The organism is Streptomyces sp. NBC_01296 (assembly GCF_035984415.1).
In the GTDB taxonomy this organism is placed as follows: domain Bacteria; phylum Actinomycetota; class Actinomycetes; order Streptomycetales; family Streptomycetaceae; genus Streptomyces.
This window is the reverse complement of sequence record NZ_CP130720.1, coordinates 6,935,569-6,991,067: the sequence shown is the minus strand read 5'-3', so window position 1 is coordinate 6,991,067 and position 55,499 is coordinate 6,935,569. Positions and strand designations below refer to the sequence as shown.

52 protein-coding genes, 1 pseudogene and 1 riboswitch (2 of these 54 only partly in view) are annotated in these 55,499 nt (G+C 72.7%); of the genes and pseudogenes, 24 read left to right on the top strand and 29 right to left on the bottom strand.

Annotation, left to right across the window (positions count from 1 at the left end; all coding sequences use genetic code 11):
- Nucleotides 1–325, bottom strand: partial view of a hypothetical protein gene (locus OG299_RS31935; protein WP_266631277.1) — the beginning only. The gene continues 1,181 nt to the left of window position 1, outside the view; only the first 325 of its 1,506 coding nucleotides appear in the window; its start codon is at nucleotides 323–325; the stop codon falls past the left edge of the window.
- A 173-nt stretch (nucleotides 326–498) separates the two neighbouring features.
- Between OG299_RS31935 and OG299_RS31930 the strand changes: the two genes are divergently transcribed.
- Genes OG299_RS31930 through OG299_RS31920 form a run of 3 tightly spaced genes read left to right on the top strand, consistent with a single transcriptional unit; the run spans nucleotide 499 to nucleotide 2,737 of the window.
- Nucleotides 499–1,257, top strand: coding sequence for a LamB/YcsF family protein (locus OG299_RS31930; RefSeq protein ID WP_327364633.1), 759 nt, complete (start codon nucleotides 499–501; stop codon nucleotides 1,255–1,257).
- Complete coding sequence (locus OG299_RS31925; protein ID WP_266631275.1) at nucleotides 1,254–1,871, top strand: 5-oxoprolinase subunit B family protein; 618 nt, start codon at nucleotides 1,254–1,256, stop codon at nucleotides 1,869–1,871. Before OG299_RS31930 ends, OG299_RS31925 begins: the two co-directional genes overlap by 4 nt.
- On the top strand, nucleotides 1,868–2,737 hold the full coding sequence (locus OG299_RS31920) for a 5-oxoprolinase subunit C family protein (RefSeq protein WP_266631273.1): 870 nt from the start codon (nucleotides 1,868–1,870) through the stop codon (nucleotides 2,735–2,737). The genes OG299_RS31925 and OG299_RS31920 overlap by 4 nt, the downstream gene beginning before the upstream one ends.
- 295 nt (nucleotides 2,738–3,032) lie before the next feature.
- Here the strand turns inward: OG299_RS31920 and OG299_RS31915 are convergent, their stop codons facing one another.
- Together OG299_RS31915 and OG299_RS31910 are read right to left on the bottom strand one after the other, a co-directional pair.
- On the bottom strand, nucleotides 3,033–4,430 hold the full coding sequence (locus OG299_RS31915) for a HEAT repeat domain-containing protein (RefSeq protein ID WP_327363322.1): 1,398 nt from the start codon (nucleotides 4,428–4,430) through the stop codon (nucleotides 3,033–3,035).
- A 343-nt stretch (nucleotides 4,431–4,773) separates the two neighbouring features.
- Entirely contained in the window at nucleotides 4,774–5,196 is a 423-nt protein-coding gene (locus tag OG299_RS31910; RefSeq protein WP_266631269.1) for an ankyrin repeat domain-containing protein, read from the bottom strand.
- Nucleotides 5,197–5,528: 332 nt separating this feature from the next.
- Here OG299_RS31910 and OG299_RS31905 point away from each other — a divergent pair, with 332 nt between their 5' ends.
- Entirely contained in the window at nucleotides 5,529–5,723 is a 195-nt protein-coding gene (locus OG299_RS31905) for a hypothetical protein (protein WP_030162614.1), read from the top strand.
- A 49-nt stretch (nucleotides 5,724–5,772) separates the two neighbouring features.
- A complete protein-coding gene (locus OG299_RS31900) occupies nucleotides 5,773–7,437 on the top strand; it encodes a putative type IV secretion/conjugal transfer ATPase (protein ID WP_327363321.1) in 1,665 nt (554 codons plus the stop codon).
- A gap of 180 nt (nucleotides 7,438–7,617) precedes the next feature.
- Here OG299_RS31900 and OG299_RS31895 read toward each other — a convergent pair whose 3' ends face one another.
- Nucleotides 7,618–9,120, bottom strand: coding sequence for an SCO1417 family PLP biosynthesis transcription factor (locus OG299_RS31895; protein WP_266631265.1), 1,503 nt, complete (start codon nucleotides 9,118–9,120; stop codon nucleotides 7,618–7,620).
- 183 nt (nucleotides 9,121–9,303) lie between these two features.
- Between OG299_RS31895 and OG299_RS31890 the strand changes: the two genes are divergently transcribed.
- The 3 genes from OG299_RS31890 (at nucleotide 9,304) to OG299_RS31880 (ending at nucleotide 12,214) form a co-directional block, all read left to right on the top strand.
- Entirely contained in the window at nucleotides 9,304–10,074 is a 771-nt protein-coding gene (locus OG299_RS31890) for a glycerophosphodiester phosphodiesterase family protein (RefSeq protein ID WP_266631263.1), read from the top strand.
- Between the two features lie 68 nt (nucleotides 10,075–10,142).
- Nucleotides 10,143–11,516, top strand: coding sequence for an MFS transporter (locus OG299_RS31885; protein WP_266631261.1), 1,374 nt, complete (start codon nucleotides 10,143–10,145; stop codon nucleotides 11,514–11,516).
- A gap of 323 nt (nucleotides 11,517–11,839) precedes the next feature.
- Nucleotides 11,840–12,214 (top strand): RNA polymerase-binding protein RbpA, encoded by a 375-nt coding sequence (locus OG299_RS31880; protein ID WP_007262928.1) that lies wholly within the window; start codon nucleotides 11,840–11,842, stop codon nucleotides 12,212–12,214.
- Nucleotides 12,215–12,303: 89 nt separating this feature from the next.
- On the opposite strand, the gene fxsA is transcribed toward OG299_RS31880, so the two are convergent.
- The 4 genes from fxsA to OG299_RS31860 all read right to left on the bottom strand — a co-directional run bounded on the left by fxsA (nucleotide 12,304) and on the right by OG299_RS31860 (nucleotide 16,339).
- Nucleotides 12,304–12,894 (bottom strand): FxsA family membrane protein, encoded by a 591-nt coding sequence (gene fxsA, locus OG299_RS31875; RefSeq protein ID WP_327363320.1) that lies wholly within the window; start codon nucleotides 12,892–12,894, stop codon nucleotides 12,304–12,306.
- Nucleotides 12,895–12,975: 81 nt separating this feature from the next.
- Nucleotides 12,976–13,797: a polyprenol monophosphomannose synthase gene (locus OG299_RS31870; protein ID WP_266631257.1), complete on the bottom strand. Its 822-nt coding sequence runs from the start codon at nucleotides 13,795–13,797 to the stop codon at nucleotides 12,976–12,978.
- A 328-nt stretch (nucleotides 13,798–14,125) separates the two neighbouring features.
- Complete coding sequence (locus OG299_RS31865) at nucleotides 14,126–15,760, bottom strand: amidohydrolase (RefSeq protein WP_266631255.1); 1,635 nt, start codon at nucleotides 15,758–15,760, stop codon at nucleotides 14,126–14,128.
- A gap of 138 nt (nucleotides 15,761–15,898) precedes the next feature.
- Entirely contained in the window at nucleotides 15,899–16,339 is a 441-nt protein-coding gene (locus tag OG299_RS31860) for an Lrp/AsnC family transcriptional regulator (protein ID WP_030011705.1), read from the bottom strand.
- A 217-nt stretch (nucleotides 16,340–16,556) separates the two neighbouring features.
- On the opposite strand from OG299_RS31860, the gene OG299_RS31855 reads away from it, so the two are divergent.
- The gene (locus tag OG299_RS31855) at nucleotides 16,557–17,000 is read left to right on the top strand and encodes a hypothetical protein (RefSeq protein ID WP_327363318.1); all 444 of its coding nucleotides are present in this window, start codon (nucleotides 16,557–16,559) and stop codon (nucleotides 16,998–17,000) included.
- A 69-nt stretch (nucleotides 17,001–17,069) separates the two neighbouring features.
- Here the strand turns inward: OG299_RS31855 and OG299_RS31850 are convergent, their stop codons facing one another.
- On the bottom strand, nucleotides 17,070–18,170 hold the full coding sequence (locus tag OG299_RS31850) for a phosphotransferase family protein (protein WP_327363317.1): 1,101 nt from the start codon (nucleotides 18,168–18,170) through the stop codon (nucleotides 17,070–17,072).
- Between the two features lie 65 nt (nucleotides 18,171–18,235).
- The gene (locus OG299_RS31845) at nucleotides 18,236–19,369 is read right to left on the bottom strand and encodes an Rv3169 family protein (RefSeq protein ID WP_327363316.1); all 1,134 of its coding nucleotides are present in this window, start codon (nucleotides 19,367–19,369) and stop codon (nucleotides 18,236–18,238) included.
- A gap of 232 nt (nucleotides 19,370–19,601) precedes the next feature.
- Here OG299_RS31845 and OG299_RS31840 point away from each other — a divergent pair, with 232 nt between their 5' ends.
- On the top strand, nucleotides 19,602–19,853 hold the full coding sequence (locus OG299_RS31840; protein WP_266631247.1) for a hypothetical protein: 252 nt from the start codon (nucleotides 19,602–19,604) through the stop codon (nucleotides 19,851–19,853).
- Between the two features lie 55 nt (nucleotides 19,854–19,908).
- Here the strand turns inward: OG299_RS31840 and OG299_RS31835 are convergent, their stop codons facing one another.
- Nucleotides 19,909–21,252, bottom strand: a complete 1,344-nt coding sequence (locus OG299_RS31835; RefSeq protein WP_327363315.1) for a helix-turn-helix transcriptional regulator — start codon at nucleotides 21,250–21,252, stop codon at nucleotides 19,909–19,911.
- A gap of 283 nt (nucleotides 21,253–21,535) precedes the next feature.
- On the opposite strand from OG299_RS31835, the gene OG299_RS31830 reads away from it, so the two are divergent.
- The 4 genes from OG299_RS31830 to OG299_RS31815 all read left to right on the top strand — a co-directional run bounded on the left by OG299_RS31830 (nucleotide 21,536) and on the right by OG299_RS31815 (nucleotide 24,120).
- Nucleotides 21,536–21,814: a hypothetical protein gene (locus OG299_RS31830; RefSeq protein ID WP_327363314.1), complete on the top strand. Its 279-nt coding sequence runs from the start codon at nucleotides 21,536–21,538 to the stop codon at nucleotides 21,812–21,814.
- A gap of 172 nt (nucleotides 21,815–21,986) precedes the next feature.
- The gene (locus OG299_RS31825) at nucleotides 21,987–22,247 is read left to right on the top strand and encodes a hypothetical protein (protein ID WP_266631241.1); all 261 of its coding nucleotides are present in this window, start codon (nucleotides 21,987–21,989) and stop codon (nucleotides 22,245–22,247) included.
- 50 nt (nucleotides 22,248–22,297) lie between these two features.
- Nucleotides 22,298–23,170: a Crystal protein ET79 gene (locus tag OG299_RS31820; protein ID WP_266631239.1), complete on the top strand. Its 873-nt coding sequence runs from the start codon at nucleotides 22,298–22,300 to the stop codon at nucleotides 23,168–23,170.
- 74 nt (nucleotides 23,171–23,244) lie between these two features.
- Nucleotides 23,245–24,120 carry a ribosome-inactivating family protein gene (locus OG299_RS31815; RefSeq protein WP_327363313.1) on the top strand — a complete coding sequence of 292 codons (876 nt, stop codon included), beginning with the start codon at nucleotides 23,245–23,247 and terminating at the stop codon, nucleotides 24,118–24,120.
- A 57-nt stretch (nucleotides 24,121–24,177) separates the two neighbouring features.
- On the opposite strand, the gene OG299_RS31810 is transcribed toward OG299_RS31815, so the two are convergent.
- The 5 genes and pseudogenes from OG299_RS31810 to OG299_RS31790 form a co-directional block, all read right to left on the bottom strand.
- Entirely contained in the window at nucleotides 24,178–25,350 is a 1,173-nt protein-coding gene (locus OG299_RS31810; protein WP_266631236.1) for an acyl-CoA dehydrogenase family protein, read from the bottom strand.
- 444 nt (nucleotides 25,351–25,794) lie between these two features.
- Nucleotides 25,795–26,328: pseudogene (locus OG299_RS31805) on the bottom strand (TetR/AcrR family transcriptional regulator); the annotation flags it as partial.
- A gap of 262 nt (nucleotides 26,329–26,590) precedes the next feature.
- Nucleotides 26,591–26,743 (bottom strand): SCO1431 family membrane protein, encoded by a 153-nt coding sequence (locus tag OG299_RS31800; RefSeq protein WP_266631235.1) that lies wholly within the window; start codon nucleotides 26,741–26,743, stop codon nucleotides 26,591–26,593.
- Between the two features lie 127 nt (nucleotides 26,744–26,870).
- Nucleotides 26,871–27,299, bottom strand: a complete 429-nt coding sequence (locus OG299_RS31795; protein WP_266631234.1) for an SPW repeat protein — start codon at nucleotides 27,297–27,299, stop codon at nucleotides 26,871–26,873.
- A 96-nt stretch (nucleotides 27,300–27,395) separates the two neighbouring features.
- Complete coding sequence (locus OG299_RS31790; RefSeq protein WP_327363312.1) at nucleotides 27,396–28,829, bottom strand: C39 family peptidase; 1,434 nt, start codon at nucleotides 28,827–28,829, stop codon at nucleotides 27,396–27,398.
- Nucleotides 28,830–29,012: 183 nt separating this feature from the next.
- Between OG299_RS31790 and OG299_RS31785 the strand changes: the two genes are divergently transcribed.
- Together OG299_RS31785 and OG299_RS31780 are read left to right on the top strand one after the other, a co-directional pair.
- Complete coding sequence (locus OG299_RS31785; protein WP_327363311.1) at nucleotides 29,013–29,657, top strand: uridine kinase family protein; 645 nt, start codon at nucleotides 29,013–29,015, stop codon at nucleotides 29,655–29,657.
- Between the two features lie 378 nt (nucleotides 29,658–30,035).
- A complete protein-coding gene (locus tag OG299_RS31780; protein ID WP_327363310.1) occupies nucleotides 30,036–31,982 on the top strand; it encodes an AAA family ATPase in 1,947 nt (648 codons plus the stop codon).
- A 39-nt stretch (nucleotides 31,983–32,021) separates the two neighbouring features.
- On the opposite strand, the gene OG299_RS31775 is transcribed toward OG299_RS31780, so the two are convergent.
- The 10 genes from OG299_RS31775 to ribD form a co-directional block, all read right to left on the bottom strand.
- Complete coding sequence (locus OG299_RS31775; RefSeq protein WP_266631228.1) at nucleotides 32,022–33,095, bottom strand: hemolysin family protein; 1,074 nt, start codon at nucleotides 33,093–33,095, stop codon at nucleotides 32,022–32,024.
- On the bottom strand, nucleotides 33,092–34,561 hold the full coding sequence (locus tag OG299_RS31770; protein WP_266631226.1) for a hemolysin family protein: 1,470 nt from the start codon (nucleotides 34,559–34,561) through the stop codon (nucleotides 33,092–33,094). The genes OG299_RS31775 and OG299_RS31770 overlap by 4 nt, the downstream gene beginning before the upstream one ends.
- Before the next feature lie 286 nt (nucleotides 34,562–34,847).
- On the bottom strand, nucleotides 34,848–35,312 hold the full coding sequence (locus tag OG299_RS31765; RefSeq protein WP_327363308.1) for a PH domain-containing protein: 465 nt from the start codon (nucleotides 35,310–35,312) through the stop codon (nucleotides 34,848–34,850).
- 122 nt (nucleotides 35,313–35,434) lie between these two features.
- The gene (gene hisG / locus OG299_RS31760) at nucleotides 35,435–36,283 is read right to left on the bottom strand and encodes an ATP phosphoribosyltransferase (protein WP_266631222.1); all 849 of its coding nucleotides are present in this window, start codon (nucleotides 36,281–36,283) and stop codon (nucleotides 35,435–35,437) included.
- A gap of 75 nt (nucleotides 36,284–36,358) precedes the next feature.
- On the bottom strand, nucleotides 36,359–36,640 hold the full coding sequence (locus OG299_RS31755; protein WP_266631220.1) for a phosphoribosyl-ATP diphosphatase: 282 nt from the start codon (nucleotides 36,638–36,640) through the stop codon (nucleotides 36,359–36,361).
- A 35-nt stretch (nucleotides 36,641–36,675) separates the two neighbouring features.
- Complete coding sequence (gene ribH / locus OG299_RS31750) at nucleotides 36,676–37,161, bottom strand: 6,7-dimethyl-8-ribityllumazine synthase (RefSeq protein ID WP_266631219.1); 486 nt, start codon at nucleotides 37,159–37,161, stop codon at nucleotides 36,676–36,678.
- A 77-nt stretch (nucleotides 37,162–37,238) separates the two neighbouring features.
- A complete protein-coding gene (locus OG299_RS31745; RefSeq protein ID WP_327363307.1) occupies nucleotides 37,239–38,537 on the bottom strand; it encodes a bifunctional 3,4-dihydroxy-2-butanone-4-phosphate synthase/GTP cyclohydrolase II in 1,299 nt (432 codons plus the stop codon).
- Nucleotides 38,534–39,187: a nicotinamide mononucleotide transporter family protein gene (locus OG299_RS31740; RefSeq protein WP_266631215.1), complete on the bottom strand. Its 654-nt coding sequence runs from the start codon at nucleotides 39,185–39,187 to the stop codon at nucleotides 38,534–38,536. The genes OG299_RS31745 and OG299_RS31740 overlap by 4 nt, the downstream gene beginning before the upstream one ends.
- The gene (locus OG299_RS31735; RefSeq protein ID WP_266631213.1) at nucleotides 39,184–39,822 is read right to left on the bottom strand and encodes a riboflavin synthase; all 639 of its coding nucleotides are present in this window, start codon (nucleotides 39,820–39,822) and stop codon (nucleotides 39,184–39,186) included. Before OG299_RS31735 ends, OG299_RS31740 begins: the two co-directional genes overlap by 4 nt.
- Nucleotides 39,823–40,917 carry a bifunctional diaminohydroxyphosphoribosylaminopyrimidine deaminase/5-amino-6-(5-phosphoribosylamino)uracil reductase RibD gene (ribD, locus tag OG299_RS31730; RefSeq protein ID WP_327364632.1) on the bottom strand — a complete coding sequence of 365 codons (1,095 nt, stop codon included), beginning with the start codon at nucleotides 40,915–40,917 and terminating at the stop codon, nucleotides 39,823–39,825.
- Nucleotides 40,918–41,150: 233 nt separating this feature from the next.
- A riboswitch (FMN riboswitch) is annotated at nucleotides 41,151–41,280 on the bottom strand.
- A 279-nt stretch (nucleotides 41,281–41,559) separates the two neighbouring features.
- Here ribD and OG299_RS31725 point away from each other — a divergent pair.
- The 4 genes from OG299_RS31725 (at nucleotide 41,560) to OG299_RS31710 (ending at nucleotide 46,914) form a co-directional block, all read left to right on the top strand.
- Nucleotides 41,560–43,929, top strand: a complete 2,370-nt coding sequence (locus tag OG299_RS31725; RefSeq protein WP_327363306.1) for a chitinase C-terminal domain-containing protein — start codon at nucleotides 41,560–41,562, stop codon at nucleotides 43,927–43,929.
- A gap of 102 nt (nucleotides 43,930–44,031) precedes the next feature.
- Entirely contained in the window at nucleotides 44,032–44,931 is a 900-nt protein-coding gene (locus OG299_RS31720) for an RNA polymerase sigma-70 factor (protein WP_327363305.1), read from the top strand.
- Between the two features lie 55 nt (nucleotides 44,932–44,986).
- On the top strand, nucleotides 44,987–45,754 hold the full coding sequence (locus OG299_RS31715) for an SDR family oxidoreductase (RefSeq protein ID WP_327363303.1): 768 nt from the start codon (nucleotides 44,987–44,989) through the stop codon (nucleotides 45,752–45,754).
- Nucleotides 45,755–45,957: 203 nt separating this feature from the next.
- On the top strand, nucleotides 45,958–46,914 hold the full coding sequence (locus OG299_RS31710; protein ID WP_327363302.1) for a magnesium transporter CorA family protein: 957 nt from the start codon (nucleotides 45,958–45,960) through the stop codon (nucleotides 46,912–46,914).
- A gap of 72 nt (nucleotides 46,915–46,986) precedes the next feature.
- Here OG299_RS31710 and OG299_RS31705 read toward each other — a convergent pair whose 3' ends face one another.
- On the bottom strand, nucleotides 46,987–48,147 hold the full coding sequence (locus tag OG299_RS31705; protein WP_266631203.1) for an ROK family transcriptional regulator: 1,161 nt from the start codon (nucleotides 48,145–48,147) through the stop codon (nucleotides 46,987–46,989).
- Nucleotides 48,148–48,202: 55 nt separating this feature from the next.
- Here OG299_RS31705 and OG299_RS31700 point away from each other — a divergent pair, with 55 nt between their 5' ends.
- From OG299_RS31700 to OG299_RS31690, 3 genes are all read left to right on the top strand, one after another.
- Entirely contained in the window at nucleotides 48,203–49,417 is a 1,215-nt protein-coding gene (locus OG299_RS31700) for an MFS transporter (protein WP_327363300.1), read from the top strand.
- Between the two features lie 70 nt (nucleotides 49,418–49,487).
- On the top strand, nucleotides 49,488–50,915 hold the full coding sequence (locus tag OG299_RS31695) for a uracil-xanthine permease family protein (protein ID WP_327363299.1): 1,428 nt from the start codon (nucleotides 49,488–49,490) through the stop codon (nucleotides 50,913–50,915).
- 76 nt (nucleotides 50,916–50,991) lie between these two features.
- Nucleotides 50,992–51,633 carry a DUF5995 family protein gene (locus OG299_RS31690; RefSeq protein ID WP_266631197.1) on the top strand — a complete coding sequence of 214 codons (642 nt, stop codon included), beginning with the start codon at nucleotides 50,992–50,994 and terminating at the stop codon, nucleotides 51,631–51,633.
- Nucleotides 51,634–52,334: 701 nt separating this feature from the next.
- Here OG299_RS31690 and OG299_RS31685 read toward each other — a convergent pair.
- Complete coding sequence (locus OG299_RS31685) at nucleotides 52,335–54,032, bottom strand: flavin monoamine oxidase family protein (protein ID WP_266631194.1); 1,698 nt, start codon at nucleotides 54,030–54,032, stop codon at nucleotides 52,335–52,337.
- Between the two features lie 51 nt (nucleotides 54,033–54,083).
- Nucleotides 54,084–54,884, bottom strand: a complete 801-nt coding sequence (locus OG299_RS31680; protein ID WP_266631193.1) for a carbon-nitrogen hydrolase family protein — start codon at nucleotides 54,882–54,884, stop codon at nucleotides 54,084–54,086.
- Between the two features lie 385 nt (nucleotides 54,885–55,269).
- Between OG299_RS31680 and OG299_RS31675 the strand changes: the two genes are divergently transcribed.
- On the top strand, nucleotides 55,270–55,499 hold the beginning of the coding sequence (locus OG299_RS31675; protein WP_327363298.1) for a GNAT family N-acetyltransferase. Its footprint extends 487 nt past the window's final position; the window shows 230 of its 717 coding nt (coding positions 1–230); its start codon is at nucleotides 55,270–55,272; its stop codon lies off the right edge, out of view.

Sequence of the window (55,499 nt, the reverse complement as noted above, 5' to 3'; positions counted from 1 at the left end):
GCACCCAGCGGGCCACCCGCTCGTGCTCGGCGGCCGGGCGGTGCGGTGCCTGCGCGGCGATGCGCGGCAGCAGCCGGGCCACTATCTGCTCGTGGTCGGCGCCGGTGTCGAAGTCCATGTTGAGCGTGACCAGGTCGATCGCGGAGAGCGCGACCTCCGCCATCGCGTAGATCCCGTACTCGCCGGCGAGATTGGCCTTGCGTACGTCGAGGTCGTGCAGCGGGGCGGTGCAGGCGAGCGCGCGCAGCCGCCGGGCCAGGCCCTCGTCGGCAGCCGGGCCCGGCGCCGGGGACGGAAGGGTCTTCGCCGGGGCAGGGAGAGTCACGGACAAAGACTAGGCGCTGTTGCTGACAACATCCCAAACGGCATGGTTCGGCCGGATCGGTCCCGGGCGCCCGCGGACATGCCGCCGGACGTACAGCCGAACGCGCGGCCGAACCCGTCACCGCCCTGCGGGCGCTGTTCTACGCTCACCGCATGGCTGCCATGATCACACCTCTGATCGATCTCAACGCCGACCTCGGCGAGGGCTTCGGGCGCTGGACGCTGACCGACGACGAGGCCCTGCTGTCCGTCGTCACCAGCGCCAACGTGGCCTGCGGTTTCCACGCCGGGGACCCGTCCATCATGCGCCGGGTCTGCGAGCTGGCCGCGGAGCGGGGCGTACGGATCGGCGCGCAGGTCGCGTACCGCGATCTGGCGGGCTTCGGGCGGCGCTCCATGGACGTGCCCGCGGGCGAGCTGGCCGACGAGGTGGCGTACCAGATCGGGGCGCTGGAGGTCTTCGCACGGGCGGCCGGCTCCCGGGTGTCGTACGTGAAACCGCACGGTGCGCTGTACAACCGCACGGTCCACGACGCCGACCAGGCGGGCGCCGTCGTCGCCGGGGTGCGGACGGCGGCCGGGACCGACGACCTGCCGGTGCTCGGCCTGCCCGGCTCCCTGCTGCTGACCGCCGCCGAGGCGGCGGGACTCACGGCCGTACCGGAGGCGTTCGCCGACCGGGCGTACACGCCGGCCGGGACCCTGGTGCCGCGCAGCGAGCCGGGGGCGGTGCTGCACGACCCGGACGCCGTGGTCGCCCGCGCGGTCGGGATGGCGACCGAGGGCGCCGTGACGGCCGCCGACGGCTCCTGGGTGGCGCTGGAGGCGCGCTCGCTGTGCCTGCACGGGGACACCCCGGGGGCGGCGCAGCTCGCCCTGCGCGTGCGCGAGGCGCTGGGCGCGGCGGGCGTCCGGGTGGAGGCCTTCGCGTGAGGCCGCTGGTGGTCGGCGGCGAGGCGCTGCTGATCGAGCTGGACTCGGCGGCGGAGGTGGCGGCGCTCCACGCGGAGCTGCTGCGGCGGCGGGACGCGGGGGAGCTGGGCGCCGTACGGGACGTCGTGCCGGCCGCGCGGACGGTGCTGCTGGACGGCGTGCGCGAGCCGCGCGCGCTGGCGGAGCGGATCGCGCGCTGGGAGGTGCCGCCGCTCGCGGAGACCGAGGGGCCGCTGATCACCGTCCCGGTGCGGTACGACGGGCCGGACCTGGCGGAGGCGGCCCGGCTGTGGGGGGTCGCGGAGCGGGAGGTGGCGGGGATCGTCGGGGGGACGGTGTTCCGGGTGGCCTTCTGCGGGTTCGCCCCCGGCTTCGGCTACCTGACGGGGCTGCCGGAGCGCTACCACCTGCCGCGCCGGGCCACGCCCCGTACGGCCGTCCCGGCGGGCTCGCTGGCGCTGGCGGGCGAGTACGCCGGGGTGTACCCGCGCTCCTCCCCCGGCGGCTGGCAGCTGATCGGGTCGACGGACGCGGTGCTGTGGGATCCGGAGCGGGAACCGGCGGCGCTGTTCGCGCCGGGGGTACGGGTGCGGTTCGAGGAGGTGGCGGGGTGAGGGGTGCTGCGCTGGAGGTGCTCCGGGCGGGGGCGCTGACCACGGTCCAGGACCTGGGGCGGCCCGGACACGCGCACCTGGGGGTGCCCAGGTCGGGCGCGCTGGACGCGGGGGCGCACGGCCTGGCCAACCGGCTGCTGGGCAACCCGCCGGAGGCGGCCGCACTGGAGACCACCCTGGACGGGGTCGGCCTGCGGGCGCTGTCTCCCGTGACCGTGGCGGTCACGGGAGCCCCTTGTGCGGTACGGGTGTCCGGCCGGGCGGTGGCCTGGGGAGCCCCGGTACGGCTCCGGGCCGGGGCGGAGCTGGAGGTGGGCCGGGCGGAGTCCGGGGTGCGCAGCTACGTCGCGGTGCGGGGAGGGTTCGCCGTACCGCCGGTCCTGGGCAGTCGCTCGACGGACCTGCTGTCGGGGCTGGGGCCGCCTGTCCTGTCGGCCGGGACGGTGCTGCCGGTGGGCCCGGCCGGGCCGGATCCGGTCTGCGGGGCGGATGCGCTGCGGGTGCCGGGGGCGCCGACCGAGCTGGTGCTGCCGTTGCGGCCGGGGCCGCGGGCGGACTGGTTCGAGCCGGCTTCGATCGCGGCCCTGTGGCGCGCGGAGTTCCGTGTCTCGCCGGCGTCGAACCGCATCGGACTCCGCACCGAGGCCGGGGCCCGGCTGATCCGCAGCCGCGGCGGTGAACTCCCGAGCGAGGGCATGGTGCTTGGTGCCGTCCAGGTCCCCCCGGACGGCCTGCCGGTGGTGTTCCTGGCCGACCATCCGGTGACGGGCGGCTACCCGGTCGTCGGGGTGGTCCCCGCGGGCCCACCCCTGTACGCGGCGGCCCAAGCCAGACCGGGAATCCCGCTGCGCTTCGTACGGGGGTAGGGGGTCGGGCGGCGCGAGCGGCGGCTTCGGGGAGGGGGTCCACGCACGCGGGGACGGGAGGGGTTGGTCGGGGGGTGCGGGGCGGGTCCGCGTGGACGACCTCCCGATCGGCCTTCGTCGCCGTGCCGAGCGCAGGACCCCGCCCCCCGGATCTCCGGTCGGCACCCCCGACCCCGAGCACACGGACCCCGCCCCCGGCGTCCCCGTCCGCTCTCCCGGCGCGGGGTGCGCGTCCCCCGCCCCTCCGGCCCCGACCCGGCCCCGGCCACCGCCCCGGGAGTGCCCGATCGCCGCCCTACACCGCCGACTCCGGCGCGATCCTGCTGCGGACCGCCGACTGGACGTCCTCTTCCTCCGCCGGGTCCGATGCCAGTCTGCGGAGCCTCGGCGCCACGCGGGCGTCCGCCGTTTCCGCGTGGTGGGCCGCCACCTCGCGGGTGGTCTCCTCGCAGTCCCAGAGGCATTCCACGGCGAAGCCGGCCGCGAAGGACGGGTCCGTGCTGGCCAGGGCGCGCGCCGCGCGCCCGCGCAGGTGGGACGAGGCCGTCTCGCGGTAGATGTGGCGCAGCACCGGTGCCGCGCAGCCGATGGAGAGCCGGCCCGCCCCGTCGACCAGGGCGAACAGCCGCTGGGCGTCCGGGCCGGAGCCGCGGACCGTGGAGCGGAGGGCGCCCAGGACGAGTCCGGTGTCCTCGGCTCCGCCCCGGGCGGCCAGGAGGGCGGCTGCGGCCGCGCCCAGGGCGTCGGGGCGGTGGACCCACTGGCGGGCCCGGTCGACGGCCGCGGGGCCGCACATGCGCTCGTAGGCGGCCACGGCGGGCTCGTCCCCGGCGGCTTCGATGAGGTCCAGTACGGCCGGGTTATCCGGTTCGGCGAGGACCAGGTGGTGCAGCGCGGTGGCCCGGGCGGCCTCGCCCGCGGCGCCGGCGGCGGCCGCGAGGATCGCGGAGCGGTCCTCGGGTGCGGCGACGGCGGCGAGACAGCGCGCGGCGGGCACGTGCAGCGGGGTGCCGCGGCGCAAGCCGTCGGCGGCCCAGTCGAAGACGGCCTGGACTCCCCAGCCGGGACGGGGCCCGTTCGGGGTGAGCTGGCGCTGCCAGCGGTCGAAGGAGCCCTGTTGGCGGGCTGCGCGCAGGCGGTCGCCGTACTCGGGTGACTGTTCCCACAGGCACCAGGGCCGGGGCTCGTACGCGTCGCGGACGGCGGCGGCCAGCCGCGCCTCGCCCTCGGCCGTGGCCGGGAATCTGGCGAGGACGGGCGTGGCGAGGCTGCGCAGCCCCTCGTCGTCGTCGCGCAGGGCGAGCTCGTCGAGGGCCCAGGCCCAGTTGGCGCCGGAGGCGGCGTAGCGGCGCAGCAGCATGAGCGCGTCGTCGCGGCCGTACGAGGCCAGGTGGCCCAGGACGGACAGGGCGAGGCCGGTCCGGTGGTCCGTGTCGTCGACGAGGTCGTCGGCGCTGAAGAGGTGGCTCTCGATCTCGCCGAGGGGGCCGTCGAGATCCAGGTACAGGCGGGCGTAGTACAGCGAGCGGTTCTCGACCTGCCAGTCCTGGCGCGGATCGCTGACCACGCACCGGTTGAGGGCCGCGAGGGCCTCCGTGCGGGGCGCCGCGAGGGCGTGCAGCGTGCCGTCGCCGCGGCCCCGCTGGAGGAGCCCGAGCAGGGTGCCGCTTGGCGCTATGACTGGTTCGAACATGGGAATGGCCTCAAATCAAGCTGGGGACGCAACCGGGAATCGGGATTCACAGGGCCGCGTAACAGCATGTGAGGACGTTCGCCGTCATGTTCCGCTCGATGTAGACCATTGCCTTCTCACTCTCGTCGGTGCGTCGCGACCGGGGCGGCCGGTCTGCGCAGGGGGTGGGCCCGGACACCCGTCGTGTCCTGCCCGCTCCTGCCCGTCCGCCGTGTTCGCAAATCGAATCCGACGCCATGATGACCCAGCCGGTTTGTGCGCCGCGACCACATTTACGGCCGCCGTGATCAACCCGTGAGGTGGCGGACCGGTCGGACCGTGCCAGGTCACGGGCAAAAACGGACTACTTGGCTCCGAAGAGTTCCAGCAGGTCCGCCTTCGCGAACATGCGGGCGGTGTCCACGGCGGAGGGGGTTCCGGCCGTCGGGTCGGCGCCTCCGGCGAGCAGGGCGCGGATGACGGCCTCCTCGCCCTTGAAGACGGCGCCGGCGAGCGGGGTCTGGCCGCGGTCGTTGGCGCGGTCGGCCTCGGCGCCGCGGGCCAGCAGGGCCGTGACGGTGGCGGCGTGGCCGTGGTACGCGGCCAGCATCACGAGGGTGTCGCCGCGGTCGTTGGTGAGGTTGGCCGGGACTCCGGCGTCGAGGTACGCGGTGAGCGTCTCGGTCTCGCCCTGGCGGGCGAGGTCGAAGATCTTGGTGGCCAGCTCGATGACGTCCTCGTCGGGAGCGCCCTGGGAGCCGCCCTCGGTGGGCTCGTGCTCGCTCATCTGTCGTACCGCCTTTCACTCGCTGTCGGCATGAGGTTCCCCAGGCCGGCGGGCAGGGGGGCGTACGGCGCTGCGGCCGTACGGGTGAATCGCCAGAGTAGCGCCCGGACCTGCACATACGGGGGCCGGACCGAGGCAAGGATCCCCGTTGGCGCTGGTTGGCGCCGGACTGGTCCGGTTGGGCCCGCTTCACACCGGGTGCACCAGCCGGGCTGCGCCGGTCAAGTGAAAAAAGCCTGGATTCACCCGTATGCACCTTTTATCGCATTGATACTTCCTGTGAGCCTGGAACAACTGATGGTGACTGTCCCCACCCACCAGGAGAACCTCTCATGATCCTGTCCATCTCAGGCGTCGTCCTGCTCGGCATCATCGCCTTCCTCTTCTTCAAGAAGGACGGGATGAAGCTGTCCCACGCGTTCGTCTGTGCCCTGTTCGGCTTCTTCCTCGCCGGCTCCGCCATCGCGCCGAGCATCACGGCGAGCACCGCGAGCCTCGCCAGCCTGCTCGGCGGGATCAAGCTGTAGCGCCGCCCGCACGCACCCTCCCGCACCACGACAACTCCAGGAGACGCCCGTGGCCCGGCGCCCGCTCCCCCGCATCCTCAGCAGCGGCACCATGTCGCCGGCCCGGGGCCGCGACCTTGCTCGCACGGCCGCCGACAGCGCCACGGACGTCCTCCATCCGCTCTTCGTCATCGGGCGCGGCCTGCGCATCCTGGCCGCGGCCGGGCGGCGCAAGTGGACGCAGACCCCCAAGGACAAGCGTGGTCCCGCGCTGTTCCTGGGCGCCGCCTGCGTCCTCGTGGTCGCGCTCGCCCCCTACGGCCCCCTCTGCTCCCTGATCACCCTGATGGCGGCGGCGGCCTGGCAGGGACGCGACCGGACCCCCGTGAAGACCGGGCCCAGCGATGCCGAGACCGAACGGCTCGGATCCCTTTACGAGGCCCTCGTGCCGTACTTCTCCACCCCCGAGGACCCGAGCCCGCTCTTCACCCACGGCGGGGAGTGGGACAAGGCGTTCAGCGACTACGCCTTCGACGACGCCGGCCGCATCACCCGGCTCCGGATCCGCTACCCCGCCTACTTCACCGACGGCGAGGCCGCCTCGCGGGCCCGGATCGAGGCCCTGCTGCACGCGAAGTCCGGGCGCGGCCGGGAGTACCTCTTCGACTGGGACGAGGAGGGCAACCAGCTCGACCTGACGGTGCTCGCGGCGCTGGCGACGGGCATCGCCGCCCAGCCGTTCGTCACCTCGCCCGGCGAGACCGTGCTCGGCTTCACCGACGCCGGCGGTGTGCAGCGCACCCTCCCCGTCGTGGAGGGCGACGAGTCGCGCGACGTGCCGCCGGTGATCTGGCGCACCGGCCCCCGCTCCACCGAGCCGCACCTGCTGGCCGTCGGCCAACCGGGCAGCGGCACCTCGACCCTGCTGCGCTCGATCGCGCTGCAGGCCCTGCAGCACGGGGGCGAGGTACTGATCGTCGAGGGCGGCGGCAGTGGGGAGTACTCCTGCCTGTCGGGGCGTACGGGCGTGCTGGCCGTGGAGTGCGGTCCGGCCGGGGCGCTGGCCATCCTGGAGTGGGCGGCGCGCGAGACCGAGCGGCGGCTGATCGCCACGCACCGGGCCCGGGAGGCCGGCCGGCCCGCGCCCGAGGACACCCGGCGGCCGCTGTGGATCCTGCTGGACCGGCCCAGCGTGCTCGCGCACCTCGCGGCCGCCGACGGGGGCCCCGACCCCCTCGCCCAGCTCCAGGTACCGCTGCGGCACGGGCGCGCCGCGCACATCACGGTCGTGGTGGCGGAGCAGTTCGACCACCTGGAGCTGCTGAACGACGCCGTCTGGCAGCACACCCGGGCCCGGATCGTGCTCGGGCCGGCCGCGATCCAGCAGATCACCGACGTACTGGGGCTGCCGCCGCACACCACCCCGACGGCCCAGGTGCCGCCGGGGCGCGGGTACGCCCGGCTCGGCGCGGGTCCCGTGCACCGGTTGCAGGTGCCCGCCACGCCGGACCCGTACGACGACGCCACGCACCCGGCGCACCGGCAGGCGGTGCAGGAGCTGCTGCCCGGGCGGCAGCTGCCGGCCCCGGGCGGGCCGGGCCGCGTGACGCTGTCGAAGCCGCTGCACATCGTCCAGCCGCCGGCCCGGGCCTCGGCGTCGATCGAAGCCGAGGAGACCGAGGGGGCCCCGGCCGAGACCCCACCGGCCCGCGGCCCGTGGCCGGTCGGCCCCTGAGGCGTCCCCCGCGACCTAGTGCCGCGTCAGGCAACGTTTGCCCGTCAAGGAGCGGCGTCCGGTGCGTGCTCTCGGCGTGCCGGCCGCAAGCGCTCGTACTGGACGTACTTGAGCTTTCGGCCGGTGCGGCGAGAGTGCGTGCCGGGCGTCGCGACGGGGCGAACGTTGCCTGACGCGGCACTAGGCGACGAACGTGCGCGGGGGTTCCGCGCCGCTGCCGCCGGCGCCCGTGCCGACCAGGCGGGCGGCCGCCGCGAGGCGGACCGCGGCCTCCTCGGCGACCGGGCCGCCGACGGTGAACGGCAGCCGGACGTAGCCCTCGAAGGCCCCGTCGACGCCGAACCGCGGACCCGAGGGAACCCGTACGCCGACCCGCTCCCCCACCTCGGCCAGCCGGGAGCCGGACAGCCCGCCCGCGCGGGCCCACAGGGTCAGCCCGCCCCGCGGCACCTCGAACTCCCAGTCGGGCAGCTCCCGGCGTACCGCGGCGACCAGCGCGTCCCGGTTCTCGCGGGCCTGGTCGCGGCGGATCTCCACGGCCTGCGCCCAGCCTCCGGTCCGCATCAGCCAGTTGACCGCGAGCTGCTCGAGCACCGGCGTGCCGAGGTCGGCGTACGCGCGCGCCGCGACCAGGCTCCGGATCACGTCGGGCGCCGCACGGACCCAGCCGATCCGCATGCCGGCCCAGAAGGCCTTGCTGGCGGAGCCGACGGTGATCACGGTGGAGCCGGCCGGGTCGAACGAGCAGACCGGGCGGGGCATCTCCAGCGCCGGGTCCAGCTGGAGCTCGGCCATGGTCTCGTCGACGACGAGCACGGTGCCGGCCGAGCGGGCCGCCTCCACCATGGCGCGGCGCTGCTCGTCCGAGGCCAGGGCGCCGGTCGGGTTGTGGAAGTCGGCGACGACGTAGGCGAGGCGGGGCGCGGCGTCGCGCAGGACCTGGCGCCACACGGTCATGTCCCAGCCGCCCAGGCCGTCGGCCATCGCGACGGGCACGAGCCGGACGCCGGCGGCGCGCATGAGCTGGAGGATGTTGGCGTAGGACGGGGATTCGACGGCGATCCGCTCCCCGCGGCCGGCGAAGAGGCTGCAGATGGCGTCGATGGCGCCCATCGCCCCGGTGGTGACCATGATCTGCTCGGGCATGGTGGGGATGCCGCGCTCGGTGTAGCGGTCGGCGAGCATCCGCCGCAGCGCGGGGAGCCCTGCGGGGTAGTCCCCGTGGGTGTGCGCGTACGGCGGGAGCTCCTCGAGGGCGCCCTGTACGGCCTTGGTGAGCCAGGGCTCGGGGGCCGGGAGCGCGGCGCAGCCGAGGTCGATCATCGAGCCGAGGGATTCGGGCGGCAGCGGTTCCAGACCCCGGGCGGGCAGCGGGTTCCCGGCCGGTACGGAGGTCCAGCTGCCGGCGCCGCGCCGGGACTCCAGGAAGCCCTCCCCGCGCAGGGCCTCGTACGCGGCGGCGACGGTGGTGCGGGAGAGGGAGAGGGAGACGGCGAGCTCCCGTTCGGCGGGCAGCCGGGCGGCGACGGGGACGCGGCCTTCGAGGACGAGCAGCCGGATGCCGTCGGCGAGGGTCCGGTAGGCGGGCAGCTTCCGCGCCCCGGGCACGCCGGGCCGCTCCTGCTGGGAGGTGATGAGACGGGCGAGCTGTGCGGCACCCACCGCCGAGGTCCACTCTGCCATGCTGTCCGGTCCACCTTCATCGAATTGGCCCCGCCCACGCCAGGGCGCGGCCCGTATTGGATTGCTTCCGCCCCCACACCCTGTCATGCCGCGGTCCACCCGGACCAGGGGGCGGTGCGGCGTTCACCACGCAGCCATCCGGCCGCTCCCTCCCCACCGGTCACACCGTGCATACTGCGGCGGGTGACGCACGTACGCCTTCGCCATCCGTATCTGGACCACCCGGCTCCGATCCCCTTCGCGCATCGGGGAGGTGCCGCGGACGGGCTGGAGAACACCGCGGCGGCCTTCCGGCGGGCCGCCGACGCGGGCTACCGGTACTTCGAGACCGATGTGCACGCCACGGCCGACGGGAAGCTCGTCGCCTTCCACGACTCCACGCTGGACCGGGTCACCGACGGGCAGGGCCGGATCGCCGAGCTGACCTGGAGCAAGGTCCGCGAGGCCCGGGTGGCGGGCGCCGAGCCGCTGCCGCTGTTCGAGGAGCTCCTCGAGGAGTTCCCCGACGCACGGTGGAACATCGACATCAAGTCCGAGTCGGCCCTGCACCCGCTGGTCAATCTGATCGCCCGGGCGGGCGTCTGGGACCGGGTGTGCGTGGGTTCGTTCTCGGAGAGCCGGGTGGCCCGCGCCCAGAAGATCGCAGGTCCCCGGTTGGCGACCTCGTACGGGGTCCGCGGCGTGCTCGGGCTGCGGCTGCGCTCGTTCGCGATCCCGGCGGCGCTGCGGGTCGGGGCGGTGGCGGCGCAGGTTCCGGAGACGCAGGCGGGCATCCGCGTGGTCGACCGGCGGTTCGTGCGCACGGCGCACGAGCGGGGACTCCAGGTGCACGTGTGGACCGTGAACGAACCGGAACGCATGGAGGCTCTCCTGGACCTGGGAGTCGATGGCATCATGACCGACCGGATCGACATCTTGCGCACGGTGCTGGACCGGCGCGGGGCCTGGGCCTGACGAGCCCGTATGGCCGCCGTGCCCGGTGGGGCGGCCGCAGCGGTACGGGGACCAGCGAAGGGGCACTCATGAGTGCGCAGACCACAGAGGAAGCGGAACCGGGCGCGGAGGACGGCAGAGCCGCCGCCGCGGCACGCAAGCGCGAACAGCACGGCTGGTACTTCTACGACTTCGCCTGCTCGGTGTATTCGTCCAGCGTGATCACCGTGTTCCTCGGGCCGTACCTGACCGCGGTGGCCAAGGCCGCCGCGGATGCCGAGGGCTACGTGTACCCGCTGGGCATACCGGTCCGGTACGGATCCTTCTTCGCGTACGCCGTCTCGGCGTCCGTGATCCTGGCCGTGCTGGTCATGCCGCTGGTGGGTGCCGTCGCGGACCGCACGGGCCGCAAGAAGCCGCTGCTCGCGGCGGCGGCGTACACGGGGGCGACGGCGACGGTGGGGATGTTCTTCCTCGGCGGCGACCGCTATCTGCTGGGCGGATTGCTGCTGATCGTGGCGAACGCCGCACTCTCGGTCTCGATGGTGCTCTACAACGCCTATCTGCCGCAGATCTCCACCCCGCAGGAGCGGGACACCGTCTCCTCGCGGGGCTGGGCCTTCGGCTACACCGCGGGCGCGTTCGTCCTCGTCCTGAACCTGGTGCTCTTCCAGGGCCACGACTCCTTCGGTCTCTCCGAGGGCGCGGCGGTGAGGATCTGCCTGGCCTCGGCGGGCCTGTGGTGGGGGGCCTTCGCGATCGTCCCGCTGCGCCGGCTGCGGGACCGGGCCGTGGTCCGGGAGCCCGGGACGGCGCCTGCCGTCAGCGGCTGGAAGCAGCTCGTCGCGACGCTGAAGGACATGCGGCGCTATCCGCTGACCCTGTCGTTCCTGCTGGCCTACCTGATCTACAACGACGGCGTGCAGACCGTGATCTCACAGGCCTCGATCTACGGCTCGGAGGAGCTGGAGCTGGAGCAGTCCACGCTGATCGTGGCAGTGCTGCTGGTGCAGATCCTCGCCGTGGCGGGCGCCCTGGCCATGGGCCGGCTGGCCGTGACGTACGGCTCGAAGCGGACGATCCTCGGCTCGCTGGCGGCGTGGGGGCTGACGCTGGCGGCGGGCTACTTCCTGCCGGCCCGGACGCCCGTGTGGTTCTTCGCCCTCGCCTCGATGATCGGACTGGTGCTGGGCGGCAGCCAGGCACTGTCGCGCTCGCTGTTCTCGCACCTGGTGCCGGCGGGGAAGGAGGCCGAGTACTTCTCCGCGTACGAGATGAGCGACCGCGGGCTGAGCTGGGTCGGACCGCTGGTGTTCGGCCTGACGTACCAGGTCACGGGCAGCTACCGGGACGCGATCATCTCGTTGGTGGTGTTCTTCGCACTGGGTTTCGTGCTGCTGGCACGGGTGCCGGTGCGGCGCGCGGTGGAGGCGGCGGGGAATCCTGTTCCCGAGCGGATCTGAGCGGATCCGACGGAGGCTCCGGCAGCGGATCCGGCCCGGATCTTCATACGAATTCCGAACGGATTTCGACGTTGAAGCGAAGGGCCGGTAGTGTACGCCTTTGGCCTGCCAGGCGGACCGTTACTGCGCGCTAAAGAAGTGAAGACGTTGGGTGACATCTGCTGCCAGATGTGACAAAACGGGCACTGGTGGGTACAACAAGGGGCGGCACGACGGGCGACGCATCACCCGGAGCGGGAATCTATACCGCCGACCGGACGTTGACCGGATGACGACGACAGCGACACCTGTCCTGTGGGCGACAAGCCCGGGAGGCACGATTCATGAGTGAGCGAGCTCTCCGCGGTACGCGGCTCGTGGTTACCAGCTACGAGACGGACCGCGGCATCGATCTGGCCCCGCGCCAGGCGGTGGAGTACGCATGCCAGAACGGACATCGATTTGAGATGCCGTTCTCGGTTGAGGCAGAGATTCCGCCGGAGTGGGAGTGCAAGGCGTGCGGCGCCATGGCACTCCTGGTTGACGGGGACGGGCCCGAAGAGAAGAAGGGCAAGCCTGCGCGAACGCACTGGGACATGCTCATGGAGCGGCGCACCCGCGAGGAACTGGAGGAGGTGCTGGCCGAGAGGCTGGCGGTCCTGCGTTCCGGCGCCATGAACATTGCCGTGCATCCGCGGGACAGCCGCAAGTCCGCCTGACAGCCGGACGCGGAGAACAATAAAGCCGAGGGCCCCTGCCACGAACTGTGGCAGGGGCCCTCGGCATGTTTGCCTGTGCCGTACGGGGCTCAGGGCGCCAGCGGCGGCCGGTACCCGGTGTTGTCCGGGCCCGGCTGCTGCGGCTGGTCCTCGCGGATGACCTCGCCCTGGACGACCTTGCCGTCGGGGTAGTGGATGCGGGCCTGCTGGAAGGCGTCACCGAAGCTCCCGGCCGGGGCAGCGGCCATCTTGCGCTCCAGGGAGCCGGCGACCCGGCGGCCGATCCACGCCCGGACGGGTGGGAGCAGGCAGAGCAGGCCGGCCACGTCGGAGAGCAGGCCCGGCAGGATCAGCAGCAGGCCGGCCAGCATGGTGAGGCCGTTGCCGCTGCCCGGCTGCTGTTTCGTCGCCGGGGGCGGGGGCTGCTGCCCCTGCTGCGCCTGCTGGAAGGTGTTCGTCAGGTTCTTGAAGGCACGCCGCCCGGCCCGCTTGATGACCACGACGCCGAGCACGATTCCGCCCGCGAGCAGCGCGGCGACGGTCAGCCCGCCGGCCGCGCCGGCGACCAGGCTGAGCAGCCAGATCTCCAGGATCAGCCAGGCGGCGACCGCCAGAGGGAGGAACGTGCGGGCGCGCGAGCGCCGCCGGGGGGCCGTCGAGAGGGGAACGCCGGTCGTCATACCCCCCAGTGTGCCTGGGGTGGCGTAAAAGCGACCTCAGCCGGAGGTACCGGACACCCCCTAGGGGGCGCCGGGTACCCGTCAGGCGCGGTTACCGCCCTTGGTCGAGCCCTTGTCCGAGCCGCTGTCCGAGCCCTTGGGCTTGTCCTGGCCGGTCAGCTTCGCCGCGTGGGCCTTGAGCCCCCACTGGGTGACCCGCCAGAGGGCCTCCACCACGATGTCCCGGCTCATCTTGCTGTCGCCGAACTCGCGCTCGACGAAGGTGATGGGCACCTCGACGACGCGGAAGCCCTGGCGCACGGCCCGGCGGGCCAGGTCGACCTGGAAGCAGTAGCCAGCGGAGGCCACCTCTTCCAGGCCCAGCCCCTCCAGGGTCTCGCGGCGGAAGGCGCGGTAGCCGCCGGTCACGTCGCGGATCGGGACGTCCAGCATCAGCCGGGAGTACGTCGAACCGCCGCGGGAGAGGAATTCGCGGCTCTTGGGCCAGTTGACCACCCGGCCGCCCGGCACCCAGCGCGAGCCCAGGACCAGGTCGGCCCCGGCCAGCGCGGTGAGCAGCCGCGGCAGCTCCTCCGGCTGGTGGGAGCCGTCGGCGTCCATCTCGACGAGCACGCCGTAGTCGCGCTCCAGGCCCCAGGCGAAGCCCGCGAGGTAGGCGGCGCCGAGGCCCTCCTTGCCCCTGCGGTGCAGGACGTGCACGTGGTCGTCGCCGGCCGCGAGCTCGTCGGCGAGCTTGCCGGTGCCGTCGGGGCTGTTGTCGTCCGCGACCAGGATGTGCGCCTCGGGCACCGCCGCGCGCACGCGGGCGACGATCGGCCCGATGTTCTCCGCCTCGTTGAAGGTCGGAATGATCACCAAGGCCGTGCCGAGCGGTCCGTGGCCTCGCTGTCCGCCGTCGCTCACTGAGTCCGCCTTCGTGTTCTTGTACGTCCTGTCACAGAGGATGACTTTAGAACAGTGGTCGGGGCCCGCGGTCCTTCGGGCCGGTCCGGCTCCCGCTGGCTGCGGGTCGCTGTGACCGTTGTCTACTGGACCGCAGGGCCCCGACACGGGGCCACCCTCCCCCGAGCTCCTTGGGAGCAGGGGGGACCCCCATCCCGGCGAAACCTTCCCTCGCCCCCGAGGCGCGGGCGCGCTGAGCTGACGGATCCGCCCGGTACGGACGTCCGGTGGTGGACCCGGCCGAACCTATCCGGGTCCGAGCGCCCGTACCGAACCGAGGCCGACCGGATCACCCCTGTGGCCGTACGAATACCTCCCGCCCGCCGACGACGGTCGCGAGGCATACCGGCAGTTCGCGGCCGGGGGTCAGGTCGGGCAGTCCGGGGGTCCCGGAACGGGGGTCCGTGGACCAGCGGGCGACCCGGTCGTCCGGGGCCTGGACGACCAGTTCGGCGGTCTCCCAGAGCGCGTAGTCGGCGGGGGCGCCGGGCACCAGCACGCCCGCGCCGTCGCGGCCCAGGGCCCGCCAGCCGCCCCGGGTGTGGGCCGTGAAGGCGGCCCGTACGGAGATCCGGTGCTCGGGGGTGCGGTGGAAGGCGGCCGCCCGGACGGTGCCCCAGGGGTCGAACGGGGTGACGGGGGCGTCGGAGCCGAAGGCGAGGGGCACGCCGGCCTTGAGCAGGGCCGCGAAGGGGTTGAGCGTACGGGCGCGCTCCGCGCCGAGCCGGTCGGCGTACATGCCGTCCTCGCCGCCCCAGGCCGCGTCGAAGGCGGGCTGCACGGAGGCGGTGAGGCCGAGGTCCGCGAAGGCGGCGATGGTGGCGGGGGTCATCATCTCGGCGTGTTCGACGCGGTGCCGGGCGGCGCGGACGCGGGCGAGGCCGACCTTCTCGGCGGCGGCGCGCACGCCCTCGACGACGGCGGTCAGGGCGGCGTCGCCGATGGCGTGGAAACCGGCCTGGAGGCCCGCCTCGGTGCAGGCGGCGACGTGCTCGGCGATCTCGGCGGCGTCGAGGTAGCCGGTGCCGGTGTGGCCCGCGTCGGTGTACGGGGCGTGCAGACAGGCGGTGTGGGAGCCGAGGGCGCCGTCCACGAAGAGGTCGCCGGCGGCGCCGATGGCGCCGAGCGCCTTGGCCTGTTCGAGGTCCCGGTCCGCCCAGTACCCGAAGACGCGCGGTCCGGGCCGTTCGCGGGCGAGATTGAGGAGGTCCGCGAAGTCCTCGGCGGAGGAGATGTCGGGGCCGCCGCACTCGTGGACGGAGCCGATGCCGAGGGAGGCGGCCCGGTCGAGGGCGGCCCGCTGGGCCTCGGCGCGCTGGGCGGGGGTGACGGCGGCGAGCGCGGCCCTGCGGACGGCGTGGTGGTCCTCGCGGGTCAGCGGCTCGTCGCCGCGGACGGAGACGGCCGGTACGAGGTCCAGCAGGGCGGTGGTGACCACGGCGGAGTGCACGTCGATGCGGCTGAGGTAGAGCGGGCGGCCGCCGGCGGCCTCGTCGAGCTCCTCGCGGCGGGGCGCACGGCGCTCGGGCCAGCGGGAGGCGTCCCAGCCGTGGCCGAGGAGCACCCGGTCGGCGGGGCGGCGTTCGGCGTACGCACGGACGAGGCCGAGGGCGTCGGAGAGGGAGGCGGCGCCGGTGAGGTCGAGCCCGGTGAGGGCGAGGCCGGCGGAGGTGGCGTGGACGTGTGCGTCGGTGAAGGCAGGTGTGACGAGCGCTCCGCCGAGGTCGACGACCTCGTCGACGCCCTGTGCGAAGGCGTCGGCGGCGCCTTCGGAGCCGACCCAGGCGATGTGTCCCCGCTCGACGACCATCGCGGTGGCGAAGGGGTCGGCGGGGCTGTGTACTTCGCCCCCGCGGAGGAGGACGGTCCGTTCGGATGCGGGGGCGCCGGCGGCGTCGACGGAGCTGGCGGTGCGGTCAGTCATGCCCTCAGTTTCCCCTTTTCCACGCGCCCCTCGCACCTCCCCCGAACTCCGTCCGGGGGGACCCCCGGGCCCCGAGAGGCCCCACGGGCTTCGGGCCGCTGGGGGTGGACTGCGTCCACCGGCCGGAGCGGGGCCCGGCTAAACCCGGGGCGGGCGCGCCTCGTACGGGGTGGAGAGGACCACCGTGGTGCGGGTCGAGACGTGGGCCAGGGCGCGCAGGCGGCCGAGGAGGTCCTCGAGCTCCAGCGGGGTCGCGACCCGGACCTTCAGGATGTAGTTCTCGTCGCCCGCGACGCTGTGGCAGGCCTCGATCTCCGGTACGCCGGCCAGCCGGTCGGCGATGTCGTCCGGCGCGCTCGGGTCGAAGGGCTTCACCGAGATGAAGGCCGTCAGGGGCAGGCCGACGGCCTCGGGGTCGACGACGGCCGCGTATCCGCGGATCACCCCGCGCTGTTCCAGACGGCGTACTCGCTGGTGGACTGCCGACGTGGACAGTCCCGTGGCCTTGCCCAGGTCCGTGTAGCTCATCCGCCCGTCCCGCACGAGCAGATCCACGATCTGGCGGTCCAGCTCCTCCATTGCGCTCATAGCCGTTCAACCTAAGGCCCAAGGGCGCTTCCGGCACAGTGCTGTCCGCCGACAAGTGGCACCTGCGGCGGGCATGTGACCAAGGCCACAAGGGTATGCAGGCGTACGCCGGGATGTTGTGGTTACTCGTGCCGCGCGGCGGGAAGTGCTTCGTGTGGCCGAGGCCGCAGAACCTGCCCGCCCGGCCCACCCAAGGGGGAGTACAACCATGCTGAACACCAAGCGCGCCGGTCGCACCGAACCGAAACCCGTGGATCCGAACGGAACCGGGTACGCGGACGACGGGGAGTACCTCGAAGACGCCGACGGGTTCGAGATCCACCACGCGATCTGCCCCGACTGCGGCCAGTCGATCGCCCTCGTCGCGGACGAGGAGTACCTGCCGGAGCACGCGCTCTGCCTGACCCCGTGGAACCCCTTCGGGCTCACGGTGTGCGCGGGCACGGGCCGCCCGGCGTCCGAGGCGCTGCCGACCGTGGGCATGGGCCTCGAGGAGCCCCAGGGGCTCGAGGTCGTGCTGCTGGACCTGCCGCAGGGTCTGGACTGGCGGACGCAGCCCTTCTCGCACGTCGGCGGTCCCGGTTCGCGTCCCGTGCGGATGCCGGCGCCGACGCTGCTGCCGCAGATGCGGCAGCACGCGCAGGCGGCCTGAGGACTTTCCCGGCCGGATCCACCGGATCCGGATGTGTCGGATGTGCCGGACGTGCCGTTTCGGCCGGATCTACCAGTACGTGCCCTGCACCATCGCCGCGAGGCTGGCGTGGTGCAGGATCAGGCCGTCCGGATCCGCCGGGACCTCGACCTCCCCGAAGTACGCCTGCCGGTAGGCGATCCGCAGCATCACGATCCCGTGCCGCAGGGCGGCGTACAGGGTGTGGAACTCCATGTCCCGCGGGGTGTGCCCGGTGAGTTCGGCGTACCGGCGCTCCAGGTCGGCGCGGCGCAGGAAGTCCGGCAGGCCGCCCTGGCCGAAGCCGACGGTCAGGTCCTGGAAGAAGCGGTGCAGGTAGACGGTCCAGCCGAGGTCGACCTCGCGCGGGGCGTACGCGGCCATCTCCCAGTCCAGGACGGCCACCGGCCGGAACCCGTCGGCCTCGTAGACGACGTTGCCGATGCGGGCGTCGCCCCAGTTGAGGACGGCAGGGCCCTCGTCGGCGGGCCACAGCTCCTCCAGCCGGTCGAACGCCCGCTCCAGCAGCGGGGACGGCGCGAGTCCGTCGACCACCCAGGCGTAATAGGCCCGTTGGGCGTCGACGTGGCGGCGCAGCGGGCTGCCCGCACCCTCGGGGAGGAGGAACTCGGCTTCCCCGGCGGGGAACTGGTCGTGCAGCCGGGCCAGCAGCGAGATGCTCGCCTCCTGGAGTACGGCGCGTTCGGAGTCGCTCGCGGCGTGCAGCCAGTTCCCCTCGTACGTGTAGGGCATGACGTCGGGCGGGACCCGGCCCTCGGCGCGGGCCATGACGAAGAAGGGCGCCCCGAGCGGCCCGGGGTCCTGTTCCAGCCACAGCACGCGCGGGACGGGCAGGTCGGTGTGGGCGCCGACCAGGCTCATCACCCGGTGCTGGCGGGGCATGTCGTACGTGGGGAACACGGTGTAGGCGGCCGGGTCGGCGGCCAGGCGCAGGGCGCAGGCGCGGACCGGGGTGTCGGGGTGCTCTATGTCGAAGAGCAGGGTCTCGCTGGACATGCCGTTGGATCCGGGGACGCGGATGCCTGTGATCTTCGCGCCGGGGAGCTCGGCGTCGAGCCAGGCGGCGAGGCGCCGGCCGAGTTCCTCGGGTTCGCGGGTGGAGGTGCGCGGGCGTGGTGCCGGTGCTGCCATGACTTCCCCTTTCTTCTGCTGGCTCTGGTGGGGGGCGCTGCCGGGTCGCCCCTTTCGGCCTACGCCTACGGGGCCACTGAGCCGTAGTCGGTGAAGCCGCTCGGGTCGTGGCGGCCGAAGCTGCCGTGTTCGAAGATGCCGAAGCCGGTCCGGCCGTCGAGGGTGAAGCGGGCGGAGTGGTCGGTGACGCCGAAGGCGGCCATGGGGTGGGCGGCGGGGTCGGAGAGGTCGTAGACGCGGCGGTCGGTCCAGCCGCGGCCCTGCCAGGTGCCGTGCTGCCAGTCGGCGGCGGGCGGGTAGCCGGCGCCGACGGCGAGCGGGGAGGAGTTGAGGATCTCGACGCCGAGTTCGAGGGGTTTGCGGGCCGGGTCGGCGAGGTGGACGACGGCGCTCTCGGGGTGGCGGGTGCCGGGTCGGTAGCGGATTTCGGTCTGCGGCCAGCCGAGCTGCACGTCGTGGCGGCCGCTGTCCTCGGGGAAGACCTGGACGGCCTCGTTCAGGGTGCGGTGCCCGTCGGCGTCCTCCTGGGCGATGACCATGACGAAGCGGTCCTCGAAGCGGACCGGGATCCAGAGCCAGTGGAAGCCCTCGGGCCGGTACTCCTCGGCGGCCCGGCCGCCGTCCTCGCCGGGTATGGGGCGCACGCCCCAGCTGCGGTCGCGGGTGCCGGTCCACTCGGCGGCGGTGAGGGTGTGCTCCTCGCCCTTGGCGCGGATGGTGCCGGTGACGTGCCCGGCCTGGACGAAGCGGCGGCCTTCGAGCATGAGGCGGTCGCCGCGCCGCTGGACGTGGTGGGGTTCCCAGACGGCGGGGAACTCGGCGGTCCAGGTGATGTCGTACGAGAGCCCGCCGGGGTCGGCGGGGTCGGCGTCGCACTGGAGGGTGATCCGCTTCAGGGGTTCGTCGACGATGATCCGCAGCGGGCCGACGGAGAGGTTCATGCGGTCGTCGGTGAGGGCGTCGGAGGCGCGGACGGCGAGGAGTTCGTCGCCGGTGCGCAGGGTGGCGTAGGCGTCGATGACCCCGGCGTTCGGGTATACGCCGAGACCGAGGATGAGGACGGCCCGGCCGGCGTGGTCGAAGACGTGGAAGATGCAGCGGTCGTAGGCGTTCCGGTCGCCGCTGACGAGGTGCTTCATCGACAACGGGGCCTGGTGGACGGGGTATTCGTCGAGGGGTACGGGTCGGTCCGCGGGCATGGCAAACCTCCTGGGCGGGGCGGTGGCGCGGGGTGCGGGGCCGCGGGGCGCGGCGTCGGCTCGAGCGGATATGACGGTACGTCAGAAACTGCGCCCGGGGCCAGACTTCTGTCACTCCCTGACAGCCCGGCACGTCTGGCCACTTCGGGGGCGGGCGCGGCGGGGACACCTCGAACGGATACCCGGAGCGCAGTGACGATTACTCGTTGGTCGGCTGGCGCGTTGGCGCTGCATGACCACGCTCGAAACCCCTGGGGCAAGAACGGGACGGCGGCGGCGGACGACGCCGCAGCCCGACTACGAAGAATCGGTTCCGCGCCACGAAGAATCGGTTCAGCAGCGGCATCCGGACCCCCCGATCTACCGTGCGCTGCTGGCCCACTGGGCCGCCGAGGAACGTACCCTGCCGGGCAGCCGCGATCCGGAGTGGTCCCGGGTCGCCACCTCCCCGATCTGGCCGGACGGCCCGCTCTACGGAAATTGAACCGCCGTGCCGTGCAGCAGGTCCGTCGAGTTTCGTGTCGCGGCGGGCCATTACGTCACGGGGCGTCCGGAGCCCGGCGGGACTTGAGCCGGGCCCGATAGGCGCGGGAGCGGCAAGGCGCCGAGCAGTAGCGGGGCGGACGGCCCTGCCGGTGGGGAGCAGCGGAGGGGAGCGGGCAGTCGCAGCCGAGGCAGCGCGAGTCGGGCCCGGGGCCGGGCCCGGCCTCGGTCTCGGTCTCGGTGCCGGTCTCGGTGCCGGTCTCGGTGCCGGTCTCGGTGCCGGTCTCGATCCCGGTCTCGATCCCGGCCTCGGTGCCGGTCTCGGTGCCGGTCTCGGTGCCGGTCTCGGCCTCGGCTTCAGTCCCGGTCCCGGGCTTCTCGGGGTCCGGTCGTGGAGCCGGTACGGAAGCAGCCGGCGCTTCCGGGACGGGTGCTGCCTGCGCGGGCTCCGCCAGGGCGGCGACCGGGTGGCCGGTCAGGCCGTTCCGTTCCGCGATCACGCCCGCTTGGAAGCGGCTGTGCGCCCCGAGCCCGTCAAGGAGTTCGGAGACATGGCGTCGACAGGTCCGCGGGGAGACCCCGAGCCGCCGCGCGATGGACTCGTCCTTGAGCCCCTTGGCGAGCAGCACCAGGATGCTCCGCTTCATGGCCTCCGAGATGCCGTGGGCGGCCTGGGGGCCGGTCGCGAAGGGGGTGGCGTTCGCCCAGTCGCGCCGGAAGACGTCCAGCAGGTAGCCGATCAGGTCGGGCTCGCGGATGACCAGCGCACCGCCGGACCGGGCGGGCAGCAGGGCGAGCTGGCCGTCGACCAGGATCATCTGCGGGAGCACCTCGGGCAGCGTACGGATCTCCGCGCCGGCGGCGATGAGCTGCTCGGCGTGCACCCGGGTCGCCTGGTCGAAGCGGGTGGCGTGCTGGTAGAGGCTGTGCAACCGGACGCCCCGGGCCAGCAGGGCCAGGTCCCGGGGCAGCGCCTCGCGCAGCGCGGCCGGCGGGAAGGAGCCTCCGTGCTTGGAGACCAGGACCTCGCTGCGGCAGGTGTCGATGACCTCGGTGAGCAGCGCGCGGACCGCGAACTGGTCGGGCAGGTGGTCGATCGTGCCCTCGGGGAAGGTGTCCCGGCGGGCTTGGAGATAGACGGGGACCAGAGCACTGAATCCGTCGCGCTGCCGCTGGAGTTGTTCCCGCTGCTCCCGCAAGGCCGCCTCGTGGGCCCGTAACGCGGTCTCCTTCTCGGCGAGGACCTGCGCGCCGGCCGACTGCGGGCTCACGGCCCGCCAGCCCGCGGCGGAGCCGACTTCTCCCCCGTCGTCGCCGGGCAGGGCCTGGAACAGGTACACCGCCGCGAGTTGCGCGATCGCCTCTCTGCATGCCCGTTCGCTCAAGCCGGTCTCGGCCACGGCGCTTGGCAGCGTCGCGGGTGTGAGCCGCCCGTGGACGAGGGTCCACCGGTACAGCAGAGTCGCCGGTTCATCGAGCCGAGGTATGCCTGATCCCGCATCCGCGCCCATTTCCACCGCTTGCCTCCTAAAGATGCATGGCCCTCACATGATCCCTTCCAGGCCTGCCGGGTGCCAGCGACTCCCTGGCAGAGTCGTTCTCGTAAGCGGCGGAACAGGCCGGAACCGGTCGAACCGGCGCCAATGCCATCCCCCGATACCCTTGTCTGACAGAGGAGTTGTCGTGATCGTGAACACCGTGCGACTGACGGCGGGACTGGCCGTCGGGGCCTGCCTGTGGCTGGGCGGAGCCGCCGTCTCCGGCCACGGCGCTGACGCGCTCGGTGGCCCGGCCGACTCCGGCACCCGGGTCACGGCGGACTCCGGACCCCCCGGCGGAACCGGCGAGGGCAATGGACACGGCAACGGCAACGGCAACGGTCATGGACATCACGGCGACGACCACTGCCCCGTGACCACGGCGTGGGGCAACGCCTACTGCCCCGGCAAGCCGCTGAACTGAACCACCCGGGAGACCGGGTGCGGGGGCGGCGGACACCATCCGCCGCCGGTTGGGCGGTTGCGGGCCCGACCCCAGTCTCCTTGTCCTTCCTCCTCCTTCTCTCCTCTTTCCGCCCTCCTCGATGAGCCCGGCGCGCCGCGGCGCGATGAGGCATGCCCGAAAGGAATTCCCCATGAGATCTGCCACCACCGCGGTGAGGCGGCGCCGCTCGCTCGCCGTCGCCCTCTGCGCGGCCACGAGCCTGCTGGTCGGCGTCAGCGGCGCGGCGACCGCCCAGGCCGCCACGTCCGGTTACCGCGAGCCCGGCGGGACGTACCCGTCGTTCTCGCAGTGCATCCAGGCCGGCTCGCTGAGCGTCGCGCTCGGCCTGTACAGCCGCTACGAGTGCAACCCGTCCTGGAACGACCAGTACCAGCTGTGGTACGTCGACTGATCCGCTCGCCGCTCCGTGCCTTCACTCGACGACTCGAAGGGATTCACCCCATGCAGCTGACCCGTTCCGCGGCCCGGTGGGCCACGGCGTTCACCGCCGTCGCCTCGCTGGCGGCGGGTGCCACCGCGCTCGCTCCCGCAGCCCTGGCCGCGCCGGCCGCCGGCCCGTCGCCCGTCGCGGCGTCCTCGGCCCGCAGTACGGACGTCGTCTTCAGCAACAGCACCAGCCAGCAGCTGACCCGGGTCAGCTCCTCCCTGCCCCACGGGTGCTGGAACAACGACTCCCTGCCGCCGGACTACATCGCCAAGGGCATCACCGCCTCCTGGGGCAGCCGCTCGTGCGGCATGCTCACCGGGACGGAGGGTTACACCACCTATCGGGTCACGGCGACCGGCGAGCAGATCAAGATCCACTGGAACAACCCGTACACCGGCTCGAACAGTTACAACTGTGATGTGCCGAGCGGCTACACCTGCTCCCGCAGCGGTGGGGGCGGCGACAACGCCACCGTCAGTTTCACGCTGACCGGCGGCCCCGCGGCGTTCAAGGCCCAGGCCGCCTCGACGGAGGTGACGGCCCAGGCCGCCCGCAGCACCGTCGTCAGGGTGATCAACAACAGCGGCACGCTGCTCGCCAGGACCGGTGCCGGACTGTCCCACGGCATCTGGACCGGCAACAACCTTCCGCCGTCGCTGATCAACCCCGGTGCCGCCGCCACGTGGGAGAGCGAGTCGGAGGGCGTCATGACCGGAACCGAGGGCTACGCGAACTACACGATGGCGGGCGGCGGCACGGTCTCCATCCGCTGGGACAACCCCTTCTCGGGCAGCAACAAGTACCAGTGCAACGTCCCCGCGCCGCACCGCTGCACGACCTCGGGTGGAGGCGGCGACAACGCCTTCGTCACCTTCGCCGTGAACTGATGGCTGCACCTGCACCTGCACCGATACCGGCTCCGGCCGAGACCGACGACCGCCCTCACGTACGAAGGACTCCGATGCGCAAGACCCTGCCCGCAGCCCTCCTCGGCCTCGCCCTGCTCGGCGCCGCCGCTCCCGCCTCCCAGGCCTCCACCGAAGCACCGCCCGCACTGCCCGCCGCCCAGCCCGCGACGATCCAGCAGGCGCAGCTCGACTGGAATCTGTCCGGCAACCAGCGTGAAGCCGCCGCCGAATACACCCGCTTCATCCGCTCGCTGCACGAGAGGGCCGGCACCATCCTCCGGGGTCACGGCGACAACACCGTGTGGCAGACGAACGCCGGCAACGACATCATCGAGGTGATCGTCGCCCTGCCGGAGGGCCGTCGGCTCAGCCTCTACCTGACCACCCAGAACCTGTACCTGCGCGGTTTTGCGACCGCCGGCGGCGGCGGTCCGGTCTTCCAGTTCACCGACCCGACGTACGACCTCGGTCACCAGCTCGGCCGCAATGCGGTCAACCTCGGCTACAGCGGCAGCTACGGCAACAGCAACGGGAATCAGGGCCTGCAGGTGGGCGACGCCGCCAACAGGACCCTGGCGATCAGCCTGGCCGGGCTGCAAGGCCAGTTCCAGACGCTGTGGCGGCATGCGGCCGACGGCAACCAGAACCAGAACTCCGTGCGAAACGCCTTGGTCCACGCGATCGCCGCGATCGGCGAGGGGACCCGATTTCGCAATATCGAGGGCACCGTGCGCGCAGGGATCGCCTCGGGCGCGACCATCACCGCGCAGGAAGCCGGCGAAGAGAACCAGTGGGGACCGGGCTCCACCTACATGCTCAACGAAACGGCCCGTCCGGGCGCGGGCGGCTCGTTCAATCTCGGCGGTACCAACCTCCGCGGCTTCGGCGACATGTCCCGTTACATCTCGATGGTCAAGCGCCCCGGGTGATGGTGATGGCGCGGGGCTGCTCCGGCCTGAGCCGGCGCAGCCCCGTCGCCGTCGCCGTCAGCGGGACTCGGGGCCCGCCAGGTGGCGGGCGATGACCATGCGCTGGATCTGGTTCGTGCCCTCGACGATCTGGAGGACCTTCGCCTCGCGCATCAGCCGCTCCACCGGGAAGTCCGCGGTGTAGCCGTAGCCGCCGAGGACCTGGACCGCGTCCGTGGTGACGGCCATGGCGGCGTCCGTGCAGAACAGCTTGGCCATCGCCGCCTGGCGGGAGAACGGCTTGCCCGCGTCACGCAGTCGCGCCGCCGCCAGGTACAGCGCCCGGCCGGCCTCGATCTTGGTCGCCATGTCGGCGAGCATGAAGCGCAGGCCCTGGAAGTCCGCGATGGGGTGCCCGAACTGCTTGCGGTCCAGGGCGTACGCCAGGGCCTCGTCCAGGGCGGCCTGCGCGACGCCGATGGCGCAGGCGGCGATGCCCAGGCGGCCCGCGTCCAGGGCGGCCAGCGCGATGGTGAAGCCCTGGCCCTCCTCGCCGATGCGGCGCGTGTCCGGGACGCGGACCCCGTCGAAGTGCAGCTGGGCGGTGGGCGAGCCCTTCATGCCCATCTTCTTCTCGGGGACGGCGGCCGTCAGTCCCTCCGCGTCGCCCGGCACCAGGAAGGCGGTGATGCCCTTGGGGCCCTCGCCGCCGGTGCGCGCGAGGACGGTGTAGAAGTCGGCGACCCCGCCGTGGGTGATCCAGGCCTTGGTGCCGGTGATGACCCAGTCTTCGCCGTCGCGCACGGCCTTGGTGGTCAGCGAGGCGGCGTCGGAGCCCGAGGCGGGCTCGGACAGGCAGTACGCGCCGAGCAGGCCGCCGCCGAGCATGGCCGGCAGGTGGGCCTTCTGCTGCTCCTCGGAGCCGTATCCGGCCAGGCCGTGGCAGGACAGGGAGTGCACGCTGACGCCGAGCCCGACGGTCAGGCGGGCCGCCGCGAGCTCCTCGAGGACCTGGAGGTAGACCTCGTACGGCTGCTCGCCGCCGCCGTACTCGCCCGCGTACGGGAGACCGAGCAGGCCGGCTTCGGACAGGAGGGTGAAGATCGCACGCGGGAACGTGCCGGCGTCCTCCTCGTCGGCGGCCACGGGGCGGATCTCCCGCTGGGCGATCTCTCGTACGAGCGCGAGGAGGTCCCGGGACTCCTCGGTGGGCAGCTGACGGTCCACCGGCTGCGGGGCGCGGTCAGTCATGGCGGCGCTCTCCTCCCTCATAGGGCACGGCGGCGACGCGTGAGGTGTGGGACGCGCCACCGGGTCTCGGTGCTCTCACAGCCGATACTGCCCTCCCGGATCACGGAAGGGGCAGTTCAGTGGCTGCGGCGGCTTGAGTATGCCCGATCAGGAGCGTCCCGTCACCGGGGCAAGATCACCGGCCGTCTCGAACGCCTCTTCGGGAAGGGGCGGCGGCGGACACTCCGGGACGAACTCCCCGATCACCGTCAGCGTCGCGCGCAGCTGGCGCACGAGCAGGGCGCCGAGCCGGGCCCGGTCGGGCTGCGGCGACGCGGCTTCAGCGTCGGGTTCCGCGTCAGGTTCGACGTCGGTCTCCACGCCGGCCTCGGCGCCGGGGTCCGCCTCGGCGTTCGCACCCGCACCGGGGGTGACAGCGTTGTCGGAGGCGTCCGCAGCGGCGGCATCCGCAGGGGCGGCCAGGCCCCCGATCCACTCCAGGGTGGTCCCCTCGACCGCCGACAGCCAGCCCACGAGCGCGAGCCGGGCGATCGGAGGGATGGTGCGGCGCCCGTACGCGCCTTCGGCGATGGTGGCCACCAGCTCCTCGCGGACCGCGTCGCGGATCGCGAGCACCTCGGCGTCGGAGCCGACTCCCCCGGTGACGATGGTCCGGTAGGCGGCCTGGTGGTGTTCGGCGTAGGACAGGTAGCCGTCGATGGTGCGGCGCACCCGCTCGACGTTGGGCAGGTCCGGCTCGCCGGCGGCGCGGGCGACGAGCTCGCAGACCGAGTCCTCGACGATGGCGAGGTAGTAGCCGCGCTTGCTCTTGAAGTAGTAGTAGATCAACCCCTTGGCGACGCCCGCCTGTTTGGCGATGTCGTCCATGGAGAGCGCGTCGTACGAGGTATCGGCGAACAACTTGCGCCCGATTGCTATGAGTTCGGCCCTGCGGACCTGCGAACGCCCGGTCGCACCACGCTGTTGACTATTATTCAAATTCGGCCCTAGCCTCGAACTGCCACAGGATGCCCGCAGTATGGCAGACCTGCCTCGTGCACTTCCCTGCGCACCGGACGACGCGTACGGGAGGCACATCCATGAGCACGGACGAGGCCGGCAAGGGCCGTCCGGTCGCACTGCCGGGCAGCGTAGAGGCCCCGCTCTCACCGACATCTGCCCGTCCGCCGAGGTGGACACCCCCGTGGGCAAGGTGGTCTTCGAGCTTCGGCACGGCGCAGATCGGCCGGGGCGCCTCGGGTCAGAGCCAGCCGACCTGGGTGACGAACATGGCGACGACGACCACCAGCGTCCAGCCGAGCACGTGCTCCAGCCACTTGGAGTGATCCTTCGGGCCGCCCGTGCGGACGAGGTTCCGGGCGCGGGAGGCGAGGGCGGAGCTGTATGCGGTCATGTCGTCCAATGTGACAGCGTTTGCGGCTTTCGCGGTAGAGACGCTCGCCATTCGTGGCGCGCATCACGTCCCGGACACGCCACCGGGCCCCGGCCGGCTTGCGGTCGGGGCCCGGCGCGTACGGAGGTCAGCCGGAGGCGGTGCGGTTGCTGCCCGCCATGCCCGCCATGGCCAGGGCGAGGCACAGGGCGACGCCGCCGGTGATCACGTTGCTGACCACGGTGCGGGTCGTGCTGACATCGCCGGCGATGACCCACGGAGCCACGATCGTCCAGGCTCCGATCGCGACCGCCGTCCAGGCCATCGCGTGGGTGCGTTCATAAGCGGAGCCGAGTCCGCTCATGCACAGGCAGTACGCCAGGCCGGCGATCAGGTTGTTGATCGCCAGCGAGCTGAGGCCGCTGAACCCGGCGATCCACGGCGAGGCCGCCAGGTAGAGGCCCGTGATGAGGGCCAGCGCCTCCACACCCTGCGCGGCGGGGGTGCTGGTGACCCGCTCGAACCGCGAGCGCATCTCGGCGAGGTCGGGGTGGTGTTCGATGCTGTGGGTGGTCATGGCGGGCCGCCTCCTGTAGAAGCCTTTATGTGCCCTTTATGGCTTTATATTCCGCTTATCTGCGCCCCGGGTCAACGGGAAGTTCCGACGCGCGGATCACAGCACTCCCACCGTCCGCAGGGCCGCGATCTGGGCGAGGCTCGGGCGGGCCGGGGCGTACAGGTAGCAGATCCCTCCGGAGCCGGTGACGGTCTTTCCGGCGGCGTTGTGGCGCTTGGTGCGCAGCCAGACGTCCTCCCATTCGCGCCGCTTGTAGACCCGTCGGACGGCCGTGTCGTCGCGCGAGTTCGGGTCGTTGGCGACCACGTCCCCGGCCGCGGTGAAGCCGATGACGGTCATCAGGTGGCCGGCGGTGCCATAGCCCGCGCCCGTGAGCTCCTCGGTGCGGAAGGACTGCGAGGTGATCACCGGGATGCCCGACCGGACCAGCGTCTCCAGGTCGGCGAGGGAGCGGAGCCGGGTGACGACCCCGGCGAGCCCGCTGTAGGTGGCGGCGTACGCGGCGTTGAAGGGCCAGTTGCCGCAGCCCTTGTAGGCGCTGTCGTACGTGGAGCGGGCCGCGTGGCAGACCTGCGGGTCGGCGTAGCGGGAATCGACCCAGGCCAGGTCCGCGGCCGCGGGCTTGCGGCCCCAGTACTCGACGACCATCTGGGAGGAGGTGGGGCTGCACCAGGCCTCGCCGCCGTTGTCGTACTGGGGGTACTGGCCGGTGTGGATCTCCTGCGAGTAGCGCGGGACCTTCAGCTCGTGTGCCGTGCCCGAGGGGGCGGAGGCGGGGACGGTGAACCGGTCCGGGACGTCGGAGACCATGGCCCCGGCCAGCCACACCGTCGGGCCCTGGGCGGTGCCCGGCTTGCGGTGGAGGGTCAGGCGCAGCTGCCAGTCCGTGATGCGTACGCCGTTCGCCCGCGCGGGGGCGTCGACGGCCAGGGTGTCGGTCCACACGGTGGAGGTGCCGTCGGTCTGGCCGTCCACGGAGGTGCGCCGGATGTCGCCGTCGCCGGAGGCCCAGCGGCCCAGTACGTACCAGGGGGTGGTGGCGCCGGAGCCGTAGGTGGCGCGCAGTTCGATCTGGATCCAGGTGCCGGCCGGGGTGTGGGCGTTCCAGGAGGCGATGGTCTCGGTGCCGGGCACGGCGGAGCGGTGCACCGGGGAGGTCCAGGCGGCGTACTCCCAGGTGCCCTTCTTCCCGGTGTGCGGGTCGGTGTACTCGGTGCGGCCGGCCGGGGCCTCGATCACCAGGCCGGGGCGGTCGCCGGCGAGGGCGGCGGTGCCCTGGTGGGTGCCGGCCAGCCAGTGGGCGTACGCGTACCAGAACCGGTTGTCGACCGTCCCGCCGGCGGCGGCTGCGGCGGGCGCCGCTTCGGCCGGTGCGCCTTCGGCCGGCGTGCCGTCGGCGGCTCCCGTTTCGGCCTGCGGGCCGCCGCCGTGCGCTCCGGCCGCCGAAGCCCTGCCGCCGGGGACGGTGGCCGCGGTGGCCGCTGCGACGGCGAGGGCCAGCAGGGCCCTGCGTGGTGTGGGTGCGGTCATCGGCGTGGCCCCCAGGGGTCGGTGCGGTGGGTCGGCTCCTCCACCCTTCCAGTTCCCGCCCACCGGGCGGCGAAGCCCGGCCCCGTGTCGGGGGTGACGCGGGGCCCCGGGCCCGGGGCCCCGGGCCCGGGGCGGCCGGGGCCCGGCGGGGGTTGCCCGCTCCGGGGGCCATACGCTGGCCGGGTGGAGCCTCAGCAGTCACTTCAGTCACTTCAGTCACTCGCGCGCGAGCTCGCCGCCCTGCCGCCCTCCCTCGGCCCGGTCCGGCTGATCGGGATCGACGGGCACGCCGGATCCGGGAAGAGCACGTTCGCCGGGCGGCTCGCCGAGGCGCTGGGCGGGGTGCCGGTGCTGCACCTGGACGACGTGGCCACCCACGAGGAGCTGTTCGGCTGGCCGGAGCGGCTGCGCGCGCAGGTGCTGGAGCCGCTGGCCGCCGGGCGGGCGGCCCACTGGGCCCCGTACGACTGGGTGGAGCGCCGGTTCGGCCCGGAGCGGGTGCTGGAGCCGGTACCGGTGCTGCTGATCGAGGGGGTCGGCGCCGGCCGGCGGGCGCTGCGCCCGCATCTGGCGCGGCTGCTGTGGATGGAGACACCGCGCGCGCAGTCCTGGGGGCGTGGGCGAAATCGGGACGGGCGTGAACTTTCCGACTTCTGGGACGGATGGGAGCGCGCGGAGCTCGCGCACTTCTCGGATGATCCTTCACGCCCCTTCGCCGACACTTTGGTACGCGAGAGCAGTACGGGATACGAGTGGACTTCCGGGACGGATGCGACCGCCGGAAGGACCACTTCCGTCACCGGGGGTGACGGACTCCCCCGGGCCTGAGCCGCTCCGGAAAACCGCTTGCGCGGGCCTGCACCGACTTGCTTGACCTGGGCCCCGCACCGGCCTTACGTTCTGAATGCGCGGTCTTTCCAGGCCGCAGCGGACGCGAAGCCCCCGATTGTTCCCCCGTGATCGGGGGCTTCGTTCTGCCCCCGCCCGGCTCGGAGCCGGCGCCACAGGGGCCCGACCTCCCCGAAACCTTCACCCTGAGTCACCTTGCGCGCCGCCGGAACCCGGCCGACCGGTGCCCGCCGCACCCTACGTATGGTGCGTAGCCGCAGGTACGATGCATCCCTGATTTCATCGGCGCAGTGGACAACTCGCGGGCGCGACGCGGGGGTTGCTGTGCACCACGGGGGCAGGCTTGTGGGGGATGTGATGGATTTCGGCACGCCGGGCACGCACGCCCCGGCCGAACTCGCCTGGCTGCGCGGGGTGGACGCCTGCACGATGGGCGCCTATCCGCAGGCCGAGGAGGAGTTCCGGGCGGCCGTACGACTGGATCCCTCGATGGCCGACGCATGGCTGGGCCTGCACGCGCTCCGGGTGGACACCACGAACGCCTTATTGCGCATGTACGCCCACCGCGACCGCTTCGGCGAACAGCGGGCCCGCCACCGGCGGACGCTGAACTCCTGGTACTGGCTCGGCTGGTGGGTACAGCCCGTCCTGGAGAGCCGGCGCGACCTCCTGCTGGCCCACGCCTCGCACTGGCTGGACGGCCGGCACGTCCCCGAGCTGGACCAGGCGCTGGCCGCACTGCCGCCGGTGGACACCGATGCGCAGGTGCGGTTCCTGCACGCCTGCCGGGCCTACCTGGTCAAGGACTGGGAGCAGCTCGTGCGGCACACCGAGCCGCTGGTGGACGATCCGCTGCTGGGGATCGAGGCGGGCCTGTTCGGCGGGATGGCCCGGGTCCGCCTCGAGACGTACGGGCAGGCCGAGCCGATGCTGTCGGCGGCGCTGATGCGCTGCCGCAGCGAGCAGCCGCAGCGCAAGGAGCTGCGGTACTGGCTGGCGCGGGCGCACGAGGGGACCGGGCGCAGCGCGGCGGCGCTGCCGCTGTACCGGGCGGTGCACCGGGTGGACCCGGCGTTCATGGACACGGCGGCCCGGCTGACGGCGATCGAGGACAGCGACTACGTCGACGGGGCCGACGGATACGCCGGGTACGCCGCGTCCGGCTACGAGGGGTACGCCGGGCACGATCTCTCGCCGGTCGGCGGGGATTTCGCGGCGGTGGCCCTCGGCGGCGGCCCCGTCCAGGACATCGCGGCGGACGGGCAGGTGGAGCCGGACCCGCTGATCGTGCCGGAGCCGGATCCACGGTTCGGGGCTCCGGGTACGGGCACGGGCCGGGCGGAAGGCGTACGCCGCAAGGTGGCGGTTCCGCCGCAGACCGCGCCAGGGGGGCTGCCGGCCGGGCCGGCCGATCCGGCGCTGCTCGCCGAGGCGCTCGCGGAGCTGGAGCGGATGGTGGGCCTGGAGCCGGTGAAGCGGCAGGTGAAGGCGCTCTCGGCGCAGCTGCACATGGCCCGGCTGCGGGCCGGGCAGGGCCTGCCGGTGCAGCCCCCGAAGCGGCACTTCGTGTTCTCCGGGCCCTCGGGCACGGGCAAGACGACCGTGGCGCGGATCCTGGGCCGGGTGTTCTACGCGCTGGGGCTGCTGGGCGGGGACCATCTGGTGGAGGCACAACGGGCGGACCTGGTCGGCGAGTTCCTCGGGCAGACCGCCGTGAAGGCGAACGAGCTGATCGATTCCGCGATCGGCGGGGTGCTGTTCGTGGACGAGGCGTACAGCCTCTCCAACACCGGCTACAGCAAGGGCGACGCGTACGGGGACGAGGCCCTGCAGGTGCTGCTGAAGCGGGCCGAGGACAACCGGGACCACCTGGTGGTGATCCTGGCCGGCTATCCGGCGGGGATGGACCGGCTGCTGGCCGCCAATCCGGGGCTGTCCTCGCGGTTCACCACCCGGGTGGACTTCCCCAGCTACCGGCCGCTGGAACTGACCGCGATCGGCGGGGTGCTGGCGGACGCGAACGGGGACTGCTGGGACGAGGAGGCCTTCGAGGAGCTGCGCAGCATCAGCGGGCACGTGGTGGAGCAGGGCTGGATCGACGAGCTGGGCAACGGCCGCTTCCTGCGCACCCTGTACGAGAAGAGCTGCGCGTACCGGGATCTGCGGCTGGCGGGGTTCCCCGGCGAGCCCTCCCGGGACGACCTGTCGACGCTGCGGCTGCCCGACCTGATGCAGGCGTACGGGGAGGTCCTGTCGGGCCGGGGCCCGCAGGACCGCGACCGCCCGGAGCCGCCGCCGCTGTAGCGCCGCCGCCCTGCAGGGGTTCTGCAGGGCGGCGGCGGCTCACACTCCGGCGGGGCTGATCTGGCGGGGGCCGGGCCGGCGGGCCGGGATGCGGTGCGCGGGGTCGCGTACCTCGCCCACGAGCATCTCCAGTACGTCCTCCAGGGCGACCAGGCCGAGCACCCGGCCGGCCGGGTCGGCGACCTGGGCCAGATGGGTGGCGTCCCGGCGCATGACGCTGAGCGCGTCGTCCAGCGGGAGGGTGGCGGACAGGGTGGGCATGCGGCGCCAGACCCGCTGGGGCACGGCCCGTTCCCGGTCCTCGAGGTCCAGCACGTCCTTGACGTGCAGGTAGCCCATGAAGGCGCCGTTCTCGGAGCGGACGGGGAAGCGGGAGTACCCGGTGCGGACCGTCAGCTGCTCGATCTGCCGCGGGGTCGCCGAGGGGGCGACCGTGACGAGCCGCTCCCGGGAGAGCAGGACGTCGGTGACCGGGCGGCTGCCCAGTTCCAGGGCGTCTTCGAGGCGCTCCTGCTCGCCCGGCTCCAGGAGCCCGGCCTGCCGGGAGTCCTCGACGAGCCGGCCGAGCTGGGCGCTGGTGTAGACGGCCTCGACCTCGTCCTTGGGCTCCACCTTGAAGAGGCGGAGCACCAGGTGCGCGCAGGAGCCCAGCGCGCTGGTGACGGGGCCGCACAGCCGGGCGAAGGCCACCAGGCCCGGGCTGAACCAGAGGGCGGTCTTCTCGGGCGCGGCCATGGCGAGGTTCTTGGGCACCATCTCGCCGATGACCAGGTGCAGGAAGACGACGGCGGCGAGCGCCACCGCGTAGCCGAGCGGGTGGATCATGCCCTGCGGGACGTGCGCCGCGTGGAAGAGCGGCTCCAGCAGGCGGGCCATCGTCGGCTCGGCGACCGCGCCGAGGGTCAGGGAGCAGACGGTGATGCCGAACTGGGCCGCGGCCATCATCCGCGGCAGGTTCTCCAGGCCGTACAGCACCTGGCGGGCCCGCTTGGACTCCTTGGCCAGTGGCTCGATCTGGCTGCGCCGTACGGAGACGAGTGCGAACTCGGCGCCGACGAAGAAACCGTTGGCCAGGACCAGGAGCAGGGCGAAGAGCAGTTGGAGGGCGTTCATCGGCCGGCGCCTTCCAGCTGGGCCGACTGGGCCGGCTGCGGTGACCGGGCGTCCGGGGAGGCCTGCCGGCCCGGCCCGGTGCGTACGGGGTCGGCCGCGTCGATGCGGACGGTGGCGCGGGCGGCCTCGGGGCCGGTCCCGTGGGCGGCGGGGACGGTGCCCAGCCGGACCAGCCGGACGCGTTCGGCGCGGTTGCGGCCGACCTGGCGGACGGACAGCCTCCAGCCGGGCAGTTCGGCACGGTCCCCGGGGGCGGGGATCCGGCCGAGCAGATCGGCGACGAGACCGGCGACGGTCTCGTAGGGGCCTTCGGGCACCTCCAGGCCTATCCGGCGCAGGGTCTGGACGCGGCAGCTGCCGTCGGCCTCCCAGGAGGGGCGGCCGTCCTCGGCGGGCACGGCGGCCAGTTCGGGGCCTTCGTCCTCGGCGAGGTCGTGCTCGTCGCGGACCTCGCCGACGAGCTCCTCCACGATGTCCTCCAGGGTGACGACCCCGGCGGTGCCGCCGTACTCGTCGACGACCACGGCCATCGGCTGCTCGCTGCGCAGCCGCTCCAGCAGCGGCTGCACCGGCAGCGAGCCGGGCACCAGCAGCGGGGCGACGCAGATCCGGCTCACGGTGGTGCGGGCGCGCTCGGACTCGGGCACGGCGAGGGCGTCCTTGAGGTGGACGACCCCGGTGACCTCGTCGATGCGCTCCCGGTAGACCGGGAAGCGGGACAGCCCGGTGGCGCGGGTCAGGTTGAGCACGTCGGCCGCGGTGGCCGTGTGCTGGAGGGCGCTGACCTTCACCCGGGGGGTCATGACGTGCTGGGCCGTGAGCTCGCCCAGCGAGAGGGTCCGTACGAAGAGGTCGGCGGTGTCCTGTTCCAGGGCGCCGGCCTGGGCCGAATGGCGGACCAGGGAAACCAGTTCGCCGGGGGTGCGGGCGGAGGCCATCTCCTCGGCCGGTTCCACGCCGAGCGCCCGCACGAGGCGGTTGGCTACGGCGTTGAGGCCGGCGATGACCGGCCGGAAGGCACGGGAGAAGACCTGCTGCGGGCCGGCCACGAACCGGGCCACCTGCAGCGGCCGGGAGACGGCCCAGTTCTTCGGGACGAGCTCGCCGACGACCATCTGGACGGCGGAGGCGAGCAGCATGCCCAGGAAGACGGCGATGCCGGAGACGGCTCCCGCGGGCAGGCCGGTCGCCGCGAGCGGCCCGGCCAGCAGTCCGGCGAGGGCCGGTTCGGCGAGCATGCCGACCACGAGTGAGGTGATGGTGATGCCGAGCTGGGTGCCGGAGAGCTGGAAGGACAGCTCCCGCAGGGCCTCGACCACCGTGCGGGCACGGCGGTCGCCGTCGGCTGCGGCGCGTTCGGCCTCGGGTCGTTCCACGGTGACGAGGCCGAACTCGGCCGCCACGAAGAAGCCGTTGGCGAGGATCAGGGCGAATGCCGCCACGAGCAGGAGTAGCGGGATGGTCATGCCGCCGCCTCCGTGGGGAGGGCGGCGCGGGTACTACCGGACGATCCGTCCATTGCTGGAGGGAGTCACTCCTCAAGTCGCAGGTTCCCCCGGACCTCGGGGTCCCGGGGCCGGTGGGAGGGCGCACAGGTGCGCCCCGCCACCAGGGTAGTCACTGAGATCGCCGCCGCAATGGGACGCAGCGGTCGGCTGCGGCTCCGGTGCTTCGTACGGGAGCCGCTCAAGGCCCGTTCAGGGGCCGTTCGATGGATGTTCGACATCCGTTCCAGGTCCGCGCGGCCGCGGCTCAGTGCTCGTGCGGCCCGGTTCCCCGGGCCTCGGCGAGCGCGCGCAGGGCGCGGGCGTCGCCGATCGCCTGCTGCTTGGCCACTCCGGGCTGGATGCCGAGGGCGGGCAGGCTCGTGCCGTCGCTGAGGTCCAGGAACACCCACGGGTCGCCCGGGCGGAGGTTCACGCGCAGGATCTGCGCCCACTCCAGGCGGCGGGTGCTGGTCAGGTTGACGACGGTGACGCCCGCCTCGTCCGCGACCACCTTGGGGCGGCTGAGCAGCACGAGTACGGAGGTCAGCAGGACGGCGGTGAAGATGAAGCTCATCCGTTCCCCCGGCCCGAGGTTCTCCAGCAGGAGGGCGATCGCCGTGATGGTGGCGAACATGGCGAGCCCGACGCCCAGCAGGACGGCCCGGGTGCGGGTCGGCCGGAAGGTGACCGGCAGGGCGGGCGGTACGGGCTGGGCGGCGGACTCGGCCATGATGCTGGTGATGCCTTCTGCAGGGGGCGTACGGATCGGAAGGACGTAGGGGGGTGTCTTGTGGGTCGGGCCGGATCAGGGACGCCGCGAGCCCGGCCTGACCCACAAGACGCCCCCCAGGGTCAGAGGCGGCAGGCGTGGATCGAGGTGGTGAGGATCGCGCGCGCGCCGAGCTCGTACAGGTCGTCCATGATCCGCTGCGCCTCCTTGGCCGGGACCATCGCGCGGACGGCGACCCAGCCCTCGTTGTGCAGCGGGGAGACGGTCGGCGATTCCAGGCCCGGGGTGAGGGCGACGGCGCGCTCGAGGTGCTCGGCGCGGCAGTCGTAGTCCATCATCACGTAGCTGCGGGCCACCAGGACGCCCTGGAGGCGGCGCAGGAACTGCTGGGCCTGCGGGTTGTCGGCGTCGGCGCCGTTGCCGCGGATGACCACGGCCTCGGAGGTGAGGATCGGCTCGCCGATGACCTCGAGGCCGGCGTTGCGCAGGCTGGTGCCGGTCTCGACGACGTCCGCGATGATCTGGGCGACGCCCAGCTGGATGGCGGTCTCGACCGCGCCGTCGAGGTGCACGACGGAGGCGTCGATGCCCTGTTCGGCGAGGTGCTTGGCGACGATTCCCTCGTACGAGGTCGCGATCGTCATCCCGGTGAAGTCCTCGGGGCCCTTCGCGGTGCCGGGCTTGGTGGCGTAGCGGAAGGTGGAGCGGCCGAAGTTCAACGGGAGGATCTCCTCCGCGCCGGCGCCGGAGTCGAGCAGCAGGTCACGGCCGGTGATGCCGATGTCGAGCTTGCCCGAGGCCACGTAGATCGCGATGTCCTTGGGGCGCAGGTAGAAGAACTCCACCCCGTTGTCGGGGTCGAGGACCACGAGCTCCTTGGACTCCTTGCGCTGGCGGTAGCCGGCCTCATGGAGCATCGCCGACGCCGCTCCGGAGAGTGAACCCTTGTTGGGGACGGCGATGCGCAGCATGGGGCTTCCTTCAGTGCGTGGTTGCGAAAGGTGTGGGTGGGCGGCGGGCGGGGGACCCGCGGGACGGGCTCCGGCCTAGAGGTGCGCGTAGACGTCGTCGAGGGAGATCCCGCGCGCGACCATCATCACCTGGACGTGGTACAGCAGCTGGGAGATCTCCTCGGCGGCGGCTTCCTTGCCCTCGTGCTCGGCGGCCATCCAGACCTCGGCGGCCTCCTCGACGATCTTCTTGCCGATGGCATGGACGCCCTTGCCGACGAGCTCGGCGGTCCGGGAGGTGCTGGGGTCGCCGTTGGCGGCCTTGAGCTGGAGCTCGGTGAAGAGCTCTTCGAAACTCTTGGAGGGTGTGTTCGCCATGATGGTCCTCAGAATACGGGGTCCCCCGCCGCCACTCAGCGCCAGGGTTCGCTGACGGACCGCAGGGTCGCAGCGGTGGAGACGGCGGCGATGACCGCTTCGTGTCCCTTGTCCTCGTTCGACCCCTCGAGCCCGGCACGGTCCAGTGCCTGCTCGTCGTTGTCGCACGTCAGGACGCCGAAGCCGATGGGGACTCCGGTGTCGATCGACACCTGTACCAGGCCTTGGGTGACGCCCTGGCAGACGTAGTCGAAGTGCGGGGTGCCGCCGCGGATGACGACTCCGAGGGCGACGATGGCATCGTAACCGCGACCGGCGAGTACCTTCGCCACGACCGGGAGCTCGAAGCTGCCGGGGACGCGGAGCACGGTGGGCTCGTCGATGCCCAGCTCGTGCAGGGCGCGCAGGGCGCCGTCGACGAGCCCGTCCATGACCTTCTCGTGCCACTGGGCCGCGACGACCGCGACCCGGAGGTCTCCGCAGTTCCTGACACTCAGTTCGGGTGCGCCCTTGCCGCTCACAGCTGTGCTCCTCGGTTCTTCGTGGTTCGTGGTTCGTGGTGTGTGCTGGGTGTGTGCTGGTGGTGGTTCGTACGTACTTACTGGTTGCCGCAGGTGGTGGCGGTCACGGCCCGGTCCAGCCAGGGCAGGTCGTGGCCCATCCGGTCCCGCTTCGTGCGCAGGTACCGCAGATTGTGCTCCCCGGCTTCCGTGGGCATGGCCACCCGGTCGTTGACCGCGATGCCGTGCCGTACGAGGGCGGCGGACTTGTCGGGGTTGTTGGTCAGCAGCCGGACGCTCTTGACGCCGAGGTCGGCGAGGATCTGCGCGCCGGCGGCGTAGTCGCGGGCGTCGGCGGGCAGGCCGAGTTCCAGGTTGGCGTCCAGGGTGTCGCGGCCGCGCTCCTGGAGCTCGTACGCGCGCAGCTTGGACACCAGTCCGATGCCGCGGCCCTCGTGGCCGCGCAGGTAGACGACCACGCCGCGGCCCGTCTCCTTGATGCGGGCCATGGAGGCGTGCAGCTGGGGGCCGCAGTCGCAGCGCAGCGACTGGAAGATGTCGCCGGTCAGGCACTCGGAGTGGACTCTGACCACGACGTCCTGGCCGTCGCCGATCTCGCCGTGGACGAGGGCGACGTGCTCGACGCCGTCGACGGTGGAGCGGTAGCCGTACGCCGTGAAGTCGCCGTGGGCGGTCGGCAGGGTGACCTCGGCCTCGCGGCGCACGGTCGGCTCGGCGGAGCGGCGGTAGGCGATCAGGTCCTCGATGGAGATGATCGTCAGGCCGTGCTTGCGGGCGAAGGGGATCAGCTCGGGCAGGCGCAGCATGACGCCGTCCTCGCCGGCGATCTCCACGATCGCCCCGACGGGGCGCAGGCCCGCGAGGCGGGCGAGGTCGACGGCGGCCTCGGTGTGGCCGTTGCGGACCAGGACGCCGCCGGGCTTGGCGCGCAGCGGGAAGACGTGGCCGGGGCGGACGAAGTCCGAGGGCTCGCAGACACCGTCGGCGAGCATCCGCAGGGTGGTGGAGCGGTCGGCGGCCGAGATGCCGGTGGTGACGCCGTGGGCGGCGCTCGCGTCGACCGAGACGGTGAAGGCGGTCTTCATCGACTCGGTGTTGTTCTGGACCATCTGGGGCAGCTCGAGCCGCTCCAGCTCGGGGCCTTCCATGGGCGCGCAGATCAGGCCGCGGCACTCGCTCATCATGAAGGCGACGATCTCGGGGGTGGCCTTCTCGGCGGCGATGACGAGGTCGCCCTCGTTCTCGCGGTCCTCGTCGTCGACGACCACGACCGGCCGGCCGGCCGCGATGTCGCGGACGGCCTGCTCGACGGGGTCGAGCCGGAAGACGGCGTCGAGGACGGCGTCGATGTCGGGCACGGGCTTGAGGGAGGTCATGCCGTTGCTCCTTCCAGGGCCGGGGCGGGGTTGGTGCGCGAACGCTGGTACCAGTCGTGGGCGCCCCAGAGGACGAGCGCGAAGTAGACGACGTAGACGAGGCCGGAGAAGGCCAGTCCGTTGGTGAAGGCGAGCGGGACGCCGACCAGGTCGACGAGGAGCCAGGCGAACCAGAACTCGACGAGGCCGCGGGCCTGGGCGACCATCGCGACGATCGTGCCGACGAAGATGTAGGCGTCGGCCCACGGGCTCCAGGACAGGTCCGGGAAGAGCGTGAACAGGCCGCCGACGGCGAGGGTGCCGAGGGCCGCTCCGGCGAGGAGCAGTCCGCGCTCGGTCCAGCTCGCGGTGCGCACGGCGAGGGTGCCGTCCTGGGCCTGCTTGCGGCCGAGCTGCCAGGCGCGCCAGCCCCATGCGGCCACGCCGATGACGAGGAGCTGCTTGCCGACGCCGCCGGCGAGGTGGGCGGAGGCGTAGGCGGCTATGAGGATCAGGCCGGACAGGAGCTGGGCGGGCCAGGTCCATATGGAGCGGCGCCAGCCGAGGGCGAGGGCGGCCAGGCCCATCAGGTTGCCGATCATGTCGGACCAGATGACCTTCTGGCCGAAGACCGCGAAGGCCTCGGCGTTGAGCCAGGTCAGGGCGCTCACCGGTCGGCCTCCTTGCCTTCGTCGGGGGTCGCGGTCAGGGGGTTCACACCGGCGGCGAGCAGGCGCTCGACGTACTTCGCGAGGACGTCGACCTCGAGGTTGACCGGGTCGCCGGGCTGCTTGATGCCGAGCGTGGTCAGCGCGAGGGTGGTGGGGATGAGGCTGATGGTGAAGTAGTCGGCGGCGGCTTCGACCACGGTGAGGCTGACGCCGTCGACCGTGATGGAGCCCTTCTCGACGACGTACCGGGACAGGTGCGCGGGGAGCGCGACCTTGACGATCTCCCAGTGCTCGGAGGGCGTCCGGGAGAGGATCTCGCCGGTGCCGTCCACGTGCCCCTGGACCAGGTGTCCGCCGAGCCGTCCGCCGAGGGCCATCGGGCGCTCCAGGTTGACCCGGGAGCCCTTCTCGAGGGCGCCGAGGCTGGAGCGGTTCAGGGTCTCCTGCATGACGTCGGCGGTGAACTCGCCTTCGGCGGTCTCCACGACGGTCAGGCAGACGCCGTTGACGGCGATGGAGTCGCCGTGCTTGGCGCCGTCGGTGACGACGGGGCCGCGCAGGCGGAAGCGGGAGGCCTCGGCGAGCTGCTCGACGGCGGTGACCTCGCCCAGTTCTTCGACGATTCCGGTGAACACTCAGTGCTCCTTGGTGGCGGTGGTGGGGGCGGCTTCGGGTACTGCGGTGATTTCGGGTACTGCGGTGATGCGGAGATCGGTGCCGACGCGGACGGCCTCGGTGATGTCGAGGCGTACCGCGTGGGCGATGTTCGTGATGCCGGCGTCGGCGAGGGCGGCGGGGCCGGAGCCGAGGAGGGCCGGGGCGAGGTAGCCGATGACCCGGTCGACGGCTCCGGCCTCGAGGAAGGCTCCGGCCAGGGTGGGGCCGCCTTCGAGGAGGACGGAGCGCACGCCGCGGGCGTACAGCCGGTCGAGCAGGTCGTGGACGGCGATGCGGCCGCCGTGCAGGGGCAGCCGGAGCAGGTCGACTCCGGGCAGGTGCCGGGTGTCGGCGTCCTCGCCGGTGACGAGCAGCGTGGGTGCGGCGTCGTCGAGGATGCGGGCGGTCGGCAGGAGGCCGGCGCGGGTGTCGAGGGCGACGCGCAGCGGCTGGGTGGCCCCCGCGATGCCCCGTACGGCCAGGTGGGGGTCGTCCTCGCGCAGGGTGCCGCCGCCGACGAGGACGGCGTCGGCCTCGGCGCGCAGCCGGTGGACGTCGGCGCGGGACTCCGGGCCGGTGATCCATCGACTGCTGCCGTCCGCGGCGGCGCTGCGGCCGTCGAGGGTGGCCGCGTACTTCCAGGTCACGTGCGGGCGGCCGAGGCGTACGGAGGTGAGCCAGGCCGCGTTGCCGGCCGCGGCCTCGGCCTCCAGGAGCCCGCCCTCGGCCTTGACCCCGGCGGTGCGCAGGGTGTCGCAGCCGCCGCTGGCCTGCGGGTTCGGGTCTGCGACGGCGTAGAGGACGCGGCTGACGCCGGCCTCGACGAGCGCCTGGGCGCAGGGCCCCGTACGACCGGTGTGGTTGCAGGGTTCGAGGGTGACGTAGGCGGTGCCTCCGCGGGCGGCCTCGCCGGCGGCGTGCAGGGCGTGGACCTCGGCGTGCGGGCCGCCGGCCCGCTCGTGCCAGCCCTCGCCGACGACGGTGCCCGCGGCGTCCGTGATGACGCAGCCGACGACCGGGTTGGGGCTGGTGGAGCCGAGGCCGCGGGCGGCGAGCTCGATGGCGCGGCGCATGGCCTGCGTGTCGGCATCGGCATCGCCGACGACGTGCGGTGCGTTCGCGGCGTGGTTCGCCACCGGGTCCTCCTGCCTCTGTCGGGCACGGACTCCGGGGCCTGTCGGGATACGACAGATGAAGCGGTTCAGCACACACGGGGACGCCGAGGCCGAAAAAACGGTCCGCACGGACGTATCCGCAGGGGATACGCCGATGAACCGCCGACGGCGGCGTACCGGTGACTGGCCCGCCGCGCACTGCCTCCCATCCGGACTTTCACCGTCGGTCCAGGAATTTCACCTGGTCAACCGGCCGCTGGCTGCGGACGGGTCGCGGACTATACCGCCGGTTCGGAATTACACCGACCCCGGAGTGCGCTGCTTACTGGTACTGCTGCCAGTTTGCCACGGGTGATCCGAGGCCATGCGCGTGAGGGACTGTGGCCTGGGTCACAGAGAGGGCGTTCCGCGGGAGTCCGTCAAGTACGCCTGCGATTGGTACAGACCTATTGACGAGGTGGTCTAGTCCTCTTAACGTTCCCTTCATCCTCCCCGGGAGACAGCCCGTCAGATGTGCGCACGTCACGGGCCAACACGCACCACTTTTCCGCCTGTTGTGCCCTTTCGTGTCCTGCCATCCTCCCCTCCCCAGGAGGCACCATGCCGTCCCCCACCCTTACGAGAGCGATGCTCCTGGCATCCGGCGCCGCAATCGCCGGACTGCTGGTGGGCGGGCTCTCGAGCGGCGTCTCGCACGCCGCCGACAACGCGGGCTGTCGCCCGGACGGGCTCTACAAGACGGCCGGGGTCGACGTCCCGTACTGCTCGGTCTACGACTCCGAGGGCCGCGAGAAGATGGGCGCCGACCACCAGCGCCGCGTCATCGGCTATTTCACCGGGTGGCGGACCGGCAAGGACGGCACCCCCGCCTACCTCGCCAACAACGTCCCGTGGTCCAAGGTCACCCATCTGAACTACGCCTTCGCCCATGTGGGCGCCGACAACAAGATCTCGGTCGGCGCGGACAACGCGAACAACGCCGCCACCGGGATGACCTGGCCGGGGGTCGCGGGCGCCGAGATGGACCCGGCCCTGCCGTACAAGGGCCACTTCAACCTGCTGAACAAATTCAAGAAGCAGTACCCGAACGTGAAGACGCTGATCTCGGTCGGCGGCTGGGCCGAGACCGGCGGCTACTTCGGCGACGACGGCAACCGCGTCGCCTCCGGCGGCTTCTACTCGATGGCCACCAACGCCGACGGCTCGGTCAACCAGGCCGGCATCGACACGTTCGCGGACTCGTCGGTCGAGTTCATCCGCACGTACGGGTTCAACGGCGTCGACATCGACTACGAGTACCCGACCACCATGAAGGACGCGGGCAACCCGCTGGACTGGCAGCTCTCCAACGCCCGCCGGGCCGGGCTCGTCCAGGGCTACGCCGCGCTGATGAAATCGCTGCGCGAGAGGCTCGACCGCGCGGGCGCCGCGGACGGCAAGCACTACCTGCTCTCCGTCGCCGCCCCCTCCTCCGGCTACCTGCTGCGGGGCATGGAGACGTTCCAGATGCAGAAGTACCTGGACTACGTCAACATCATGTCCTACGACCTGCACGGCGCCTGGAACGAGTACGTCGGCCCGAACGCCTCGCTCTTCGACGACGGCAAGGACGGCGAACTCGCCGCCGCCGGCGTCTACTCCACCTCCCAGTACGGCGGCATCGGCTACCTGAACTCCGACTGGGCCTACCACTACTTCCGCGGCTCGATGCCGGCCGGCCGCATCAACATGGGCCTGCCGTACTACACCCGCGGCTTCAAGAACGTGCAGGGCGGCACGGACGGCCTGTGGGGCAAGGCCCCGGCGACCACCTGCCCGGCCGGCGCGGGGCTGACCAAGTGCGGCGACGGCGCGGTCGGCATCGACAACCTGTGGCACGACCTGGACACCAACGGGGCCGAGTCCCCGGCGGGCTCCAACCCGATGTGGCACGCCAAGAACCTGGAGAAGGGCGTCGTCGGCGACTACGTCACCAAGTACGGCTTCCCGGCGAACACCACGCTGACCGGCACCTACGCCCGCAAGTACGACTCCACGCTGGTGGCGCCGTGGCTGTGGAACGCCCAGAAGAAGGTCTTCCTGTCGACGGAGGACGAGCAGTCGGTGGCCGCCAAGGCCGACTACGTGGTGAACAAGGGCATCGGCGGCACGATGGTCTGGGAGCTGGCGGGCGACTACGCGTACAACTCCACCAAGGGCCAGTACGAGATGGGCGACACGCTCACCTCCCTGATGTACGACAAGTTCAAGGCGGCCGCGCCGTACGGCGCGAAGACGGCGGGCAGCGCGCTGCCGGCCCAGGCCGTGGACATCAAGACGGAGTTCACCGAGTTCAAGCTGGGCGACTCCAACTATCCGATCACCCCCAAGCTCAAGATCACCAACAATACGAAGACCACGCTGCCCGGCGGCACCGAGTTCCAGTTCGACTACGGGACCTCGGCCCCGGCCAACGCCTCGGACCAGTCCGGCTTCGGCACCAAGGTGATCAGCACCGGCCACAGCGGCACCAACGTCGGCGGTCTGAAGGGCGACTTCCAGCGGGTCTCGCTGAAGCTCCCGGCGTGGCAGACGCTGGCCCCCGGCGCCTCGGTGGACCTGGCGTTCAACTACTACCTGCCGGTGTCCACGCCCTCCAACTGGACGGTGAACATCTCCGGCACCGCCTACGCCCTCGCCGGCGACCTGGCGCGCGGCACGACGGTGACGGAGCCGGGCACCACCCAGCCCCCGACCACCCCGCCCACGACCCCGCCGACCACTCCCCCGACGACGCCGCCGACCACGCCGCCGACCACGCCGCCGGGCGGAACCTGCACGAACCCGGCGTACGTCGCGGGCACGGTCTACAACGGCGGGACCGTCGTCTCGCACAAGGGCCACAACTGGAAGGCGCAGTGGTGGACGCAGAACGAGGAGCCCGGCACCACCGGCGACTGGGGCGTCTGGAAGGACCAGGGCGCCTGCTGACACCGCGTCGGTGCCCGTATCCGAACGAGCGTGAGGACCCGGCGGCCCGGCGGCCACCGGGTCCTCGCACGTGCCGTCACGGCCTCCTCGTAGGCTGCTGCGGTGATCACACAGGACGCCGCGCCCGGCGCGGACTTCGAGGAGCACCGGCCCCGGATGTTCGGGATCGCCTACCGCATGCTCGGCTCCGCCGCCGAGGCCGAGGACACCGTCCAGGACGCCTGGCTGCGCTGGAGCTCCGCCGACCGCGAGGACGTCGAGCACCCCGGGGCCTGGCTCGCCAAGGCCGTCACCCGCCTGTGCCTGAACCGGCTCACCTCGGCGCGGGCCCGGCGCGAGGAGTACGTGGGCCCCTGGCTCCCGGAGCCCGTCCTCACCGGGGACGGGGTGCTCGGCCCGCTGGAGTCGGCGGAGCAGCGGGACAGCGTCTCCATGGCCCTGCTCCTGCTGCTGGAGCAGCTGACGCCGGTGGAGCGGGCGGTGTACGTGCTGCGCGAGGCGTTCGCGTACGGCCACCGGGAGATCGCGGGACTCCTGGACCTGACCGAGGCCAACTGCCGGCAGCTCTACCGGCGGGCCGCGGGCCGGGTGGCTGCGGGCCGGGCGGCCGGGCCGCGCCCCCGCTTCGCGCCGGATCCGGCCCAGTGGCAGAGCCTGGTGGAGACGTTCCTGACGGCGGCGCGCGACGGCGACCTGGCCCGGCTGGAGGGCCTGCTGACCGCCGACGTGCAGTACGTGTCGGACGGCGGCGGCATCGTGGGCGCGGCCCGGCGGCCGATCCTGGGCGCGGACAAGGTGGCGCGCTTCCTGGTGGGCGCGCTGCGCAAGTACGTGGCCGGCCTGCCGATCTCGTTCGCGGAGGTCAACGGGGAACCCGGGCTGATCGTGGGCGGGGCGGCGGTCCTGCAGATGGAGATCGAGGACGGACTGGTCCGCGGAGTGCGGACCGTGGTGAATCCGGAGAAGCTGGAATTCCTTCGGCGGCAGCTGTCACATTCCTGAGGGCCGTCCGGTCTCAGCTGGTGAACGCACCCCTTCAGGGAAGGAAACGGACACCATGAGCACGATCCTCGTCACCGGAGGCACCGGAAACCTCGGCGCGCTGGTCGTCACCCGGCTGCGGGCGGCGGGCCACGACGTACGGGTCCTGAGCCGGCACGCGAAGGACCACCCGGTCGATCTGCGGGACGGCAGCGGGCTGGACGCGGCGATGGCGGGCGCGCAGGTGGTCGTGCACTGCGCGAGCACCCCGCGGGGCGGCGACGACGTGGCCGCCGGGCACCTGATCGAGGCGGCCCGGCGGGCCGGGACGGTCACGAACATCCTCTACATCTCGATCGTCGGGGTGGATGTGGTCCCGTTCGGCTACTACACGGTGAAGTACCGGGTCGAGCGGATGCTGGAGGCGTCGGGGCTGGGCGTGACGATCCTGCGGACCACGCAGTTCCACGACCTGGTGGCGATGGCGGTGGACGCGCTGGCGAAGGTGCCGGTGGTGCCACTGCCGCTGCCGAAGGGGGTCAGGGTGCAGCCGGTCGCCGTGGAGGAGGTCGCCGACCGGATGGCGGAACTCGCCGACCCCGCCCCCGCCGGCCGGGTCACGGGCATGGGCGGTCCGGAGATCCACACCCTGGTGGAGCTGGGCCGGTCGTACCTGGCGGCGACGGGGCGGCGGCGCAAGGTGTTCGCGCTGCCCCTGGCGGGGAAGGCGTACGCGGCCTTCTGCCGCGGCGGCAACCTGACCCCGTCCCACGCCGTCGGCAAGGGCACCTTCGCCGATTTCCTGACGGCCAGGGCCGCTCGGGCAGCGAAGACCGGAGGCTGAGGCCGGGGGCTGAAGCCTGGGGCCGAGGCAGGGCGGGTTGGAGGCCGAGGGCGCCACGTGGGAGTCGTCAGTGCGTTTCCCTGAAACCCATAAGGGACAATATGGGATATACCGTAATTCATGATCCGCGGCGTGATCCACGGTGAGGGGCGATGATCGTATCGGTGGTGTCCATGCCGGAGGGCATCATGACGCGCACCCACGTGTCTGAGGCACGTGAGCGCCTCGCGACATCCAGCTTCCTGTTCGTGGACATGGAGCTGCCCGAGGAGACCGCGCCCGGCGAGCAGCGGGTCGCCCACCTGCTCGGCCTGGAGGCCGAGGACGTGGAGTGGCTCGGCCGGGAGGGGGAACCGGCCCGGGTCGAGTTCCTCGGGGACAGCGCCGCGTTCGTCGTCCCCGCGTTCGAAGGGGGCCAGGCCATTCACATCCACGCCCTGGTCACCGAGCGCGCCCTGGTCACGGTGCACCGCGGGCCGGCCGCACTGGTGGAGAGCCTCACCGCCCGACTCCCGCACGAGAGGCCCCCCGACTCCGTTGCCATGCTGTTCCTGCTGCTGGACGAGGCCTTGGAGACGTATCGCCGGTCCGCCGTCCAGGGCCTTCTGGAGGTGGAGGACCTGGAGGACGAGATGTTCCGGCGGCGGCAGCCCGAGCAGCTCTACCGCCTGGCGCGGCTGCGCCGGACCGCGGCCCTCCTGCACCACACGCTCCTCCCCTACCAGCAGTCGGCGGAGGAGACCATGACGCGAAGGGCGCTGAACCGCAACTTCCCGGTGGAGCGCCAGCGGCTCGCCCGCGAGTACCAGCGCACTTCCAGGCTGGTACTGACCGACATCACGTCCCTCCAGGAGGCCGCCCGGCGGGGCTTCGGCACCTACTCGTCCTTGGTGTCCGGCGACCAGAACGGGGTGATCAACCGCCTCGCGATCGTGTCCACGATCTTTCTGCCGCTGAGCTTCCTGACGGGGTTCTTCGGCATGAACTTCGCCTACCTGACGAACGAGTTGGAGAGCGGGGCCGTCTTCTGGCTGCTCGCCGTGGGACTGAACGTGGTGTTCCTGATCGCCGCGCTCTACGTACTGCACCGCACCCAGATCTGGCGGATGCTGCACGCTGACGAAGGCGACGATGGCGACGAAGGCCTCGACGACCAGTAGGGCGAGCACGAGCGCGACGGCGCTGCCGTCGGGTGACGCACACCGCCGTCCGGCCCGGTGCGACTCAGGGGCTCAGGGGGCGAAGAGGTCCGCCTGGGCGGCTTCACGGGCGGCCAGGCGCGCTCCCGCGAGGACCGCCGGATCACCCAGGGCAGTGGCGCGGACCTCCATCGGCACCGGCGTCAGCGTGGCCAGCCGGCGGCCGACCGCGGCCGCCAGGCCGGCGCCGCCCGCGTGGCCGAGTTCGCCCGCCAGGACCAGGCACCCCGGGTCCAGGACCGCCGTGACGGCCGCCGCGCCCAGGGCGAGCCGCTGCGCCAGGGCCTCGATGAAAGCCTCGCCCGCGGCGCCGGCGACCGCCTCCTCCACCGGCCCGGCCCAGCCGTGCTCCGCCGCGAGCGCGGCCACCGCCTCCCGGCCGACCAGCGCGTGGAACCCGCCCCCGCAGTCCGTGGCGGAGGGCAGCCGGCCCGTGCCCGGCACCGGCAGGAAGCCGATCTCGCCCGCCCCGCCCGATGCGCCCCGCCGCAGCCGGCCGTCCAGGACCACCGCCGCGCCGACGCCCGCGCCGAGCCACAGCAGCACGAAGGAGTCCAGGTCCTGCGCGGCGCCGACCCGCTGTTCGGCGAGGGCCGCGAGGTTGGTCTCGTTCTCCACGACCACCGTGGCCGGCAGCCGCCGCCGCAGGGCCGCCACCAGGTCCTGGTGCCAGGACGGCAGGCCGACGGTGCTGCGCAGCACCCCGTCGGACGGGGCCACCAGGCCCGGGGCGCCGACCACCACGGTGTGCAGCCGGTCCGTGCCGGCCTCCCGCGCGAGCGCCTCGAGCAGGTCCACGGCCTCGTCGACCGCGTCCACCGGGAGCTCGGCCTGGGCGAGCGGGCGGCCGAGCAGGTCCGCGACCACCGCGGTCGCGCTGTCCGTCCGTACGTCCAGGGCCGCCAGGTACGCGCGGTGGGCGACGATCCCGTACACCCGGGCATTGGGGCCGCGGCGCTGTTCGCCCGACTCCCCCACGACCTCGATCAGCCCGGCACCGGTCAGCCGCTCGACGAGATCGGCGACCGAGGGGCGGGAGAGGCCGGTCATCGCCTTGAGCTGAGTGGCGGTCAGCGGCCCTTCCTCCTGGAGGAGCCGCAGGGCGAGACGGTCGTTGATGGCCCGGGCCGTGCTCGGCGACGCGGGCGACGGAGCGGCGGGGGCCAGGGCTTCGGCAGGAGTCACGGCGCCCATCCTAGGTAGCCCCGCCGAACCAACTATCAGGCAGGGTTCCTGATAGTTTAATGCCATGACAGGGGAAACAGACCTCGGCCCTGCGCGCCTGCGCCGTGCCCGCTTCGCCATCGCCGCCGTCTTCTGCGCCCACGGGGCCGTCACCGGCTCCTTCGCCACCCGTATCCCCTGGATCCAGGAGCACGCACAGCTCAGCGCGGGCACCCTGGGCCTCGCCCTCGCCTTCCCCGCCCTGGGCGCGGCGCTCGCGATGCCGCTGGCCGGCCGGATCAACCACCGCTTCGGGGCCCGCGCCGCGCTGCGCGGGCTACTGGCGCTGTGGACCCTGTCCCTGATCCTGCCGAGCCTCGCGCCGAACCTGCCCGCACTGTGCTGCGCCCTCTTCGTCTACGGCGCCACCTCCGGGATGTCGGACGTGGCGATGAACGCGCTGGGCGTGGAGACCGAGAACCGGCTCGGCCGCTCGATCATGTCCTCGCTGCACGGCATGTGGAGCGTGGGTGCGCTGCTGGGCTCGGCGGCGGGCATGGCCGCCGCCCACGCCGGGGCCGATGCCCGGCTGCACCACCTCGTCGCCGCGCTCGCCCTGACCGCGGCCGGTCTGATCGCCGCACGGGGGGTGCTGGATCTGCGCAGCGCCGCGGAGGCGCAGGCGCCGCCGCACTTCGCGCTGCCCCCGAGGTCCGCGCTGCTGATCGGCGCGATCGGGTTCTGCGCGGTCTTCGCGGAGGGCGCGAGCCTGGACTGGTCCGCGGTCTACCTGCGGGACGTCCTGGACACGGACGCCGGTCTCGCGGCCGCCTCCACCACCGCGTTCGCGCTCACCATGGCCGTGGCCCGGCTCGTCGGGGACCGGGTGGTGGACCGGTTCGGGCCGGTGCGCACCGTCCGGGCGGGCGGGGCAGTGGCCACCGCGGGCGGGCTGCTCGTGGTGACGGCCCGCCACCCGGGCGCGGCGCTGGCGGGCTTCGGCCTGATCGGACTCGGCATCGCGGTGGTGGTCCCGCTGGCGTTCGCGGCGGCCGCGCGCAGCGGGCCGGCTCCGGCGCAGGCCATCGCGGGCGTCGCGACGATCACGTACACATCGGGGCTGATCGCGCCGTCGGCGATCGGTGCGGTGGCGGACGCGACCTCGCTCGTGGTGTCCTTCGGGCTGGTCACCCTGCTGGCGTTCGCGCTGGTCGCGGGGGCCGCCGTACTGCGGCAGAAGCCGGTGGCCACGGGCTCCGCGCCCGCAGACCGGGACGAACCAGCAGGTATCCGGCCGTAATATTGCGCAGGCGCGGCGCTGTTCTGCGGCCCGGATGCCTGATCGATCGGTTCGACGGAAGTGGTGGAACATGGGCCTCGGCGTGGGCTGGACCCTGCACGGAGACGGGCGGACCCCCGCCCCCGGCGCGGTGGTGCGGCCGGACGAGCGGCTGTCGTGGCCGCGGACCGCCGGGCTCGGTGCCCAGCACGTCGTGGCGATGTTCGGGGCGAGCTTCGTCGCTCCGGTCCTGATGGGCCTGGACCCGAACCTGGCCATCATGATGTCGGGGGTCGCGACGGCGATCTTCCTGCTCGCCACCCGCGGGCGGGTCCCCTCGTACCTGGGCTGCTCGCTCGCCTTCGTCGGCGTCACGGCGGCGATCCGGGCGGGCGGCGGCGACAGCGCGGTCGTCACGGGTGCGGTGTTCGTGGTCGGCGCGGCGCTGTGCCTGGCCGGGCTCGCGGTGCAGCGGTTCGGGGCGCGGATCATCCACGCGGCGATGCCGCCGGTGGTGACGGGCGCGGTGGTGATGCTGATCGGCTTCAACCTGGCGCCGGTGACGGCCTCGACGTACTGGCCGCAGGACCAGTGGACGGCGCTGCTGACCATGCTGTTCACGGGGCTGGCCGTGGTCTGCCTGCGCGGTTTCTGGTCCCGGATCGCGATCTTCCTCGGGCTGCTCTTCGGCTACGGCATCTCCTGGGTCTTCGACCTGCTCTTCGGCAGGATCCACTCGACGGTGGGCGGGGCGGAGGCCGTCGACCACTGGAGGCTCGACCTCTCCGGGGTCGGCCGGGCCGACTGGATCGGGCTGCCGTCCTTCCACGCACCGCAGTTCGAGTGGTCGGCGATCCTGATCGCGCTGCCGGTGGTGATCGCCCTGATCGCGGAGAACGCCGGGCACATCAAGGCGGTCGGCGAGATGACCGGCGATCCGCTCGACGACGAGCTCGGCACCGCGATCGCCGCCGACGGCGCGGCGTCCATGCTGTCCACGGCGGTCGGCGGCCCGCCGAACACCACGTACTCCGAGAACATCGGCGTGATGGCGGCGACCCGCGTCTACTCGACGGCGGCCTACTGGGCCGCGGCGGGCTTCGCGCTGCTCTTCGGCCTGTGCCCGAAGTTCGGGGCGGTCGTGGCCGCGATCCCCGGCGGGGTCCTGGGCGGCATCACCGTGATCCTGTACGGGATGATCGGCCTGCTCGGCGCCCAGATCTGGATCAACGGCGGGGTGGACCTGCGCAATCCGCTGAACCTGGTGCCGGCCGCGGCGGGCATCATCATCGGCATCGGCGGGGTGAAACTGCACCTCACCGACAGCTTCGAGCTGGGCGGTATCGCGCTCGGCACGATCGTGGTGATCACCGGGTACCACACGCTGCGGTACTTCGCGCCCGCGCACCTGAAGACGCAGGGGCCGCTGCTCGACTCGGGCACCTCGGCGTACGACGCGGGCGATGCGGGCGGGGGCCACGCAGGCGGGGATCCGGGCGCGCAGGACACGCGTTCCTGAGCCGGGTTCGCCCGAACCGGGGAAGCACACGGCCAAGTTCCCCGGATCTCCGCCGCCGGCTGGGAACCTGCCTCCCATGGAAGCGGTGCTCGCGCGGATGCGCGCCCTGGACGAGCGGCTCCCCGCGCAGGACGGTGTCGCCGTCTTCAACCGGGTGTACCTGACGGTGACGGAGACGCTGCACGCGCGCATCTCCCACGGGGAGTTCCCGGCGCCGCGGCGGGCGGAGGCGCTGAGCGTGCGGTTCGCGGAGCGGTACCTCACGGCGGTGGAGGCCGACCGGGCCCCGGCATGCTGGCGGCCGCTGCTGCAGTACCGCCGCCACCCCGGGATCCGCCCGCTGCAGCACGCGCTGGCCGGGATCAACGCGCACATCGGGCACGACCTCGCGCTGGCGGTGGTGGCCACCTGCCGGGCGCTGGACTGCGAACCGCGGGCCCTGGAGGCGGACTTCGACCGCGTCGGCGACACCCTGGTCTGCCTGGAGGAGCACATCCGGGAGGACCTGATGCCGGGCCCGGACCTGCTGGAGGTCGCCGACCCGCTGACGCACCTGCTCGGTTCGTGGAGCCTGGAGCGGGCCCGGGGCGCGGCCTGGTCTGCGGCCCGGCTGCTGTGGACCCTGCGCCGCTCCCCCGATCTGGCCGAGGAGTTCACGGATTCCCTGGACGCGGGCGTCGGCCTGGTCGGCCGCTGCCTCCTCACCCCGACGTCCTGAGCCCGCCGCCCGGAGTCGACGCCCGGCACGGCGACCGGACATAGGGTCGGCGGATGACCAGCTTCACCACGCACCGAGGCCGGGTGCACGACACGGCCCGCACCCCGCGGCAGCGGTTCGCCGCGCTGCGCACGTGCATCACGGAGTTCGCCCCGTACGGCTTCCGCGCGACCTACCACCACCTGTGCAGGAGCGCGGGAATCCCCCCGGACCTGGAGCGGGACCCGCAGTCGCTGGTACGGGCGGTGGACGAGCTGCACGGCGCCCGCCAGGTGTGGCTCGCCGAGTTCCTGCCCTGGCAGGAGCGCCGCCGGGCCCAGAAGGCCTGTCCGCGGGCCCGTCCCGCCGGAGCCGTGGCGGCTCCTGTACTGCCCCGACCCGGAGTCCCACCCGGACCTGCCGCTGCCGGCCGCGGCGGCGCTCATCGCGCGGTCGGCCGGTCCGTGGCCCCCTCGGGCGTGTCCCGTCTGCGCCGAGGACCGGGGCACCACCCGGTGGCGTACCGGGCACTCCGTCGAGCGCCTCTGCGCCGGGTGCGGCGTCGGCCTCGGTTCCCGGCCCACGGGGCGGGAGGACGCCGTGCTGGCCGCCCGGGCGGAGCGGTGGAAGCTGGTCTGGCGCCGCCGGGCATGAGAACGGGCCGCCGCCGCGCTCGTGGCGCGGGGGCGGCCCGTGGTCATGGGGCGGAGGGACCGGGTGGGTCAGTCCTCCGGGAGTTCGACCGGGGCGATCTCGTCGTAGACGTCGCCCGGGCCGGGGTTGGTGGTGTCCGTGGAGCCGCCGAGGTGGTGCATGACGCCCCAGACCGCGTTCAGCGCCGTCTGGACCGCACCCTCGGCCCAGCCCGCCGTCCAGGAGATGTCGTCGCCCGCGAGGAAGATGCCGCGCTTGTCCTCGGGGAGGCGGTCCTGCATGAAGTGGGTGAACAGGCGCCGCTGGTAGCGGTAGTGGCCCGGCAGGTTGGCCTTGAACGCGCCCATGAAGTAGGGCTCGTTCTCCCACGACACGGTCACCGGGTTGCCGATGATGTGGCGGCGGATGTCGACCTTCGGGTAGATCTCGCCGAGGGACTTCAGCATGACCTCCATCCGCTCGTTCGCGGACAGCGGCAGCCACTTCAGGCTGTCGTCGCACCACGTGTACGAGAGGCAGATGGTGGCCGGCTGGTCCGGGCCGTTGTCCAGCAGGTAGGTACCGCGCGTCATGCGGTCCGTCAGGGTCATCGACATGACGTCGCGGCCCGTCTCCTCGTCCTTGTCCAGCCAGAACGGCCGGTCCACGGGGATGAAGAGCTTGCTGGACTCCATGTAGTGGGTGCGCTCGATCGCCGTCCAGTGGTCGATCGGGAACAGCGTGTCGTCGCACGCGATCTTCGACAGGAGCATCCAGGACTGCGCCGTGAAGATCGCGGCGCGGTACGTACGGATGTCGCCGTCGGCGTCGGTGACCGTGATGCGGTTGCCGGCCGTGCGGTGCAGGCGGGTCACCGCCGGGCGCGGGGTGCCGCCGTGCAGGGAGGACAGCGAGGTGCCCTGGGCCCAGTGGAGGATCTTCTCGGGCTCGCGCTCCCACAGGCGCACCGGCAGCTGCTGCGAGCCGCCGACGATGCCGCGGTGGTGGTCGTCCGCCTCGGTGTAGACGACGCGCAGGATCTCCAGGATGGAGTTCGGGAAGTCGGTGTCCCAGCCGCCCGTGCCGAAGCCGACCTGGCCGAAGATCTCGCGCTTGCGGAAGGACTTGAAGGCCTCGGACTTGCAGAGGAACCCGTAGAAGGTCTCGTCGTCGAGCTTCTCGACGAGCTTCGCCCAGATCTCGCGGATGCGCGGGACGTCCCGCTCGCGCATCGCGGTGTTCATGTCGGAGAAGTCGGCGCCCTCGTCGAGGCAGGCGTTCCACGCGGCCGACACGTCGCGGTAGATCTGCGGGAGGTCGGCGATCGTCTCGGCGTAGTGGGTCTCGCCCTTGAGGTCCACGACCGTCGAGGGGGTGGCCTCGGCGAGCGGGTTCGGGAAGGGCTCGGTGACCAGGCCGACGAGGTCGATGTAGTGCTGGAGCGCGGTGGAGGACGGCGGGAAGCGCATGGCGCCCATCTCCGCGGTCAGGCCCTCGGTGCCGGCGCCCTCGAAGCCGACGGTGCGCAGCCGGCCGCCGATCTGGTCCGCCTCGTAGACGACGGGCTTGAGGCCCATCTTCATCAGCTCGTACGCCGAGATGATGCCGGACAGGCCGCCGCCGATGACCGCGACCTCGGTGCCGTGCTCCGTCGCCGGTATCTGGCCCAGGCCCGCCGGGTGGGCCAGGAAGTCGTCGTACGCGTACGGGAAGTCCGGGCCGAACATGGTGATCGGCGGCTGTCCGTCGCTGTGCGGGACGGCGGTGGTGGGCACCGTGGACGTCATGGGGTACGGCTCCTTGCGGGGGTGGGGCAGGGGGGAGGGTGCTGGCGGGACTCAGACGAGGGAGGCGTAGAGCCCGGGGCGGCGGTCGCGCAGGTACGGGTTGTTCTCCCGCGAGGCGGTCAGCAGCTCGGGGTCGGCCTCGCCGATCACCAGCTCCTCGCCGCGGCCGGCCCGGGTCCGGGTGACCCCGTCGGGGCTCGCCAGGCAGCTGAGTCCGACGAACTCGAACTCGCCTTCCGGGCCGGTGCGGTTGACGTACGCGATGTACATCTGGTTCTCGAAGGCCCTTACGGGGACCAGCTGTTCGGCGACGAACTGGAACGGGTGCATCTGCGCGGTCGGCACCAGGAGGAGGTCGGTGCCGGCCAGGGCGTGGGACCGGACGTTCTCCGGGAACTCCACGTCGTAGCAGATCATGATGCCGATGCGGAGGCCGTTCAGCTCCGCCTGGACGACGGGGGTGTCGCCGGGCGTGAAGGCGTCCTGCTCGAAGCAGCCGAACAGGTGGGTCTTGCGGTAGTTCGCCAGCCGGACCCCGTCGGGGCCGACGAGCTGGGCCGAGTTGTGGACGGCGTCGCCCTCGCGCTCCGGGTAGCCGTACAGGACGGCGACCCCGTGGCGGCGGGCGATCTCGCCGATGGCGCGGGCCGACATGCCGTCGGCCGCCTCGGCGAGGGCGGCGATGTCCTGGACCTCCAGCGCGTAGCCGGTCAGGAACATCTCCGAGGTCACGAGGAGTCCGGCACCCGCCTGTGCGGCGCGCTCCACGGCCTCGTCGAGCGCCTTGAGGTTCTCGGCGGTGTCGCCGAGCCGTCCGGAGCTCTGGAGGAGGGCGGTGCGCAGCGGGGGCATGGGCGAACCTCTGTGACAGGAGGGGTGGGGGTCCTATTGAAGGTACGTTCGCGCGTTCGACCCCGACAAGCCGTGACCGTTGCGCTCCGCGCATCGATTCGTTGCGTGTTTTGCGGCAGGGGCGGAGATTCGTTGCGCGCGGGCCGCCGGTGCCCACGGCCGGGCGGCCGGGCGGCCGGGCGGCCGGGCGGCCGGGCGGCCGGGCGGCCGGGCGGCCGGGCGGCCGGGCGGCCGGGCGGCCGGGCGGCCGGGCATAAACCCGCCCGCGGCGGACGCTGACCCTCATGACCGTCGCCATCAGCAGTCTCGTGGCGGTGCGCGGGGGCCGTCAAGAAAGTGGTGGACGGGCCTGCGGCCGCTGCCGAGGGAAGGAGTTCAGCGCCCCATGTCGCCCGACACCGACACGGCCACGCCCGTCCATGTACTCGACAATCCGGTCTGGGCCGCGCTGACCGGCCCGAGCCGCGCCTTCGCCCAGACCGGGCCGGCCGGCCTCGCGGCCCGCTACGTCGCGGAGGCCTCGCCGTTCGCCGCGCTCGCGGACCCGGACGACCCACGGGCCTGGGCCGATCTCGCCGCGCTGGCCGGGCCGGGGGCCCCGGTGTGGGTCACGGG

Coding starts and splice junctions, on each gene's coding strand:
- OG299_RS31915 (WP_327363322.1), bottom strand. CDS start 4,430: ATGTTCGAACCAGTCATAGCGCCAAGCGGCACCCTGCTCGGGCTCCTC.
- OG299_RS31910 (WP_266631269.1), bottom strand. CDS start 5,196: ATGAGCGAGCACGAGCCCACCGAGGGCGGCTCCCAGGGCGCTCCCGAC.
- OG299_RS31905 (WP_030162614.1), top strand. CDS start 5,529: ATGATCCTGTCCATCTCAGGCGTCGTCCTGCTCGGCATCATCGCCTTC.
- OG299_RS31895 (WP_266631265.1), bottom strand. CDS start 9,120: ATGGCAGAGTGGACCTCGGCGGTGGGTGCCGCACAGCTCGCCCGTCTC.
- OG299_RS31885 (WP_266631261.1), top strand. CDS start 10,143: ATGAGTGCGCAGACCACAGAGGAAGCGGAACCGGGCGCGGAGGACGGC.
- OG299_RS31880 (WP_007262928.1), top strand. CDS start 11,840: ATGAGTGAGCGAGCTCTCCGCGGTACGCGGCTCGTGGTTACCAGCTAC.
- fxsA (WP_327363320.1), bottom strand. CDS start 12,894: ATGACGACCGGCGTTCCCCTCTCGACGGCCCCCCGGCGGCGCTCGCGC.
- OG299_RS31865 (WP_266631255.1), bottom strand. CDS start 15,760: ATGACTGACCGCACCGCCAGCTCCGTCGACGCCGCCGGCGCCCCCGCA.
- OG299_RS31860 (WP_030011705.1), bottom strand. CDS start 16,339: ATGGAGGAGCTGGACCGCCAGATCGTGGATCTGCTCGTGCGGGACGGG.
- OG299_RS31855 (WP_327363318.1), top strand. CDS start 16,557: ATGCTGAACACCAAGCGCGCCGGTCGCACCGAACCGAAACCCGTGGAT.
- OG299_RS31850 (WP_327363317.1), bottom strand. CDS start 18,170: ATGGCAGCACCGGCACCACGCCCGCGCACCTCCACCCGCGAACCCGAG.
- OG299_RS31845 (WP_327363316.1), bottom strand. CDS start 19,369: ATGCCCGCGGACCGACCCGTACCCCTCGACGAATACCCCGTCCACCAG.
- OG299_RS31840 (WP_266631247.1), top strand. CDS start 19,602: ATGACCACGCTCGAAACCCCTGGGGCAAGAACGGGACGGCGGCGGCGG.
- OG299_RS31825 (WP_266631241.1), top strand. CDS start 21,987: ATGAGATCTGCCACCACCGCGGTGAGGCGGCGCCGCTCGCTCGCCGTC.
- OG299_RS31820 (WP_266631239.1), top strand. CDS start 22,298: ATGCAGCTGACCCGTTCCGCGGCCCGGTGGGCCACGGCGTTCACCGCC.
- OG299_RS31815 (WP_327363313.1), top strand. CDS start 23,245: ATGCGCAAGACCCTGCCCGCAGCCCTCCTCGGCCTCGCCCTGCTCGGC.
- OG299_RS31810 (WP_266631236.1), bottom strand. CDS start 25,350: ATGACTGACCGCGCCCCGCAGCCGGTGGACCGTCAGCTGCCCACCGAG.
- OG299_RS31800 (WP_266631235.1), bottom strand. CDS start 26,743: ATGACCGCATACAGCTCCGCCCTCGCCTCCCGCGCCCGGAACCTCGTC.
- OG299_RS31795 (WP_266631234.1), bottom strand. CDS start 27,299: ATGACCACCCACAGCATCGAACACCACCCCGACCTCGCCGAGATGCGC.
- OG299_RS31790 (WP_327363312.1), bottom strand. CDS start 28,829: ATGACCGCACCCACACCACGCAGGGCCCTGCTGGCCCTCGCCGTCGCA.
- OG299_RS31780 (WP_327363310.1), top strand. CDS start 30,036: ATGGATTTCGGCACGCCGGGCACGCACGCCCCGGCCGAACTCGCCTGG.
- OG299_RS31775 (WP_266631228.1), bottom strand. CDS start 33,095: ATGAACGCCCTCCAACTGCTCTTCGCCCTGCTCCTGGTCCTGGCCAAC.
- OG299_RS31770 (WP_266631226.1), bottom strand. CDS start 34,561: ATGACCATCCCGCTACTCCTGCTCGTGGCGGCATTCGCCCTGATCCTC.
- OG299_RS31765 (WP_327363308.1), bottom strand. CDS start 35,312: ATGGCCGAGTCCGCCGCCCAGCCCGTACCGCCCGCCCTGCCGGTCACC.
- hisG (WP_266631222.1), bottom strand. CDS start 36,283: ATGCTGCGCATCGCCGTCCCCAACAAGGGTTCACTCTCCGGAGCGGCG.
- OG299_RS31755 (WP_266631220.1), bottom strand. CDS start 36,640: ATGGCGAACACACCCTCCAAGAGTTTCGAAGAGCTCTTCACCGAGCTC.
- OG299_RS31745 (WP_327363307.1), bottom strand. CDS start 38,537: ATGACCTCCCTCAAGCCCGTGCCCGACATCGACGCCGTCCTCGACGCC.
- ribD (WP_327364632.1), bottom strand. CDS start 40,917: ATGCGCCGCGCCATCGAGCTCGCCGCCCGCGGCCTCGGCTCCACCAGC.
- OG299_RS31725 (WP_327363306.1), top strand. CDS start 41,560: ATGCCGTCCCCCACCCTTACGAGAGCGATGCTCCTGGCATCCGGCGCC.
- OG299_RS31715 (WP_327363303.1), top strand. CDS start 44,987: ATGAGCACGATCCTCGTCACCGGAGGCACCGGAAACCTCGGCGCGCTG.
- OG299_RS31705 (WP_266631203.1), bottom strand. CDS start 48,147: ATGGGCGCCGTGACTCCTGCCGAAGCCCTGGCCCCCGCCGCTCCGTCG.
- OG299_RS31700 (WP_327363300.1), top strand. CDS start 48,203: ATGACAGGGGAAACAGACCTCGGCCCTGCGCGCCTGCGCCGTGCCCGC.
- OG299_RS31695 (WP_327363299.1), top strand. CDS start 49,488: ATGGGCCTCGGCGTGGGCTGGACCCTGCACGGAGACGGGCGGACCCCC.
- OG299_RS31690 (WP_266631197.1), top strand. CDS start 50,992: ATGGAAGCGGTGCTCGCGCGGATGCGCGCCCTGGACGAGCGGCTCCCC.
- OG299_RS31685 (WP_266631194.1), bottom strand. CDS start 54,032: ATGACGTCCACGGTGCCCACCACCGCCGTCCCGCACAGCGACGGACAG.
- OG299_RS31680 (WP_266631193.1), bottom strand. CDS start 54,884: ATGCCCCCGCTGCGCACCGCCCTCCTCCAGAGCTCCGGACGGCTCGGC.